The sequence below is a fragment of the Streptomyces sp. WI03-4A genome (assembly GCF_033792105.1).
Classification (GTDB): Bacteria; Actinomycetota; Actinomycetes; order Streptomycetales; family Streptomycetaceae; genus Streptomyces; species Streptomyces collinus_A.
Map to the genome: position 1 here is coordinate 1 of NZ_JARAUO010000015.1, position 57,049 is coordinate 57,049.

Sequence of the window (57,049 nt, forward strand, 5' to 3'; positions counted from 1 at the left end):
CGGCGACCCGCCGGCGCCCGCCCCGCCGGCGCCGCCGCCGGAGATCGGCGCGGCCCGGCCCCCCGGCCGGCTCGTGCGCCACCGGGGGCACCGGTACGGGCTCGGGCCCGGGCCCGTCCATGGGCATCCGGACCGGCGGCAGCTCGCGGGTCTCGTCGTAGGCGTTCTGCCAGCCATGGGCGGTGGCCGGGTCGGCGTACTCGTCGTACGACGGGGCCGGCGCGTTCCGCGGGTGGTACACGTTCGGCACGACCCCCGGCTCGCCACCCGCTCCGTGTGCTCCGGACGCCCCCGCCCCTTGGTCGCGTTCGGTGGACATGGGCGGGAATTGTAGAGACGCGAGGGACTCCTGTGACAGCTACCGGCGATAACGGTGCAAAACTCGCTGTCTCACGTGGCGGATAACACGACCCATGAGGCGTTACCGGGCCGTAAGCTCACGGTCATGCAGGTGATCCAGTCGACGAAGCTCGCCAACGTCTGTTACGAGATCCGGGGTCCGGTCCTCGAGGAGGCGATGCGGCTGGAGGCGGCCGGTCACCGCATCCTGAAGCTGAACACCGGCAACCCCGCCGCCTTCGGCTTCGAGTGCCCGCCGGAGATCCTGGAGGACATCCTCCGCAACGTCTCCACGGCGCACGGCTACGGCGACGCCAAGGGCCTGCTGGCCGCCCGCCGCGCGGTCGTCATGCACAACCAGACCCTCGGCATCGAGACGGACGTCGAGCACGTCTTCATCGGCAACGGCGTCTCCGAGCTGATCGTGATGGCCATGCAGGGCCTGCTGGACGACGGCGACGAGGTGCTCGTACCGGCTCCGGACTACCCGCTGTGGACCGCCGCCGTCTCCCTCTCCGGGGGCACCGCCGTCCACTACCGCTGCGACGAGCAGTCCGACTGGATGCCCGACCTCGCCGACGTGGAACGCAAGGTCACCGACCGCACCAAGGCGATCGTGATCATCAACCCGAACAACCCCACGGGCGCGGTCTACGACGAGGCGGTGCTCAAGGGCCTGACCGACATCGCCCGCCGCCACAACCTGCTGGTCTGCTCCGACGAGATCTACGACAAGATCCTCTACGACGACGCCACGCACACCCCGACCGCCAAGATCGCCCCCGACCTGCTGACCCTCACCTTCAACGGCATGTCCAAGGCCTACCGGGTGGCCGGCTACCGCGTGGGCTGGATGTCGATCTCCGGCCCGCGCGCGCACGCCGACTCCTACATCGAGGGCCTGACGATCCTGGCGAACATGCGCCTGTGCGCCAACATGCCGGGCCAGCACGGCGTGGTCGCCGCGCTCAGCGGCCGCCAGACGATCGACGACCTGGTGCTGCCGGGCGGCCGGCTGCGGGAGCAGCGGGACGTCGCCTACGAGCTGCTCACCCAGATCCCGGGCGTCAGCTGCGTACGCCCCAAGGGCGCGCTGTACCTGTTCCCGCGCCTCGACCCCAAGGTCTTCAAGATCAGGGACGACCGGCAGATGGTCCTGGACCTGCTGCGCCAGGAGAAGATCATGGTCGTGCAGGGCACCGGCTTCAACTGGCCCGAGCCCGACCACTTCCGTGTGGTGACCCTGCCCAACGCGGGCGACCTCCGGGACGCGGTCGGCCGGATCGCGAACTTTCTGGACGGCTACGGCCAGCCGTAGCGCACCGGGGCCGCCGGACCGCGTTCCGTGACACGACTCAACTTTAGACGAATTCCAAGCTAGGATGGTTTCCTGCAGCGCACAGGAGGCCGTCCCATGTACGAACCGATCCGCCCCAAGTCGGTCCACAGCACGCCGGCCGGCCCGCCGTCCGACTTCCCGCACCGCTCGCGCGAGGAGGAGCTGGACATCCAGCTCGCCGGGCACCTCGGCGCGCTGCTCGCCGTCACCGACGACCTGCGCGCCCTGACCCCGTCCGCCGACCTGGACACCGCCGCCGAGCGGCTCGCCCACGAGGTCTGCCGACTGCGGGGCGGGCGGGCGCCCTTGCGCGCCGCGCCGGGCGCGTCCGGCGATCCCGCCGGCCTCCACCGGCGCGCGCACGCCCTGGCCGGCCGCGCGCTGGTGGTGGCGGCCTCCCGGGCCGACACCGCGGCGGCGATCCTCGCGGCCGAGCGGATGGACGCGCACACGGCCGCGCTGATGGGCCCGAAGGAGCTGAGCACGGCCCGCTGACCCGCCCGGGTCCCCCTGAACGGCCCCGGTCCGCGCGCACCCGCAGCGACGCGCGGACCGGGCGCCACACACCACGTGGACACGTCGAAGGCCCCGCACACCGTTGTGCGGGGCCTTCGGGGTGTCACCACGGCCGGCCGTGACGATCGCTGGTCAGGGCATCCCAACCGGCCGTGGAGTCCGTGCGGCGGGATCAGCCCAGGCGCTGCACCAGCGCGCGGTACTGGTCCCACAGCTCCTTCGGGGTGTGGTCACCGAAGGTGTTGAGGTGCTCGGGGACCAGGGCGGCCTCCTCACGCCAGACCTCCTTGTCGACCGTGAGCAGGAAGTCCAGGTCGGACGCGGACAGTTCGAGACCGTCGGTGTCCAGGGCCTCCTTGGTCGGCAGCACGCCGATGGGGGTCTCGACGCCCTCGGCCTTGCCGTCGAGGCGCTCCACGATCCACTTCAGGACGCGGCTGTTCTCGCCGAAGCCCGGCCAGACGAACTTGCCCTCGTCGTTCTTGCGGAACCAGTTGACGTAGTAGATCCTCGGCAGCTTGGACTGGTCCTTGTCCTTGGCCACGTCGACCCAGTGGGCCATGTAGTCGCCCATGTTGTAGCCGCAGAAGGGCAGCATCGCGAACGGGTCGCGGCGCAGCTCGCCGACCTTGCCCTCGGCGGCGGCGGTCTTCTCGGAGGCCACGTTGGCGCCGAGGAAGACGCCGTGGTTCCAGTCGAAGGACTCGGTCACCAGCGGCACGGCGCTGGCGCGGCGGCCGCCGAAGAGGATCGCCGAGATCGGCACGCCCTTGGGGTCCTCCCACTCGGGCGCGATGATCGGGCACTGCGAGGCGGGCGTGGTGAAGCGGGCGTTGGGGTGCGCGGCGGGCTCGGCGGACTCCGGGGTCCAGTCGCGGCCCTTCCAGTCCGTCAGGTGGGCCGGGGTCTCCTCCGTCATGCCCTCCCACCACACGTCGCCGTCGTCGGTGAGGGCGACGTTGGTGAAGACGGAGTTGCCCCACAGGGTCTTCATCGCGTTGGCGTTGGTGTGCTCACCGGTGCCGGGCGCGACGCCGAAGAAGCCGGCCTCGGGGTTGATCGCGTACAGGCGACCGTCCTCACCGAACCGCATCCAGGCGATGTCGTCGCCGATGGTCTCCACGGTCCAGCCCGAGATCGTGGGCTCCAGCATGGCGAGGTTGGTCTTGCCGCAGGCGCTCGGGAAGGCCGCGGCGACGTACTTGGACTCACCGTGCGGCGGGGTGAGCTTGAGGATGAGCATGTGCTCGGCGAGCCAGCCCTCGTCGCGCGCCATCACGGAGGCGATGCGCAGGGCGTAGCACTTCTTGCCGAGCAGGGCGTTGCCGCCGTAGCCGGAGCCGAAGGACCAGATCTCGCGGTCCTCGGGGAAGTGCGAGATGTACTTGGTGGAGTTGCACGGCCACGGGACGTCCTGCTCGCCCTGCTCCAGCGGGGCGCCGAGGGTGTGCACGGCCTTGACGAAGAAGCCCTCGTCGCCCAGCTCGTCCAGCACGGCCTGGCCCATGCGCGTCATCGTGCGCATGGAGACGGCGACATAGGCGGAGTCGGTGATCTCCACGCCGATCGCGGACAGCGGGGAGCCGAGCGGGCCCATGCAGAAGGGCACGACGTACATCGTGCGGCCCCGCATCGAGCCGCGGAACAGGCCCTTGTCACCGGCGAAGATCTCCCGCATCTCGGCGGGGGCCTTCCAGTGGTTGGTCGGGCCGGCGTCCGCCTCCTTCTCGGAGCAGATGAAGGTCCGGTCCTCGACGCGGGCGACGTCGGTCGGGTCGGAGGCGGCGTAGTAGGAGTGCGGGCGCTTGATCGGGTCCAGCTTCTTGAAGGTCCCCTTGGCCACGAGCTCTTCGCACAGTCGCTCGTACTCGGCCTCGGATCCGTCACACCAGACCACGCTGTCCGGCTGGGTCAGTTCGGCGATCTCGTTGACCCACGAGATCAGTTCCTGGTGCTGGGTGGGGATGCCGGTGGGAGCCGCGATGTCGCGCGCCACGATTGCTCCTAAAAGAGGGATTTTTTTGTCTTGTCGCCCCGTGGGGGCCGCGACCCGGATGCTTCAGGGTGTTGACCTTGGGCGCTCATCCGGTGCCGACCGCACTCATTTGATCATCCGATTCTAGTGCCCATATGTCCAGAGGGCATCACAGGTGAGCGACGTGACGAATCCCACGGTTTCCGTGATTCTTTGCGTATGCGTGGAGTTCAGCAGAAGGACTTTTTGCGTCACGGCCGCTCACCAGTGCGCGCTCGCGCGCGACTTACGGGTGCGTAGGTACCATGCCCCCATGACTGCGTCCGCATCCGACGCGCCCAGGGACACGCCGGCCGACGGCCGCGGTCCCGTCGCGCTCTCCCTGCCGCACCCGGTGAAGCCCAGGCTCCGCGGTTGGCTGCACCTCGGCATGTTCCCGGCCGTGCTCATCGCGGGGCTGGTGCTCACCGCCCTCGCCGACTCCCCCCGCGGCCGTGTCGCCTGCGGCATCTACGTCCTCACGGCGTGCCTGCTGTTCGGCGTCAGCGCGCTGTACCACCGGGGCGACTGGAGCCCGCGGATGGACGGGGTGCTGCGCCGCCTCGACCACGCCAACATCTTCCTGATCATCGCGGGCACCTACACCCCGCTGACGATGCTGCTGCTGCCGAGCGCCAAGGGGCAGTGGCTGCTGTGGGGCATCTGGGCCGCGGCCGCGGCGGGCATCGTCTTCCGCGTGTTCTGGGTCGGCGCCCCGCGCTGGCTCTACACCCCCTGCTACCTCGCGATGGGCTGGGCGGCCGTCTTCTTCCTGCCCGACTTCCTGCGCGCCGGCGGCATCGCCGTCCTGGTGCTGGTGATCGTCGGCGGACTGCTCTACAGCGCCGGGGGCGTCGTCTACGGCATCAAGCGCCCGAACCCCTCACCGCGCTGGTTCGGCTTCCACGAAGTCTTCCACTCCCTCACGCTCGCCGCGTTCATCGTCCACTACGTCGGCATCTCACTGGTGGCCTACCAGCACGCGTAAGCGCTCACCCCCTCCCCTTCCGGCCCTCGGCCACGGCTCCCCGCCGTGGCCGTTTTTCGTGCGCCCGCGGGCACTACCTATTGACAGTAACTCGATTTTGACAGTTACTTTCATTTCATGGTTGCTGTCACAGGAACGGACGGGACGCGGCGCGATCCCCGCCGCTGGTGGGCCCTCGGGGCCCTGGTCGCGAGCATGCTCGTGCTCGGCTTCGACATGACGATCCTCAACGTGGCCCTGCCCACCATGGCGGAACAGCTCGGTGCCACGACGGGTCAGCAGCAGTGGATGGCGGACGCCTACGTTGTCGTCTTCGCCGCGCTGATGCTCCCGGCGGGCCTGCTCGGAGACCGGTTCGGGCGCCGCCGCATGCTGATCACCGGGCTCGGGACCTTCCTGGCCGGTTCGCTGGTGGGCGCCCTCACCGGGGACGTGAACACCCTGATCGCGGCCCGCGCGGTGATGGGCGTCGGCGCCGCGCTGATCACCCCGCTGGCGATGTCTGTGCTGCCGTCGCTGTTCACGCCCGAGGAGCAGGGCAAGGCCATCGGGCTCGTCTCCACCGGCTCGGCGCTCGGCCTGCCGCTGGGCCCGATCATCGGCGGCTGGCTGCTGGACCACTTCTGGTGGGGCTCGGTCTTCCTGATCAACGTCCCGATGGTCGCGATCGGCATCACCGCCTGCCTCTTCCTGCTCCCCGAGACCCGCGACCCCGCCTCCCCGGAGGTCGACACTCTCTCCACGGCCTGCACCGCCGGCGGGCTCGGCGCCCTCGTCTACGCCATCATCGAGGCCCCCGACCGCGGCTGGACCGACCCCTTGGTCCTCGCCGCGTTCGCCACCGCCGCGCTCCTGATCACCGGACTCGTGCTGCGCTCACGCCGCGTCCGGCGGCCCATGCTGGACATGACCCTGCTGGCCCACCGGCCGTTCGTGCTCAACACCGTCGCCGCGACCCTGGTGATGTTCGTACTGTCCGGCCTGATGTTCGTGCTGCCCCCCTACCTCCAGGCGGTCCTCGGCAACGACACCCTCGGCACCGGCGTGCGGCTGCTGCCGATGGTCCTCGGCCTGTCCGTCGCGGCGAAACTCACCCCCGTCGCCACCACACGCTTCGGCGCCCGCGCCACCGTCACCGCCGGCCTGGTCGTCCTGGCCTTCGCCGCCCTGCTCGGCAGCCGCACCACCGTGCACTCCGGGTACGGCTTCACCGCGCTGTGGCTCACCGTGGCCGGCCTGGGCTTCGGCTGCGCCCTCGTACCAGCCATGACGTGCGCCCTCGCCACCCTCCCCCGGGACCGGGCCGGCAGCGGCTCCGGCCTGCTCATGACCCTGCGGCAGGTGGGGTCCGCGATCGGCATCGCCCTGCTCGGCAGCCTCCTCGCCGGTGTCTTCCGCGGCCGTCTCGACCTGACCGGCCTGACCGGGGCGGCCGCCGACGCCGCCGGGGACTCGGTCGTCGCCGCGCACCTGATCGCCCGACGGACCGGCTCGGCCCACCTGGCCGCCTCCGCGGACGGCGCGTACGTGCACGGCATGACCGTGGTCCTGCTGGTCTGCGGGGCCGCCGCCCTCGTCTCGGCGCTGCCGGCCGCGGCGTTCCTGCCGGGCACGCCCGCCACCGCGCGGAACGAGCCGCGGGACGACCCGGAGATGGCCACCGCCGCGGCGGATGCCGGACAATGACCGCATGACGGCCGCACGTTCCCCCCTCGCCTCCGCCGACCGACCGCAGCCGGGGCTGCGCGAACGCAAGAAGATCAAGACCCGCGAGGCGATCCGCACCGCCACTTACGCGCTGGTCAGGGAACAGGGCTACGACGCCACGACGATCGACCAGATCGCCGAGCGCGCCGAGGTGTCGCCGTCGACCGTCTTCCGGTACTTCCCCACCAAGGAGGACATCGTCCTCACGGACGAGTTCGACCCGGTCATCCTGGAGGAGATCAGGCAGCGGCCCGCCGAGGAGCCCTGGCCGGACACCATCCGGTACGTCATGCGCCGGGCCGTCCGGCTCGGCGCCTCCGAGGACCAGGAGGTCTCCCGGCTGCGCGCCCACCTCACGGTCCAGGTCCCCGCGGTGCGCTCCCGGATGATGGAGAGCATGTCCGCCACCGGTCGCATGCTCTGCGCGGCCATCGCCGAGCGCACCGGCCGCGACCCGGACGGCCTGGAGGTCCGGGTCTACGCCATGTCGCTGATCGGCGGCCTGATGGAGACGTCCATGTACTGGGCGGAGAACGGCTACCGGGACGACCTGACGGCGCTGATCGACCGCACCCTCGACGTCCTGGAGCACGGCCTGCCCAACCGGAAACCCTGAGGCCCCACGCCCGCCCCGCGTGCGATCCTGACACCGTGAACGGACCCGAGATCCACGTCGAAGTCGCCCCCGAGCTGCACCTGTTCGTGCCGGCCGCCCGGCGGGCCGGCGCCACACCGCTCGGCACCGACGGCGTCTCGACGCTCGGGCACGTCATCGAGTCCCTGGGCGTGCCGCTCACCGAGGTCGGCACCCTGGTCGTCGACGGCCGGGAGGTGCCCGTCTCGCACGTCCCCAAGGCCGGCGAGACGGTCGAGGTGCGCCCGGTGGGCCGCCCCCAGCCGGTCCCCGGCGCCCCGCTCCGCTTCCTTCTCGACGTCCACCTCGGCACGCTCGCCCGCCGGCTGCGCCTGCTCGGCGTGGACGCCGCGTACGAGTCGACCGACATCGGCGACCCGGCCCTGGCCGCCCGCTCCGCGGCGGAGCGGCGGGTCCTGCTCAGCCGCGACCGGGGGCTGCTGCGCCGCCGCGAGCTGTGGGCCGGTGCGTACGTGTACAGCACCCGCCCCGAGGACCAACTGCGCGACGTCCTCGACCGCTTCGCGCCCGAGCTGCGCCCCTGGACCCGCTGCACCGCCTGCAACGGCCTGCTGCGGCAGGCCACCAAGGAGGAGGTGGCCGCACAGCTCAAGGGCGGCACCCGGCGGTCGTACGACGTGTTCGCCCAGTGTGCCGACTGCGGCCGCGCCTACTGGAAGGGCGCGCACCACGACCAGCTCGAAGCCGTCGTGGAGCGCGCCCTCGCGGAGTTCAGCGGGCGTGACTAGCCCTTGCGCACGTCCGCCTTTCCACAGGCCACACCGTCCCGGTCGCCGTCGAGGCCGAGCGGGTCGTCACCGCCGTTGACCTTCAGCCGGCCGTAGTGGTTCCGCGCCAGCCAGGCGCAGCGGGCCGCGGCCGTCTTCTTCACCTGGCGCGGGAAGGCCGTCGGCACGCACACGTTGATGGTGCCGTAGTGCCGGTCGCAGCCGGAGATGGTCGGGCTGACCGGCTGCGACGTCCGCTTCTTGCCGGGCCCGGAGACCTTCCCGGACAGGGAGTCGGCGAAGGAGTGGACGTGCGGCGCGGCCGCCTTGGCGTTCAGCGCCGCCGGCCCCGTCAGGTGCACCCACTTGGCCACCGACGGCACCCCGTTGGCGTCCACCGCGAACAGCATGTACCAGCCGGGAGGCGCCAGGTTGGGGTTGTTCGTCACGTTCAGGTCGACGTTGTTGCCGCTCACCGACAGCGGCAGGTCGACGAAGCGCTGGTTGGGGTCGGAGGAGTGGGTGACCGCGGCCGGGCGGATCAGCTCGGCCTTGGCGATCGGCCGGTCGACGGTGATCCGCTGGGTGTCGCCGTACTTCCACTCCTGGTTGATCACCGAGGTGATCGCGGGCCGGGTGCCCTTGTACAGGTAGGGCGGGGTGTAGATCGACACGTTGTGGTTCCAGGTGCCGTTGCCCGGGTTGTCGCCGGTGGCCATCACCCGGCCGTCGGGCAGCAGGAACGCCGAGGAGTGGTAACCGCGCGACTCGGGATCGGCGGCCACCGGGTCGAAGGTGTTGCCGCCCGGATCGTAGATCGAGGACTCGTACACCGGGTTGGCGCGGTTGTGCAGCGCGCCGCCGGTCTCCAGCACCTTGCCGTCGGGCAGCAGCACCGCGGAGACGTACATCTTGCCCTGGGCGCCGGTCTCGGCGATCTTGCCGTTGCCGAGGTCCACCTTGCCCTGCGGGATCTGCGGCCCGGCGATGTACGACGGGTTCGCCTGCTTGAGGTCGATCACGTCGGTCAGACGGTTGGCGTCCGGGTTGGAGTCGATGTTGCCGCCGCCGATGGTGAGGACCTTCTGGTCCTGCGCCGGGGGCAGCAGCACGCTCGCCGACTGGTCGCGCTGGTCCTTGTTCTGCAGCCCCGGGACCTGCGTGACGGTGTTGGCGCCGTAGTCGTAGATCGCCGAACCGGTGCCCGGGATGTTGTTGCCGAAGACGTGGCTGCCCGTGTAGAAGAGGCGGCCGTCCTGCATCAGGACCATCGCCGGGTACAGCCCCCAGTACGACCAGGTCTGGTTGACCTTCCACAGCGGCTGCCACTGCTTGTCCTTGTCGGACCACAGCTCGGCCGTCACCGAACCGGTGGAGTCCTCGCGCAGCCCGCCGAAGGAGATGACGTCACCGTTGCCCAGCTCGGTGGCCGACGGGTACCAGTGCCCGTCGTTCAGGTCGTTCGTCTTGCTGTAGGTCTCCGTCTTCGGGTCGAAGATGTACGAGTCCTTGAAGCCCTCGTAGCCGTGGCCGCCCGCCACCGGATAGGCCTTGTTGCCGCTCATGACGAGGACCCGCCCGTCCTGGAGCTGCACGTGCCCGGCGCAGAACATGTCCTTCGGCGTCGGGATGACCTTGTACGTGCCCTTCGCCGGGTCGTACACCGCGGAGGTGAACGTCCCCGCGTTGAAGTTCTCCTCGCTGTTGCCGGAACCGGCGATCAGCAGCACCTTGCCGTTGTTGAGGACGACGGAGTGCATGGAGCGCACCGGGTTCTGCGTCGGCAGCACCGACCAGCGCCCGTCCGCGCACTGGGTGCTCGTGCCGGTGCACGAGGCGGGCGGCACCACGTCCGGCACCTGGTCCATCGTGTAGTCGTCGGTGGTCGCCGAACCGGTGCCGTAGACGGAGACGCCCCAGGTGATCCGGTCCGTGCCGGCCGGCACCTCGGGCGTGCGCACGGTGGCCTTCGTCCAGGCCGACGCCATGTCCAGCGTCTTGAGGTCGGTCCAGTACTGCCAGCCGGCCGTCGCGTCGTGCCGGAAGACGGTGATGTTGGCGTCCGGAGTGGTCGACTTGTACCAGAGCCCGAGGTCGTACTGCTTGCCGACGCTGACCGCAGGCGCGCACGCGGCGGACTCGGTGATCAGCGCCTTGCGGTCGCCCTCGGTGCGCCGGGTCAGCGTCACCTTCATCGCCTTGGCGCCGGAGTGCGCGTCGGCGACGGTCTGGAAGCTGAAGTCGTTGTCACCCCACCCCGACTTCTCCCAGCAGTACGGCATGTCGTCCGTACCGGCGGTCTCGAAGCCGGGATTCTGCACGAGGTTGGCGGCAACGGCGTGCTCCGGCGAGCTCAGAAGCAGACCCGCGGTCAGGGCACCCACCCCGACCAGCGCGGTCCGTCTGCGGCGTATGTTCACACGGCTCTCCTAGCGGTCGTACGAGCCCCGCGGCGGCGGCGCGGGAGGTACACCAGCGCTTCGGTCCCCACGAAGCGCAGGACGAACGTCAGCACCAGCGCGAGCGCGGTGGCGGGGAGCGCGCCCATATGGAACCGGTCCACCAGCAGCGCGATCAAGGGGATGCGCAGCACCAGATCGGCGTTGGCGAGCAGCCCGAACCGGCCCAGCCGGTCCCACCAGCGGCGGTGCGCCCGCCGGTCGCGGAACAGCAGTTGCTCGATGAGCAGGAAGTTCCAGGCCACACCGAACTGGTTGGCGACGATCTCGGCGGGCACGTAGTGCAGACCGAGGACGGTCAGCGCCCACAGGCCGACGAGGTTCGGCACGAACCCGCTCGCGCCGATCAGCCCGAAGCCGACCATGCGCGCCAGCGGCGAGGCGGTGCGCAGCCCCGCCAGGTGGTGCAGGAAGCGCAGGCCCTCCCGCGCGGTCGACTTCGACTCCCCCGCGAACCGGTCCTGGAAGACGAACGGCACCTCGGCGACCTGCCGGGGCCGGCTGCGCACGGCCAGCTCCAGCAGGATCTTGTAGCCGAGCGGCTTGAGCACGTCCGCGGTCACGGCGCTGCGCCGGATGGCGAAGAAGCCGCTCATGGGGTCGCTGATGCCGTGCAGCCGGCGCGGGAACAGGGCCTTGGTCAGCCAGGTCGCGCCGCGTGAGACGGCCACCCGGTAGCTGCCGGCGAGACCGGCCCGGCTGCCGCCCTTGATGTACCGGGAGGCGACGACGAGACCGGCGTTCGCCCGCTCGCCGGTGGCCACCAGCTCGGGCACCAGGGACGGCGGGTGCTGGCAGTCGCCGTCCATCACCACGATCCACTCCGAGGTCGCCGCCCGCAGCCCCTCGACCACCGCCCCGCCGAGCCCGCCGACCGGTTCCTCCCGGTGCAGCACGGACACCGGGAACGGGCAGTCCTGCGCGGCCCGCCGGATCACCTCGGGGGTGTCGTCGGTGGAGTCGTCGACGAAGACGACCTCGCAGGGCAGCCGCGCGGGCACCGACTCGGTGATCTGCCGCAGCAACTGCCCGATGTTCGCGGACTCGTTGAACGTCGGGACGACGATCGTGACGGCGCCGGGCTCGGCGACCTCGGCGGCGTCCAGGCCGGGGGCCGGGACGGTGTACTCGTGGCCGCTCATCGCGCGCCTCCCGCGGCTGCCGTCCGGACCTGCCGGATCTCGATACGGTCCGCTCCGGTGCCGAAGACGGCGACCGGTTCGGAGTGCCGGATGGCCGCCTTGACGTTGGGCAGGTCCCGGGCGTCGCGGCGGACGGTGGGCGAGGCGACGACGTAGTCGACGTCCCGCCAGCCGTGCGGCATGGTCTTGGTGACGGCCGGGTCGAGGTCGGCCTTGTAGAACCAGATGGCGCCGAGCCCGGGCCGGTACCCGGCGTGCACCAGGTCCAGCCAGAGGGCGTCGTCGACGAGGACCCGGGTGTGTGCCGGGTCCTCGACCCGGGTGCCGAGCCAGGCGGACGCCTGCCGGTAGGGCCGGTTGGCGTCGGCGGTCAGGGCCGTGCGGTCGCCGTCGTACCAGTGCGGCACGACGTAGGCGCCCGCCACCAGGGCCAGGGCGGCCGCCAGCGCGTACCGGAAGCCGGTGACGTAGCGCTTCTCGCCCGCGGCCCGCCGGCGGCGCAGCACCGCGTGCGCGACCGAGGCGGTGCCGCCGGCCAGCACCAGGGCCAGGAACGGCAGGGCGCCGATGACGTACATGGCGGGCAGGTAGCCGTTCGGACGCAGGGCCACCGCGGCGAGGATCGCCACCGTCAGCGCCGGCCCGGCCAGGGCGCGCGCGGTGACCGACCAGCGCCAGGTGACGATCAGCAGCAGGGCACCGGCCAGTCCGCCCAGCGGCAGCACCCGGTCGTAGTAGAGCCAGGAGTGCAGCACCCCGTGCGAACCGGAGGAGGTGTCCAGGATGAAGCCCGAACCGGGCCGGGACATCTGGTACTTGATGCCGTCCCACAGCGACACGTGCCCGGCGCCCGGCAGCAGTTCGCCCTTCAGCAGGGCGAACAGCGGGTACGAGAAGCCGATCAGGACGCACGCGGTGACCGCGCCGGTGAGGGCGAACTTCCGGGTGTCGCGATGGCTGTGCCGCCACATCGTGACGAACAGCGCGGGCAGGACGACGAGCATCGTCTCCTTGGTGAGCACGCCCGCGGCGGCGGCGAGACCCGCGCCGAAGTGGTGCCACAGGTGCCGGCTGGGCGAGGCCGCCAGGCAGAACGCCAGCAGCAGCCACATCACCGCGATGTTGTCGAGGAAGATCTCCCGCTGGAGGACCACCGCCAGCGGGGACAGCCCGAACAGGACCATGCCGAGCCCGGCCGCCCAGCGGGGCAGCGAGAGCCGGCGCCCCAGCACGTACAACAGCACCGCGCTGACGCCGCTGACCACGAGCATGACGGCCCGCATGCTGCCCACGTTCATCGAACCGGGGCTCACCGCCGACGGGATCCAGCTCAGCAGGGCGATCTGCACCCAGCCCAGCGGGGGATGGTCGTACCAGTAGGTGTAGTGGGCCAGGCCCTTGCCCTGCTGGACGGCCCAGGCCTGGGCCAGGTAGGTGCCCTCGTCGTCGCTGAGGGTCGGGTAGTCGGCGATGTTCCAGCCCTGCACCACCAGGATCGCCACGAGCAGCAGACCGCACAGCAGGAGGTCGGAACGGGAGGAGCGGAGCCGCTCCGGCGGGCGCGGCAGGCCGCCCGGACGGCCCGCGGGCGCGGCCGTGCGCTGCGCGGGGACCTTCGCAGCGGTCACCGCGGGAAGGGTGGAGGTCACGCGGGAACGTCCTCTCGGATCGGTTCGGCCGCGGCGAGGTGCGCGCCGACGTGCGTGGTCAGCTCCCAGTCGTTGCGGCCGCGCTGCTCGCGCCAGACGGCGCGGATCGCGGCTCCGGCCAGGAGGACCTGGTAGAACGGGCCGCCGACGATGAGCTTGACGTAGTGGACGAAGCGAACCCTGAGCCCGTACTGCCGGCCGAAGTCGTGCAGCCCGACCACCTCGAAGACGAAGGTGACGGCGGCCGTCACCAGCGGCAGGAAGGTCAGGAAGGCGATCCCGACGGGCACGTCGAGGAAGAGCGCGACGGCCGCGTTCAGCGGGATGATCACGCCGGAGAACGCCTGCAGGAAGGGCGTCATCAGCGTGTACCGGGCGAGCAGCCGCTGCCCGAAGCCCGGCAGCTGCTTCCAGTCCTTCTTCCGGTACACCTGCAAAAAGCCCTGGTTCCAGCGGGTGCGCTGCTTCAGCAGCGACATCAGCGAGCCCGGGGTCTCCTCACGGGTGACCATGTCCGAGTCGTAGGCGACGACGACCTTCTTGCCGACGCTGGACAGGCGCACGCCCAGGTCGCAGTCCTCGGCCAGGCAGTCGGGGTCCCAGCCGTCCGCTTCCCTGAGGACGTCCGTGCGGACGAAGACGGTGTTCCCGCCGAGCGGGATGAATCCCTTCTGCGCGTGCAGGTGCAGCCGCGAGCGGAACCAGAAGAAGTACTCCAGGCAGTTGCGCAGGCTGTACCAGCTCGAATGGAAGTTGATGAGCTGGACCCCGCCCTGGACCACGTCGGCGCCGGTGGTCCGGAACGCGTGGTCGACGTGGGCCAGCAGCTCCGGATGGACCTGGTCCTCCGCGTCGAAGACCCCGACGACGTCGCCGCGGCAGTGCGGCAGCGCCGTGTTCATGGCCTTCGGCTTGTTCTTCTTCTCGTGGGTGTCGACGACGACACGGACGCGCGGGTCGCGTTCGGCGGCCAGTTCGGCCACCGCCGTGGTCTCGGGATCGTCGTGTCCGACGATCACGATGATCTCGAAGTCGGTGTGTGTGGACTCCAGCAGGCGCTGGATGGTGTGGTCCAGTACGGCTTGCTCGTGCCGCGCGGGCAGGAGCAGCGAGAACGACCGGTGCTCGCCCCCGTCCGGAGCGCTGAACCGGGTGGAGGCCAGCACCTCGGGCGTACGCCACGCGTGCATCTGCCACCACAGGGTGAAGGCGGCCATCCAGAACAGGGCAAGCGAAACAGCAGCGATGAAGACAGACGTCAGCAAGATCCCCCCAGATCTTTGATACCCCCAGCGACGCGACGGTGCGTCACACTCGTGACGTCGCTGTGCAGAGACTAAGGGGGGAATGTGAAACAGGACAGCCGTTCCGATAAATAGTGTGTTTCGGAACCGTGGTCGAGTAGCGGGATCTATCCGAACACCTGCTCACATTCGGACAGTTCGCCTTCCTGTCCCCACGCGTCTTCGCCGGTCAGGACCGGCTGAGCGCCCTGCCCAGCCGCTCCGCGTCCGTCGTAGGAGCGTCACAGGTGAAGTTACGGCAGACGTACGCCGTCGGTTCACCGCCCACCAGCGGACGGCCGACGAGCAGCGGGAACTCGTCACTCTCCGCAGTCCCTACGGCCACCACCGCACCCGGAGCGGTGCCCAGGAGCGCCGTGCGGTGCAGGGCGGCCGTCCGCTCGTCGGCGACGGACGGCCCGACGACCGCGACCTCCTTCGGCCCGTCCAGCAGCGCCTCCGCGACGGCCAGCCCCCACCCGATGAACCGCGGCACGCGGGGCCCGAGCGCCTTGACGACGCCCAGCGCCCGCTCGGCGGCGGTCCGGTGGGCCTCGGAGCCGGTGTGGGCCGCGTAGCCCAGCAGCGCGCCGGCCGCCGCGGTCCAGCCCGACGGGGTGGCGTTGTCGGTGGGGTCCTGGGGCCGGCGGATGAGCCGCTCGGCGTCGGCGGCCGTGTCGTACAGGGCGCCGCTCTCCGGATCGGCGAACCGGGTCGTCACCTGGTCCAGGAGCAGCCCCGCGAAGTCCAGCCAGACACCCTCGCCGGTCACGGACGCGAGCGCGAGGAAGCCCTCGGCGACGTCGGCGTAGTCCTCCAGCACACCGGCGTTGGGCCCCACCCGGCCGTCCCGGCTGGTCCGCGCGAGCCGCGCGTGGTCGTCGAGGTGCACCCGTACGAGGAGGTCGGCGGCGGCCACCGCGGCGTCGACGAGGTCGGGCCGGCCGAAGTACGCGCCGGTCTCGGCGAGCGCGGCTACCGCAAGCCCGTTCCAGGCGGCGACGACCTTGTCGTCCCGGCCCGGCGCGGGCCGCTCCGCCCGCGCCGCCAGCAGCCGCTCCTTGACCGACTCGATCCGGCCGCCGTCGAACACGCCCTCCGTCTGCGGGAGCTGGAGAACCGACTGCCCGTGCTCGAAGGTGCCCTCCTCGGTCACCCCGAAGTACCGCACGGCGAGTTCGGCGTCCTCCTCGCCGAGGACCCGGCGCAGCTCCTCGGGGGTCCACACGTAGTACGCGCCCTCGACGTGCCGCCCCTCGCCGTCGTCGCTGTCGGCGTCGAGCGCCGAGGCGAACCCGCCCTCACCGGTGCGCAGTTCGCGCACCAGGAAGTCGGCGGTCTCCAGCGCGACCCGGCGGGCCAGGTCGGACCCGGTGGCCCGCCACAGATGCGCGTACACCCGGCACAGCAGGGCGTTGTCGTACAGCATCTTCTCGAAGTGCGGCACGATCCAGTCGCGGTCGACGGAGTACCGGGCGAACCCGCCGCCGAGCTGGTCGTAGATGCCGCCCCGGGCCATCCGCTCACAGGTGTCCGCGGCCATCTGCAGCGCACCCTCGGCGCCGGTCCGCGCGTGGTGGCGCAGCAGGAACTCGAGCACCATGGACGGCGGGAACTTCGGCGCGCCGCCGAATCCGCCGCGCTGCTGGTCGTACTCGCGGGTGAGCCCGAGGAGCGCCTGCGCGGTCTCCTGCTCGCCCGGCACCTGGGCGGTCTGGAAGGCGATCTCCCGCTGGGCGAGGTCGCGCACGATCTTCCCGGCCACCTCGCCGACCTCGTCCCGCCGCTCGTCCCACGCGTGCCGGACCCCTTCGAGCACCTGCCGGAACGAGGGCATGCCGTGCCGGGGCTCGGGCGGGAAGTACGTACCGAAGTAGAACGGCTCGGCGTCCGGCGTGAGGAACACGGTCATCGGCCAGCCGCCCTGCCCGGTGGCCGCCTGCACGGCCTCCATGTAGACGGCGTCGACGTCGGGCCGCTCCTCGCGGTCCACCTTGACGCTGACGAAGTGCTCGTTCATGGAGGCGGCGGTGGCTTCGTCCTCGAAGGATTCGTGAGCCATGACATGACACCAGTGGCAACTCGAATAGCCGACGCTCAGCAGGACCGGCTTGTTCGCCTTGCGGGCCTCGTCGAACGCGGCGGCCGACCATGGCCACCAGTCGACGGGGTTGTCGGCGTGCTGGAGCAGATACGGGGACGTCTCATGGGCCAGTCGGTTCACCGTTCCACTCTCCCACGCGCTCCGGCACCGCGTAGAAACGCATCGACACCGGGCGCGCCCCGTCGGGCGCCTCCTTGCGGGTGTGGCCGTGGCGCTCGATCAGCGCGTGGTAGTCGCGCATGAAGGCGAGCAGTTCCTCCCTGGTCATCCAGGTGCCGTTGCGCTGGACCTGGGCCCAGCCGTCGGGGCCGCGGTACTCCTGGTGGGCGCGGCGGAAGAGGGCGGTGTCGACCTCGATCTTGAGGTGGGCCAGCTGTTCGGCGGCGGCGTACTCCTCGGGGGTCATCGCCGCCGGGTCCGGGGTGGTGTGGCGGAAGGGGAGGGCGCGCCACCAGCGTTCGCGGCCTCCGGACTTCTCCGGGATCTCCTCGATGAGCCGCTGCTCGGCGAGTTTGCGCAGGTGGTAGCTGGTGGTGCCGGAGCTCTCGCCGAGTTCGCGGGCGAGCACGGTGGAGTTCGCCTCGCCGTGCCGGCCGAGGTAGTCGAGGATCCGGCGGCGCAGGGGGTTGCCGAGGGACTTGTACAGCGCGGTGCGCTCAAGGCTGGTCATCTCGGGCATGCCGTCGGTCATGTGGGTCACCGTAACCCTGGGGACCCCTGAGTCGTCCCCGATGTCTGCCGAATTTTCTTTGCAGAATTTTCTCTGCGGTCTAGTCTGGGGCACACGGGATGAGAAGGCGAGCGAAGGGGGCTGTGATGAAGGCGGAGTTGAGGTGGGCGTTGCTCCTGCTCGGGACGGGGGCCGTCCTGCTCGTGCCGTGGATGGTGGTGCTCGCCGTGACACTGCCGGGCAGCACCCAGGTGCGGCACTGGTCGCTGGCCTGGATCGGCCTCGACGTGCTGCTGGCGACGGGGTGCGCCGCGACCGCGTCGCTCGGGCTGCGTGGGGACCCCCGGGCCCGTCTCACGGCCTCCGCGACGGCGGCGGTGGCGGTGCTCGACGCGTGGTTCGACATAACGACGGCGTCGGCCGGCGCCCAGCTCGCCGAGGCGGCGGCGTGCGCGGTGGCGGAGGGGGCGCTGGCGGCGGTGTGCGCGTTCCTCGCGCTGTCCGAGGGTCGCACCCGCCGGGGCACGCGGACGGCGGCCGCGCGCGAGGAGGTCACCACCACATCCTCACCCGCCCCTTGATCCTCGCCCTCTCGCGCTCCCGCCGCCCCCGAAGGACACTCGGGGGAAAGGGAGTTGCGGCCGGAGGGGGACGGGACATGCGGGACGGCCATCGGGCGGAGGCCGAGCGGTTGCTGGTGCGGGCCGTGGAGGAGGAGGTGCGCCGCTCCGGCGGGCGCACCGACGGGCAGGCGCTGCTGACGCGGGCGCGCGGCGCGCTGGACTCGATGGCGCGGACGGCCGCCGAGGAGTACGAGGCGTACACGGCCGCACTCGACGCGTCCGAGGCCGGCCGCCTCACCTTCGGCCAGCGGTACGCGCGCGCGGGCGCCGGCACCGCGTCGCTGGTGGCCGCCGTCGCGGCGGTGGCCGCCGCCGTGGCCGACCTGTCCCTCGGCACCGGTGCGGGCACGGCGGTCGGAGCGGGCGTCGCCGCGGGGGTGGCTGGAGCCGCCGCCACCGTGCTGAAGGTGGCCGGCTCCCATCTGCCCGCCGCCCATCACCGGGCGGGTGAGGCCGGACAGCCCGGCGGTGCCGAGCAGTTGAGGCTCCAGTGGCTGACGGCGCTGGAGGTGCGCGGCATCCGCCCCTTCCTGGACCAGCAGCGGGTGCTGACCGCCTCCACCGGTCCGAAGAAGAAGACGAGCGGCCCGGCGCTGCGCGGGGCGGACAAGAGCGCGGCGGCCCGCCGGCGCACGGTGCTGGAGCAGTCGTTCGGCCAGCTTCCCGAGCCCGACGGCCCGTTCGCGGGCCGCCGCCCGGAGCTGGCGCGGATCAGGCAGTGGGCGCAGTCGGCCCGGGCGGCCACCGAGACCCGGCCCACGCTGGTGGTGCTGCACGGCGAGCCCGGCTCCGGCCGCACGACGCTCGCGGTCCGCGCGGCGCACGACCTGAAGGACCACTTCCGCGGCGCGGTGGTGGTGGACCTGCGCGGCGACAGCCGCGAGGAGCCGCCGCTGCCCACCCGGGACGCCCTGCTGCACCTGCTCAACCGGCTCGGCGCGCCCCGGGAGCAGTTGCTGTTCCGTGAGCGGTCCTCCCCCGACCAGCAGGTCAAGCGGCTCGGCGAGCTGTACCACCGGCATCTGACCGGCCTGCCGGTGACGATCGTGCTGGACGACGCCCTGGACGCGGAGCAGGTGCGGGCCCTGGTGCCCGAGCGCTCCGACAGCCTGGTCCTGGTCACCGCCCGGACCGCGCTCGACCTGCCCGCCGACCTCCCGGCGTGGGTGCACCACCTGCCGGTCGAGGCGCTGGACGCGGCGGGCGCCGAGGAACTGCTGGGCGCCGCCGCGCAGGACGCGTCGGGCCCGTACGACGCGGAGTCCACCGACCTGATCCACCGGCTGTGCGGTGGGCTGCCGCTGGCGCTGCGGGTCGCGGGCTCGTCGCTGGGTCCGCGCTCGCCCCGGCAGCTGGCCTCCGATCTCGGCGCCTACGGCCCGGTGGAGCCGGTGGAGCGGGTGCTGTGGCTGCGCTACACCGACCAGCGGGACAGCGCCCGCCGGCTGCTGCGGAGGCTGGCGCTGGCCGGCCGGGCCTCGCTCGGCGCGGCGGCGGCCGCGGCGCTGCTGGGCACGGACGAGCCGGAAGCCGCGCGCCGGCTGGAGGAGCTGGCCCGGGCCGGCCTGATCGACCATGTGCGCGGCAGCCGCTACCGGCTGCACGACCTGGTGCGCGCCTTCGCCCATGCCCGGCTGCTGGACGAGGAGGAACCGGCCGAGCGCACGGCGGCGCAGGAACGGCTGATCGTGAACTACGCGGAGCTGGCGGACTCGGTGCTGCGGCTGGTCGACGGCAACATGTCGACGCGTTCGGACCGGTTCGGCTCGCACGGCTTCACCTCGCTGGACGAGGCGCTGCGCTGGCTGGACGACGAGTCCAGCTTCATCACGGCGGCGCTGCGGCACGCGGAGGGTGTAGACCAGGCGGCCGTGCTGAACCTGCTGGGCGCGCTGTGCGACTACTGCCTGCTGCGCGGCGACCTCTACCGGCTCGGCGAGATCAGCGAGCTGGCGCAGGCGGTGGACGAGGGCCTGCTGATGCGCTCGGTGCAGTGGCGCACCGGCATCGCGGCCCGGCAGCTCGGCGAGCTGGACAAGGCGCGCGCCACCCTCGCCTCCGTGGTCGACCTCTACCGGGAGACCCACCACGACGCGGGCGCCGCCCGCGCCCTGACGTCCCTCGGTATCACCCTGCACCACCAGGGCCGGCTCACGGAGGCCGCCGAGCGGCTCCAGGAGTCACTGGATCTCCAGGCCGCCCCGGAGCTGGCGACCGACCGCGCCTGGACGATGCACGCGCTGGCCGCGGTGCAGCGCGACCGGGGCCGGCTCGCGGAGGCCCTGGACCTGCTGACCCGCTCGCTGGTGCTGCACCGCGAGGGCGGCTCGGTGCACGGGGAGGCGTGGGCGCACTTCCAGCTCGGGCAGGTGGCCCTGCGCATGGGCGACGTCCCGCGCGCTGAGACGGAGCTGCGGGCGGCCCTGGAGCGCTACGGCCGTACGCACGACGCCCGGGGCGAGGCGTGGGCGCTGACCCAGCTGGCCCGGGCACGGCTGGTCGGCGGCGACGCCTCCGCGGCGGTGGAGGAGCTGCGCCGGGCGGCGGCCCGGCACCGGGAGAACGAGGACGCGCGCGGCGAGGCGTGGTCGCTGTACTACCTCGGTCAGGCGCTGGAGGAGACGGGAGAGCTGGACCGGTCGGTGCGCGACCTGGAGCGCTCGCGGCAGATGTTCTCGCGGATGCGTGACGTCTACGGCCTGGCCTGCGCCCGGCACCATTCGGCGCGGGTCACGCGGGACCAGCGGGCGGCGCAGACCGGCTCGCTGCGCAACTCGGGCTTCGCCCGCCAGCTGCTGGTGGACGCGCGCGCCGACTTCCAGCGCATCGGGGTGGCGCACGGGGAGGCGTGGACCTGTCTGGAGCTGGCGGTGGTGGACGCGGGCAACGCCCGGATCCAGCAGGCGCTGGGCCTGTGCGACGAGGCGCTGACCCTGTTCACGTCCTACGGCGACCGGCGGGGCGAGGACTGGGCCCGCTTCCTGCGCTGCACCCTGCTGCCGTACGCGGCTCCGGGCGGCGTCGAGGTGGGCACGGCGGTGGCCCAGGAGGAGCTGGCCCAGCTCGGCCGGTCCGCCCATCCGCTGCGGGACGAGAAGCTGGACGAGTGGGTGACGGCCTACGCCCTGCTGCTGGAGCGGGGAGTGAGTCTGGAGGCGGGGTGGCAGGCGTGGCGTCTGCGCATGACGCCGGACCGCCACGCCCGTGAGGTGATGGGGGTGGCGGTTCCGGCGGGTCGCTGACGCCGGGGTCAGCCCCGTCCGGCCGTGGCGTCGGTGCCGGCCCGGTCCTCGCGGTCCGGGGCCTCCTTGAAGTCGACCTTCTGCATGTGCTTGTTCATCGACTTCATCAGGCCCCACACGGCCAGGGCCAGCACCGCGAACACGATGAAGCCGAGGACGCCGGGGGTGACCTTGTTCTCGTCGACCTCCTTGGCGAGGGGGACGAGGTGCGTCACTGCCAGGCTCACGCTTGCGCTCATGTCATGCATTGTCGCGGATGCCCGCGAAGAGGTCGTCCTCGGGGAGGGAGGTATCGACGAGGGACTTCGCCAGCTCGTACTCCTCCGTCGGCCAGACCTCCTTCTGGAGCTCCATGGGCACCCGGAACCAGCCGCCGTCGGGATCGATCTGGGTGGCGTGCGCGATCAGCGCCTTGTCACGGATCTCGAAGAAGTCCGCGCACGGCACGTGCGTGGTCAGCGTCCGCTCCTTGCGCTCGAACTCCTTCCAGCGCTTGAGCCACTCCCCGTAGGGGGACTCCAGACCGCGGTCGAGCATGGCCTGGTGCAGGGCCTCGGTGCGGGGGCGGTTGAAGCCCTGGTTGTAGTAGAGCTTCACCGGCTGGTGGGCGGGGCCGTACTCGCTCTCGGGGTACTTCTCGGTGTCCGCCGCGCCCTCGAACGCCACCATCGTGATCTTGTGGGTCATGATGTGGTCGGGGTGGGGGTAGCCGCCGTTCTCGTCGTAGGTGGTGATCACCTGCGGGCGGAAGGAGCGGATCTGCCTGACCAGCTCACCGGCCGCCTTGTCGACGTCCTCCAGGGCGAAGCAGCCCTCGGGCAGCGGGGGCAGCGGGTCGCCCTCGGGCAGGCCGGAATCGACGAAGCCGAGCCACTCCTGCCGGACGCCGAGGATCTCGCGGGCCTCGTCCATCTCCTTCTTGCGCACCTCGTGGATGTGCTCCTCGATGTACGTGTCGCCCTGGAGCTTCGGATTGAGGATGGACCCGCGCTCTCCGCCGGTGCACGTCACCACCAGCACGTCCACCCCCTCGGACACGTACTTCGCCATGGTGGCCGCGCCCTTGCTCGACTCGTCGTCGGGGTGCGCGTGAACGGCCATCAGTCGCAGCTGGTCAGTCAAGACTCAATCCTCGTAAGTCGGCGCCCCCGCGTCTTGGGGTGCGATCGCGGCTTCTATAGTGACCGAATCGGGGGGCGAATAATTCCGCGGAGAGGACGATCATGAGCACGGCGCACGCGCGGCTGCCCGAGGGCCGCTACGGCCGCTCCTCGGACGAGCGCGCCGACCGCAGGCTCAAGGTCGCCGGCACGGTGCTGGGCGCGCTCCTGCTGGCGCTGGTCGGTTACTTCGCCTACCACTACATCGTGCAGAACGAGATCAGCGCCCAGGTGATCACCTTCGACGCCTCGCAGGACGCGGTCAAGGTGCATCTGGAGGTCCACAAGGACGCCGGTGCGAACGGCTACTGCACCCTGCGCTCCCAGTCGGCCGACGGGGCCGAGGTGGGCCGGGCGGACTTCCGGTTCTGGGGAGCGGCGACCCGGATCGACAAGGTCGTCACGCTGCGTACGACGGCCAAGGGCACGACGGCCGAGCTGCTGGGCTGCCACACGGGCTGATGCGGCCGGTCCGGCCACCGCGTCACCCTGAATACGTAGGCGATGACCTGCGTTGATGTGATTCTGGTGGCTTATGTCCTCCCCCTTTCGCCATTGAATTGTTAGGCTCGTGGTTTCGCCCATCCATGAGGGAACATTCTTCTGGGTAGGGCGATGCTTTGTATTCCCAGTACCGACGAGGAGCACCCTGTGACCCAGACCAGCGAGAACGTCACCTGGCTGACCCAGGAGGCGTACAACAAGCTCAAGGACGAGCTTGCGTACCTTACTGGTCCTGCGCGCACGGAGATCGCCGCCAAGATCGCGGCCGCGCGCGAGGAGGGCGACCTGCGCGAGAACGGCGGGTACCACGCTGCCAAGGAGGAGCAGGGCAAGCAGGAGCTGCGTGTGCGCCAGCTGACCCAGCTTCTGGAGAACGCCCAGGTGGGCGAGGCTCCGGTCTCCGCGGACGGCACCGTCGCGCCCGGCATGGTCGTCACGATCGCCTTCGACGGTGACGAGGACGACACGCTGACGTTCCTGCTCGCGTCCCGCGAGTACGCGAGCTCCGACATCGAGACGTACTCGCCGCAGTCCCCGCTCGGCTCCGGTGTCACCGGCCACAAGGTCGGCGAGGACGCGGAGTACGAGCTCCCGAACGGAAAGAAGGCCTCGGTGCGCATCCTGAAGGCCGAGCCGTACTCGGGCTGACCCGGCACGACCCGGCCCCCGGGCCGGCACCACGCCCCCGGCGTCCCTGTGACGCCGGGGGCGTCGCCGTTCGGTCAGGCGGTGGCCGAGCGGTACTTGCGGACCGCCAGGGTGCGGAACAGGACGATGATCAGCACCGAGTAGATCAGCGAGGCCAGGACCGAGTGCTGCATGGGCCAGGCGGCCGAGGTCGACTGGCCGGGGTTGCCGAACAGCACACGGGTCGCCTGCACGGTGGCGCTGAACGGGTTCCACTCGGCGATGTGCCGCAGCCAGGGGGTCATGTTGCTGGTGTCGACGAACGCGTTGGACAGGAACGTCACCGGGAACAGCCAGATCAGCCCGCCCGAGGTCGCCGCCTCCGGGGTCCGCACGGTCAGGCCGATCAGGGCGCCGATCCAGGTGAACGCGTATCCGAGCAGCAGGAGCAGGCCGAAGCCGGCGGCGACTCTGAGGGCGTTGGTGTCGTGGAAGGTGCCGGCCCGCCAGCCGACCAGCAGCGCGACGACGGCGAGGACCAGCAGGGTGAGCGCCGTCTGGACCAGGTCGGCCAGGGTCCGGCCGGTCAGCACCGCGCCGCGCGCCATGGGCAGGGAGCGGAAGCGGTCGATGAGCCCCTTGTGCATGTCGTCGGCGATGCCGGCGCCCGAGCTGGCGGTGGCGAAGGTGACGGTCTGCGCGAAGATGCCGGCCATCAGGAAGTTCTTGTAGTCGGTCGCGCTGGTGCTGCCGTCGATCTTCATGGAGCCGCCGAACACGTAGGTGAACAGCACCACGAACATGATGGGCTGGATGAGCCCGAAGATCACCATCTCGGGGATCCTGGACATCCGGATCAGATTGCGCTTGGCGACGATCAGTGAGTCTCGGACGGACCGGCCGATCGGGTTGCCCGGGGCCGCGAGGGGCGCGGCTTCGCTGGCGGCACTCATTTGACGGTCTCCTTGCCGTTGCTCTCGTCGCTCGCGGCGGTCTCGGCCACGTGGCCCGTCAGGGACAGGAAGACGTCGTCGAGCGTGGGGCGGCGCAGTCCGATGTCGTCTATCTCGATGCCCCGGGTGTCCAGCTCGCGGATCACCTCGGCGAGCAGCTTGGCGCCGCCGGTGACGGGGACGGTGAGCTTGCGGGTGTGCTCCTCGACCGTGGTGTCCCCCTTGCCGAAGCCGCGCAGCACCTCGGCGGCGGTGGCGATGTGCTCGCGCTCGTGCACCACGACCTCGACGCGCTCGCCGCCGGTGCGGGCCTTGAGCTGGTCGGAGGTGCCCTGGGCGATGACCCGGCCCTGGTCGACGACCGCGATGTCGTGCGCGAGGTGGTCGGCTTCTTCCAGGTACTGGGTGGTGAGCAGCAAGGTCGTGCCGCCGGAGACGAGCTGCTTGATGACCTCCCAGAGCTGCTGGCGGTTGCGGGGGTCGAGCCCGGTGGTGGGTTCGTCCATGAACATCACGGGCGGTGAGACCACGAGCGCGGCGGCGAGGTCGAGCCGGCGGCGCATGCCTCCGGAGTAGGTCTTGGCGGGACGGTCGGCGGCGTCCGCGAGGTGGAACTGCTCCAGCAGTTCGGCCGCCCGCTGCTTGGCCGCCTTGGCCCGCATCTGGTAGAGCTGCCCGACCATCTGGAGGTTCTCCCGGCCGGTCAGGTATTCGTCGACCGCCGCGAACTGGCCGGACAGGCCGATGGAGCGGCGCACCGCGTCGGGGTTCTTGAGCACGTCCACGCCGGCGACGACGGCCCGGCCGCTGTCGGGGCGGAGCAGGGTGGTCAGGCAGCGGACCGTCGTCGTCTTGCCGGCGCCGTTGGGGCCGAGCAGGCCGAGGACGGTGCCCTCGGGGACATCGAGGTCGACGCCGTCCAGTGCTCTCACGTCGCCGAAGGTCTTCACCAGACCTTCGGCATAGATGGCGCCTGGCATGTGGTCTCCACGTCGTCGGGGGATTCTTCGGAGAAGGCTAGGTTTCGCGCGTCCGGCGTCGCCTGTGGTTTTCCACCTGCGGTTTCTCCCGGACGGCGCGGAGGAACCGGTGACGGCGACCGGCGGCGACGCCTCACACACTAACGCGATGTATCGCGTCTCTCAATGGATTTACCCGAACGAGGGACACCGCCGTCTCGCGCCCGGCCCGGCCTCAGCCGATGACCGTGTAGCCCGCCTCGCGCAGGGCGTGGCCGACCTCGGCGCAGTGCGCCGGTCCCTTCGTCTCGAGGTGCAGCTCCACCTCCGCCTCCGTGAGCCCGAGCCGGGGGTCGGTCCGTACGTGGCTCACGTCGAGGACGTTAGCGTCGACCACTGACAACACCCCGAGGAGCGTGGCGAGGGCGCCCGGCCGGTCCGTCAGGCGCAGCCGTACGGCCAGGTAGCGGCCCTGAGCGGCCATGCCGTGCCGCAGCACCCGCTGCATCAGCACCGGATCCACGTTGCCGCCGGACAGCACCGCGACGACCGGGCCGGGGAACACGCCGGGCCCGCCGAGCAGCGCCGCGACCGGGCTCGCCCCGGCCGGTTCCACGACCAGCTTGGCCCGCTCCAGGCACAGCAGCAGCGCGGCCGACAACTGGTCCTCGCTGACCGTGCGCACCTCGTCCACCAGCTCGTCGACGATGCCGAACGGCACCGCACCGGGCCGCCCCACCTTGATGCCGTCGGCCATCGTGGCCGGGTGCTCCACCGACACCGGGCGGCCGGCGGCGAGCGAGGGCGGGTAGCAGGCGGCGCCCTCCGCCTGGACCCCGATGATCCGCACGTCGGGGCGGAGCGCTTTCACGGCGACGGCGATGCCCGCCGCGAGGCCGCCGCCGCCCATCCCGACGACGATCGTGCCCACCTCGGGGCACTGCTCCAGGATCTCCAGACCCACCGTGCCCTGTCCGGCGATGACGTCGGGGTGGTCGAAGGGGTGGATGAAGACCGCGCCGGTCTCGGCGGCGTACTCCTCGGCCGCGGCCAGCGTCTCGTCGACCACCTGGCCGTGCAGGCGCACCTCGGCGCCGTACTCCCGGGTCGCGCTGATCTTCGGCAGCGGGGCGCCCCGGGGCATGAACACGGTGGCGTGGACGCCCAGCAGCGAGGAGGCGAGCGCCACGCCCTGCGCGTGGTTGCCCGCGCTGGCGGCCACGACGCCGGCGGCCCGCTCCTCCGGCAGCAGCCCGGCGATCCGGACGTAGGCGCCGCGCAGCTTGAAGGATCCGGTCCGCTGCAGGTTCTCGCACTTGAGGTGGACCGGCGTGCCGACCAGCTGGGACAGGTGCCGGCTGCCTTCCATCGCGGTCGCGCGGGCCACGCCCGAGAGCATCTTCTGGGCTCCGCGCACGTCGTCGAGGGTGACGGAGCGCAAGGAGCCGGCCATGCCGTAGCTCATGACTCGAGTCTCGCAGTTCACGGTCGGGCACGACGGGTGTGACCAACCTCCGAGACCGGATTGCGCAGCGCCGGTACGGTCCGCGCCCGGGCCGCGTACCCTGTCCCCCAACCCAGCAGCCCTCCATGAAGCGAGCCTCCGGCCATGCCCACAACACCTGAAATGTCGATGGACATGACGACCGTCGGTGACCCCGGTCTTCTCGACACCCTCCAGCACGAGGTGGCGGTGTTCGCCCGCCGTGCCGAACAGACCCGGCTCGGTGGCGTCGGGCAGGTGCGCAACACCATGGACCGAGCCGCGTACCTGCTGCTCAACCGCCTCGACAAGGAGGGCCCCATGGGCGTCAAGGCGCTCGCCGCGAGCATGGGGATCGACTCCTCCACGGTCACCCGGCAGGTCGCTCCGCTGGTCGACACCGGACTCGTCAAGCGCACCTCGCACCCCGAGGACGGGCGTGCGGTGGTGCTCCAGCTGTCCCCGCGCGGGGTCGCCCGGCTGGACGAAGTGCGCCTTTCCCGGCGTCAGTTGATGGCCGAGCTGACACACGACTGGGCGCCGGAGGAGCGCGAGCAGTTCTGCACGCTCCTCACGCGCTTCAACACCGCGCTCTCCGCGCGGACGACGGTCCAGGGCGTGCCGGCCGCGGAGCAGCCGCCCGCCTCCTGAGCGGCACAGGCACCGGTACGGTCCGGAGTATTGACCCCGGGGCGGCGGCTGGCCTCATATGAGACCGGGTCCTGCGGCGTACGGGGTGCGACCGTCCCGTACCGGACAGGGCCCCCTCAGGGGGGAGGCGCGGTGCGTGATCGGCAGGTCTCCCGCGATGCCCGCCGGGCCCGGGAGTTCGAGGCGTTCGTCGCGGGTGCGGCAGGGCGGCTGCAGCACACCGCCACGCTGTTCACGGCGGAGGCGCCGGGTGCCAACCCGCGCGCGCGGCGCCTGCTGACCCTGGCGCTCGCCCACACCTACGCCTGCTGGGACCGGCTGCGCGGCGACGACCCCTACGAGTGCGCACGCCAGTACCTCGCCACGCGCTTCGCGCACGGCACCTGGCACGAGCGGGTCCTGCTCGGCCGCGCCCGCCCGCATCCGGGCAGCCCGCTCGCCGTCCTGACGGCGCAGGAGCGGCTGATCCTGGTACTGCGGATGTACGAGGGGGTCGCCGAGGAGCAGACGGCGGCCCTGCTGGGGCTGCCCGTCGAGCGCGTCCACGCGATCTGCGACCGGGCGACGGCCACCGTGCTGCATCCACCGCGCACGACGGCCCCGCGCGCGGTGGGCGCCGAGGTGGCACCGTCGTGAGGCGGCGGTCGCGAGGGAGGGCGCGGTGAACCGTCCCCAGAGAGAGGCCGCCGTGCGGCGGATCCTGGAGCACACCCCGGCGCCGGTGCCCCCGGACCTGCACGGCGACGCCGTCCGCCGGGGCGAGCGCCTGCTGCGGCGGCGCCGGCTCGTCCACCGGGTGCTGTGGCTGCTGCTGTGCACGGCCGCGGTGGCGTTCGGAGTGTGGGCGGCCGGGGCCCACCCCTGGGTGGAGCCGCCGTCGCAGACGACTCCACCGGTCACCGGATGGTGACGGGGCGGTCAGCCCAGGGCCTGCTGCAGGTCCTCCAGCAGGTCGTCGACGTTCTCGATGCCCACGGACAGGCGCACCAGGTCGCCGGGGACCTCCAGGGCGGAGCCGGCCGCGGACGCGTGCGTCATCCGGCCGGGGTGCTCGATGAGCGACTCGACACCGCCGAGGGACTCGCCGAGCGTGAACACCTTGGCGCGGTTGCACACCTCGACGGCGGCCTCCTCGCCGCCCTCGACGCGGAAGGACACCATGCCGCCGAACGCCCTCATCTGCTTGGCGGCCACCTCGTGCCCGGGGTGCTCGGGCAGGCCCGGGTAGAGCACGCTGGTCACGCGCGCGTGGCGGGTCAGCATGTCGGCGATCCTGGTGGCGTTCTCGCTGTGCCGGTCCATGCGGACCGCGAGCGTCTTGGTGCCGCGCAGCACCAGCCAGGAGTCGAAGGGGCCGGCGACGGCGCCCATCGCGTTCTGGTGGTAGGCCAGCTCCTCGCCGAGGGTCTGGTCGGAGACGATCAGCGCACCGCCGACGACGTCCGAGTGCCCGCCCATGTACTTGGTGAGGGAGTGCACGACGACGTCGGCGCCGAGCGACAGCGGCTGCTGGAGGTAGGGCGTGGCGAAGGTGTTGTCGACGACGAGCCGCGCGCCCGCGTCGTGGGCGACCTGGGCGACGGCGGCGATGTCGGTGATGCCGAGCAGCGGGTTGGAGGGGGTCTCCACCCAGACGGCCTTGGTGTTCGGGGTGATCGCCGCGCGGACGGCGGCCGGGTCGCTGGTGTCGGCGACGGACCACTCCACGCCCCACCGGGTGGCGACCTTGGCGAAGAGACGGAACGTGCCGCCGTAGGCGTCGTTCGGGATCACCACGTGGTCGCCGGGGGTGAGCAGCGTACGCAGCAGGGTGTCCTCGGCCGCGAGGCCGGACGCGAACGCGAGACCGCGGCGGCCGCCCTCCAGCGCCGCGAGGTTCTCCTCGAGGGCGGTCCTGGTCGGGTTGGCGCTACGGCTGTACTCGTAGCCGCCGCGCAGGCCGCCGACGCCGTCCTGCTTGTAGGTCGAGACCTGGTAGATCGGCGGGACGACCGCGCCGGTGAGGGGATCCGCGGTGTTGCCCGCGTGGATCGCGAGGGTCTCGAAGTGCTGACTGATGTGCCTGTCGCTCATGTGCACCGAGCGTAGTGCGCCCGGCGCGATGGTGGCGTCCCACCGGGGTCCGGCACGGGTCCGGGACGCGTCGGGCTCGTCACGGGCAGGGGTCCGGCGGAGTTTTCCACAGGCCGGCCGGCGGGGTTCGCCATTTGTCGGCGGTGTCTGGTTCGCTTGACGCATGGCGATTCTCTGGCTGCTCGCGGCGCTGCTGCTGATGAGCTTCGTGCTTCTTCCGTACCTGCGGCGCAAGCGCGGGGCGGTCGGGCTGGTTCCCGCGGGCCACCCCGACGGCGCCGACCCGGCGGCCTACGGCTTCGTGCGCCAGGAGGAACTGGACGTGCGGATGCCCGGCCCGGACGAGGATCTGCTGAACGTCCTGGACCTGGTGGAGCGCACCGGGGACCACCGTGCCGCGCAGCAGCTCCTGGCGGGCACGGAGACCGAGGGCGAGGTGCGCTGGCAGCGGGTGCAGGCGTTCGCCGGTGCGGCGTCGCTGGAGCTGCAGCAACGGCCGGGAGGGGTGCACGAGACGCCGGGCGGTCAGTGGCTGCGGGTGTGGCGGGCCGAGCAGCCCAAGGACGCGGGCGGCGCGGCGGTGCACGCCGAGTTCCTGGTGCAGCAGGCGTGGCGGACGTCGACGCCGGGCACGGACGAGTTCCGGATCATCATGGAGGAGGCCAGGAAGGCCTGCGGCCAGGCGGCCCTGCTGGCCCCCGGGGACCCGGTGCCGTACATCACCGAGCTGTCGATCGCCCGCGGGCTCGCCTATCCGCAGCCGGAGTACGAGAAGCTCTGGCTGAACATCCTGGACCGCGCGCCCCACCACATGGGCGCTCACCTGGCCGCGCTGCACTACTGGTGCGAGAAGTGGCACGGTTCGCGCGAGCAGGCGTACGCCTTCGCCGAGGCCGCGGCGGCCCGCGCCCCCGAGGGCTCGCTGCTCGCCGCGCTGCCGCTGTTCGCCGTCTTCGAGCACCTCCCGGAGGTGAACCTGGTGGCGAGCTTCTACCAGAGCGAGGTCGTCACCAAGGCGATGCACGGAGCGCTGCACGCGGTGCACGCGGCCGACCCCGACGACCCGGTGCTCGCGCACGTCCGCCATCTGCTGGTGTTCTTCCTGGTGCGGGCCGAGCGCTGGGCCGAGGCGCTCGACCAGCTGCTGCACGTCGACGGCCACGTGGGCGCGCTGCCCTGGACCCTCTCCGCCGATCCCGCGGCCGACTTCGCCGTCTACCGCGCGCTGGCGGTGGCCGGGTACGAGGCGAACGGGGGGAGCCCGGCGAACCTGCCCGGGTGACATGGTCCGGGACCAGGGGCCGGGGCCGCGGGTCACGCGCCGTCCCGGGTCCGCGGTTCGCCGCCAGGTCGCGGGTGGCCGCCAGGAGGGGCAGCGGGTTGGCAACGGCGTTCAGTGGTGCGACCGGCGGACGCGGTGGTGAGTGCCAGGAACCTGGTACGGAATCAAGGCATGATAATCCCCCTGAAAAATGCGTGCGTGAGTCAAGGGTGTTATTAGGGGGAGCAAAGAAGCGGAATAGAACACTCTTCAATCTTCGACCGCCGACGGTCCACGGACGGCCACAGGCCGAGCTGTACAGGCAGGTTGACGATCGAATCCGCCGGGAAAGGTTGCCTCTACAAGGCAAATAAAACGTAAAGACAGGTGGTTAGACTTTCGCGCTGCAGCCGCCTATTCTCAACCCAGTGAAAAGCCATATAGAGAGACGCAGATCACAAAGGCATCGCGCACGCGGTGCCTTTCTCATGGCCGCAGGAATCGTGGCCGGCCTGCTGACGGCATCGGGCGGGGCCGGAACGGCGGCTGCCGCCGACGCATCCCACCAGGCCGGGCCGCGCTGGACCGCGGCGGCCGCGCACCGCTTCTGGACCGACCGGCGCATGGCCGCGGCGAAGCCGCTGCCCGAGGACCGGCCCTCCGCCCGGACCGGCACCCGTGCCCCGGTCACGAACCCGGCCGGGTCCCTTGCCCGGCGGGCCGGGACCGGCCCCGGCAGCTCGCACTTCGGCGGACTGCCGATGATCGGGCGGATGTACGTGCAGCGGGGCAGCGGCTCCTACTTCTGCACCGCGAGCGTGATCAACAGCCGGCACCACGACGTCGTGCTGACCGCGGGCCACTGCCTGGACTCCCGGGCCGGTTCCGGGTCGCTGGCGTTCGTGCCGCAGTGGACCGCGGCAACGCCGCGACCGCACGGCATCTTCCCGGTCGCCACCGACCCCCGGGGACGCAGCCAGGTCTGGATCGACCAGCGCTACTACGACCGCGGGCACACCAAGGGCGCGCCGTGGGACGTGGCGTTCGCCCGGCTCGGGGCGCGCTCCGACGGCAGGCAGGCGCAGGACGTCGTGGGCGGCAACACCCTTGTCACCGGCCGCGGTTACGCGTTCCCCCGGATCCGGCTGGTCGGCTACCCGAACACCGACCGGCAGCCGCTGACCTGCACCAACTCCACGACCCGGTTCACGCCGACCGACGGCGCACCCGGCTCCTACCTCAAGATCGCGTGCAACGACTACCGGTCGGGCACCAGTGGCAGCCCCTTCCTGGCGAACTTCGACGCGCGCACCGGCAGGGGCGACGTGGTCGGCAGCATCGGCGGCTGGAAGACCGGCGGGCCCACCGCCGACGTCTCCTACAGCCCGAACTTCGGCTCCGACATCCGGCGGCTGTACGACGCGGCCGTGGCCGGCGCCCCGCCCGCCCGGCCCGGCACGCCGACGCGGTGACGGGACGACGGTGACGCGCCCCCTCGGGTGAGGTGGGCGCGGTGCGGCGGACCGGACGGGTGTCCGGCCCGCCGCCGTGCCCCGATGCCGCCCGCGCACCGGAAGCGCAGGACCGCGTCAGCCGATGACGATGACCACGACCCCGTTGCCGAAGCGGTGGTCGAACCGGCCGTCGAAGCGGTGGTCGAAGCGGTGGTCGAACCGGCCGTCGAAGCCGTGCCCGAAGCGGTGGTCGAACCGGCTGTGGAAGCCGTTGCCGAAGCCGTTGTCGAACCGGTCGCCGAAACGGTCGCCGAATCCGTTGCCGAAGCAGGACCCGCGCCCGTCGAAGCAGGACCCGCCACGGGCGAGGCAGCGCCAGTCACCGCTGTTGGAGCAGCTGTCCGTGACCGTGTGGGTGTGCACGGCGGGGGCAGCCGCCGTGGCCGTGCCCGCCGCGCCGATCGCGGCTCCGCCGGCCATCAGGATGCTCGCCGCCGACGCCGCGGCGAGACGCCCCGCGCGATGTGCTCGCATGGTGGATGCACCTCTCCTTCCGTCGTCTCGCGCGTGTCTTGAGGGCTCGCGCCCTAGTCTGAGTACGTCGGCGGGACCGATCGGGATTGGTACCGCGACGGCTGCCGGCCCGGGCGCCGGCCACCGCCGCGCCGGCCCGCGCGTCCGCCGAGCACCCCCGTGGGGCTCCGGAGCAGAATGGGACTCCCGGTCCAGGTGAGGTGGTGGCGATGCCCCCCTGGCATCTGCGCGACTATCACGACGACGATCTCGACCAGGCCATCCAGATCTGGGACCAGAGCCGCCAGGCCGAGGCGGAGTCGGTGTTCCCGGTCTCGGAGGTGATGGCCGCGGCCAAGGCCGGTCAGCCGGCGGTGGTCGCCCTGGTCGGCGACGAGCTGGTGGGCATGGCCGTGGCCCAGGCGGACGGCAGACGGGCGTGGGTCGTCCTGGTGGCGCTGGCCTCCCGGTGGCGGGAGCGCGGGATCGGCAGCGCGCTCCTGGCCGAGCTGGAGCGCCGGCTGCGCGCCCTGGGGGTGCGGCACGTCAGTGCGCTGCTGCCCGCGGGCGCCGCCGGCACCAAGGCCCTGGAGAACTCCGGCTACCGGCTCCGCGAGGGCCTGACCTACTACGAGAAGCTCGAACCGCCCGGCGCCGACAACGCCGACGTGCTCGCGGCGCTCGGCGGGCGCATGCTGCCCGGCGGACTCTGGGACGCCATGGCCGGCATGGAGCGGGAGAAGCAGGTCGTCGAGCGCCGTGTCGTGCTGCCGCTGACCGAGCCGGCGCTGGCCGACCGCTACGGGGTGGCCCCGCCCAAGGCGGTCATCCTCTTCGGCCCGCCCGGCACCGGGAAGACCAGCTTCGCCAAGGCGGTGGCCTCCCGGCTCGGCTGGCCGTTCGTGGAGCTGTTCCCGTCCCGGCTCGCCGCCGACACCAGCGAGGGCCTGGCGGCGGCGCTGCGGGAGGCGTTCACGGAGCTGGCCGAGCTGGACTCGGTGCTGCTGTTCATCGACGAGGTCGAGGAGATCGCCGGGGCGCGGTCCGGCAAGGCGGTCGATCCCGGGCACGGGGTGACCAACGAGCTGCTCAAGATCATCCCCGGGTTCCGTGAGCACGACGCCCGGATGCTGGTGTGCGCCACGAACTCGGTGCGCTCCCTCGACGCGGCGTTCCTGCGGCCCGGCCGGTTCGACTACGTCATCCCCATCGGGCCGCCGGACCCGACGGCCCGCGCGGCGATCTGGGCCCGCTACCTCCGGGCGGCCGGCGACGCGGTGGACATCGGGCGCCTGGTCGGGGCGAGCGAGCTGTTCACTCCGGCCGACATCGAGTTCGCCGCGCGCAAGGGGGCGCAGGCGGCGTTCGAACGCGAGATCACCGAGCGCGGCGGCAGGCCGCCCGGCACCGAGGACTTCATGACGGCCATCGCCGACACCCGGCCGACGCTCACCGCCCGCGCGCTGGAGGAGTTCACCGAGGACATCGGGACGTACAGCCGCCTGTGAGCCGTCCCGGCGCGAGGCCGCCAGGCGGTAGGCCGTCGGCGCCAGGCGGTCGAGGTCGACGCTCGGCGGACGGCGGACGGCGCGAGACGGACGGCGCGAGGCGGACGGCGGACGGCGCTAGGCGGACGGCGGACGGCGCGAGGCGGACCGCACCAGGCGGACCGCGGACGACGCGAGGCGGACCGCACCAGGCGGACCGCGGACGACGCGAGGCGGACCGCACCAGGCGGACCGCGGACGGCGCGAGGCGGACCGCACCAGGCGGACCGCGGACGACGCCCGGCATCCGGCGCTCGGCACCAGGCGGACGGCGGACGGCGCTAGGCGGACCGCACCAGGCGGACCGCGGACGACGCCCGGCATCCGGCGCTCGGCACCAGGCGGACGGCGCACGGCCCTCGGCGGACGGCGCCCGGGACGGCGGACGGCGCCAGGCCGACGGCGCCAGGCCGACGGCGCCAGGCGCCAGGCACCCGGCACCCGGCACCCGGCACCCGGCGGCGACCCTAATTCGGGAGACGGATCGGCCCCCGCCCCGTACTCTCGCGCCTCGCGACAGTCGCACAAGGGGAGGGGGCCGGATGGGCGGTCGGACGTTTCTGATCGGCGGCGGATGGGATGCCGCGCAGGTGTACGAGCCGTTCCTGCGGGAGGCGGCGGCGCGTGACGCGGGTGTACCGCGGATCGGGTGCGTGATCGTCGACGAGGGGGACGGCGAGCAGCAGTTCGAGCGGTACGCGCAGGCGCTGGGCCAGGCCGGCGCCGCCTGTGTGCCCGTGCCGCTGCTCGTGCCGCTGAGCGGGCGCTTCGAGCCGGAGGGCGCGCTGGACGGGCTCGACGGGCTGCTGGTGTGCGGTGGGCTGACGCCCGCCTACCAGGAGGCCTTCGCCGGCTGCCTGGAGCGGCTGCCCGGGCTGCTCGCGGAGCGCGGGATGCCGTACGCCGGTTTCTCCGCGGGCGCGGCCCTCGCCGCGCGGCGGGCGGTGGTCGGCGGATGGCTGCTGGACGGGGTCCCGGTGTGCCACGAGGACACCGCTGAGGACCTCGAGGAGGTGGCGGTGCGGGACGGTCTGGGACTGGTGCCGTGCGCGGTGGACGTGCACGCGGCCCAGTGGGGGACGCTGTCCCGGCTGGTCGCCGCGGTGAGCCGGGGGGCGGTGCCGTACGGCGTCGCCGTGGACGAGAACACCGTGGTGGAGGTGGCCGACGGCACCGCCCGGGTGGCGGGCCTCGGCCGCGCCCACGTCGTACGCCCCGCGGCCGACGGCGGCACACTGGTCCGCTCGTACCGCACCGGCCAGGTCTTCGGGCTGTCCTAGGGCCTCCCGCACCGTCCCGCCCGGCCCCCCGAGGGGTGCCGGGCGGCGGGCCGCGTCAGATGGTGGCCGTGTCGATCACGAAGCGGTAGCGGACGTCGCTCGCCTGGACCCGTTCGTACGCCTCGTTGATCTCGGCGGCGCTGATCAGCTCGATCTCGGCGCCGAGACCGTGCTGCGCGCAGAAGTCCAGCATCTCCTGGGTCTCGGCGATGCCGCCGATGCCGGAGCTGCTGATGCTGCGGCGGTTGCCGAACAACGACTGCAGGACGATCTGCACCGGCTCCTCGGGGAGGCCGACGTTCACCATCGTGCCGTCCGTGCGCAGCAGGGACAGGTAGGCGGCGAAGTCGAGCGGGGCCGAGACGGTGTTCAGGATGATGTCGAAGGTGCCCGCGAGCTCCTCGAAGGTGTCCGGGTCGCCGGTGGCGTAGTAGTGGTCGGCACCGAGCCGGAGGCCGTCGTCCTTCTTGCGCAGGGACTGCGACAGCACGGTGACCTCGGCGCCCATCGCGTGCGCGATCTTGACGCCCATGTGGCCGAGGCCGCCGAGGCCGACCACCGCGACCTTCTTGCCGGGGCCGGCGTTCCAGTGCCGCAGCGGGGAGTACGTGGTGATGCCCGCGCACAGCAGCGGCGCGGCCACGTCCAGCGACAGGCCCTCGGGGATGCGGACGACGTAGTTCTCGTCGACGACGATCTTCTGCGCATAGCCGCCGTAGGTGGGCTCACCGTCCTTGCCGGTGTCGTTGTAGGTCCAGGTGGGGCCGCCCTTGGTGCAGTACTGCTCCAGGCCGGCCCGGCAGTTGTCGCACTCACGGCAGGAGTCGACCATGCAGCCGACGCCGACCCGGTCGCCGACGGCGAACCTGGTGACGCCGGAGCCGACCTCGGAGACGACGCCGGCTATCTCGTGGCCGGGAACCATCGGGAAGATGCCGGGACGCCAGCCGTCCTGGGCCTGGTGGATGTCCGAGTGGCAGATACCGGCGAACTCGATGTCGATCAGGACGTCGAACTCACCGACCGCGCGCCGCTCGATGGTGGTCCGCTCCAGCGGGGCCTTCGGGGCGGGCGCGGCGTAAGCAGCAACAGTGGTCATGCCGGGGTTCTCCTAGCAGTGGTCCGTGCCCGGCCGCTCTCCGGCCGGATACGTCTTCCAGCGTGCCCCAGGTCCGGCCGGCCACCCAGTCCACGCCTCTTCGTACGACCGCTGTGCCTACCACTGGCGGGATCAGGCTCGTGTGCGTACGACCGTGAATACTGGGCGCATGGACGAACAGCCGGAAGCCGCCGCCGGCCGGCCCCTGGACCGGCGGGCCGAGCTGAGCGAGTTCCTGCGCAGCCGGCGGGCCCGGCTGAAGCCGGAGGACGTGGGGCTGCCGGACTTCGGCCGGCACCGCCGGGTGCCGGGACTGCGCCGGGAGGAGCTGGCCCAGCTGGCCGGGGTCTCGGTGGCCTACTACACGCGCCTGGAACAGGGCAACGGACGGAACGTCTCGGCCGAGGTGCTGGACTCGATCGCCCGGGCCCTGCGCCTGTCCGACGCCGAGCACGCGCACCTCACCCACCTGGCCAAGCCGAAGGCGCACAAGAAGCGGCCCGTGGCGCGCCAGCAGCAGGTCCGGGCCGCGCTGTGCCAGCTGCTGGACACCATGGACGGCGTGCCCGCGTACGTCGCCGGGCGGCGCGCGGAGATCCTGGCCTGGAACCGGATGGCGGCCGCGCTGTTCGGCGACTGGGGGCGGCTGCCGGCCGGCGACCGCAACTGGGCCCGGCTGGTGTTCCTGCGGCCCGAGTACCGGGAGCTGTTCGTCGACTGGGAGCAGAAGGCGATCGACATCGTCTGCGCGCTGCGCATGGACGCGGGCTGCTACCCCGACGATCCCCGGCTGTCCGCGCTGGTCGGTGAGCTGTCGGTGAAGAGCGAGGAGTTCCGGCGGCTGTGGGCGACGCACGACGTCAAGGAGAAGAGCCACGGGGTGAAGCGGCTGCACCACCCGCTGGTCGGTGACCTCTCGCTGCACTTCGAGACGTTCCGGGTGGCGGGCGACACCGATCAGGCGCTGATCACCTACCACGCAGAGCCGCAGTCGGCGTCGGCGGAGTCCCTGCGCCTGCTGGCCAGCTGGGGCACGGACGCGACCCGGGCGGTGCCCACGGTCTGAGCGCGCCCGGCCGGCGCGCGTATGGCGGGTGTCCGGGGCGGCGCACGCGAACGGCCCGCGGGAAGCGGTGCTTCCCGCGGGCCGTCCGTCATCGGCCTACCGGCGTGTCACTTGCCGAGGTAGGCGTCGTAGATGGTGATCGTCGACGTGTTGCCCTTCTTGTCGGTGATCTTGGCGCGGAACGAGACGCCCTTGTTCTTCGCCGGGTTCTTCACGGTGATCTTGCCGCCGCGGACGGTGACCTTCTTGAAGGTCTTGCCGTCGTAGGAGACGTACACCGACAGGGACTTCAGGTTGCCGCCCGCGGCCGCGCCCTCGACGGTCACCGGGAAGGTGACCTTCTTGCCGGCGTCGACCCGGCTGTCCAGGCCGGTCGTGGCGCCGAAGTGCAGGGCGGAGACGGGGAGCTTGGCGGAGCCGCCCGACGGCTTCTTGGAGCGGAACGTCCACGTGGCGTCGATCCGCGTGGAGACCGCGGCGACCTTCGCCGAGCGCTTGACCGAGGTGGTCAGCTTGTACGCGGCGTCGGCGGACGGGACCTTGAAGGGCTCGCCGAACAGCGGGTCGTGGTTGGAGCCGACCTTGCTGCCGTCGCGGTACAGGGTGGTGTTCACCGAGGTGAAGAGCGAGGAGCCGGCGTGCTTGGCCCCGTCGGCGAACAGCGGCAGCATGCCGTAGATCTGGTTGCCGTCGCGGTAGACACCGAAGTCGGCGTTCAGGTGCGGGCCGAAGACCGCGGTGTTGAAGGTCTTCGTGTACGACTTGCCGGCCGTGTAGGACTGGGCGCCCAGGCCGTAGCCGGCCTCGCCGATCGGGAAGCCGTCCTGGTCGAGGCCGCCGTCCTGCTCGAACTCCAGCCCCCACTTCACGCCGCCCTTGGCGGACAGGTGCAGGGTGCGGGTGCCGGGCAGCTTCTGCGGGATGGAGACGGAGGAGGCGCCGGAGCTGCCGGGCAGCCAGCCGACGGCGGCGACGGAGCCCTTCTTGCCGCTCACGGAGGCACCGAGCCGGGCCTTCACCGTGGCCAGTTCACTCGCCTTGTAGTGCTTGGTGTAGCCGGTGGCGAGCTGCCTGACCGGGCCGCCGGAGGTGACGTCGTACTGCTCGGTGGCACCCTTGGTCCAGTGGCCGTCCCACTGCTGGGTCAGCGTGCCGGCCGGCAGCTGCGGGCCCAGGTGGGCGGTGTGGAAGTTCTTGTACGTGTCGAGGAACCAGCCGAAGCCGTACTGGCCGTCGCCGACCGTGACGTCCCACTCGGGCGAGGCGAACACGGACTTGGCACCCGAGGCCGGGACGGTGATGTCCACCGGCTTGGCCTTGCGCGCGTCGATCGTGATCGTCTGCTTCTTGGCGACCGTCAGCTTCGGCTGGGCGATCGAGTCGATGCCCTTGCTTGCGTCCTGCGGGTCCCGGAAGACGGCGGTGTTGAGGATGTACGTGCCCTTGGGCGCGCGCACCTTCACCGTGCCCGACTTGTCGTACGGGCTCAGCCACTGGCCGTCGGCCAGACCGGCCACACCGGCCAGGTCGGCGCTGTAGTACGGCGCCGGCTTGCCGTCACGGCCGATGAACTTCAGCGTGACGTCGTAGGACTCCACCTCGCGCTGCACCGCGGCGGCCGTGCGGACGGTCTGCCCGTCGCCGGTCGCGGTCACGTACGACGAGTAGGCGCCGTCGACCGTGCCGCCCAGCTTGGTGTCGACCGTGAAGCCGACCGCGGCCTTGCCGTGCGCCGGGACGGTCACCGACGTCGCGGCCAGCTTGAAGAAGCCGGCCGGGGCCGCGTGGCCCTTGGGGTCGGTGGCGGTGCTGGTCAGCTTGAGCGTGACGTCCTTGTCCCCGAGGTTGCGGTACGTCAGCTTCTTGGTGACCGGCTTGTCGTCGGTGTGCGGCCACTGCTGCGCACCGAAGCTGACCGAGACCGGGTCGGCGATCACGGACTGCTTGATGGCCTTGTCGACCGCGATCCGGCCCGAGCCCTGCTGGAACGGCGTGTAGTTGCCGCCCTTGGCCGAGCCGGTGAGCGCGCCCTTCAGCTCGGCGTAGCCCCAGTCGGGGTGCTCCTGCTTCAGGATGGCTGCGGCGCCCGCGACATGCGGGGTGGCCATCGACGTGCCGGAGATGGTCAGGTAGCCCTCGGGCTTCTCGCCGACCTCCTTGTCGATGACGCTGCCCTTGGCCGCGGCGGCGGTGATGTCCACGCCGGGCGCGGTGACGTCCGGCTTGATGGCGCCGTCGCCGACCCGCGGGCCGGTGGAGGAGAAGTCCGCCAGCTTGTCCTTCTTGTCGACGGCGCCGACGGTGAGCGCGGCGTCCGCGCTGCCCGGCGAACCGATCGACTGGGGGCCCTCGTTGCCCGCGGCGATCGCGAACAGGACGCCCTTCTCGGCGGAGAGCTTGTTGACCTCGGCCTCGAGCGGGTCGATCTCGGGTGTGTCGTAGCCGCCGAGGCTGAGGTTGATGACGGAGGCGCCCTGCGCGGCCGCCCACTCCATGCCGGCGAGGATGCCGGAGTCGTCGCCGGAGCCGCTGTCGTCCAGGACCTTGCCGTTGAGGATCTGGGCGTCGGGCGCGACGCCCTTGTACTTGCCGCCCGACTTGGCGCCGGTGCCCGCCACGATGGAGGCCACGTGCGTGCCGTGCCCGAAGTGGTCGGTGGCGTCGGCGGCCGCCGTGAAGTTCTTGGACCCGACCACCTGGGTCTTGAGGTCCGGGTGGGTGGTGTCCACACCGGTGTCCAGGACCGCGACCTTGACGCCCTTGCCGGTGTAGCCGGCGGCCCACGCGACGGGGGCGCCGATCTGCGGCACGGACGTGTCGAGGGCGGCCTTGCGGACGCCGTCGAGCCAGACGTGGGCGATGCCGGAGGCGGCCCTGTCACCGTTGGTGACAGCGTTCCACAGCTCGGCGGTGTCCTTGACCGGGGTCTGCACGGCGTCCGCGTTCAGCGCCTTGAGGCTGCGGCGCAGGGTGCCGGCGTCCCGGACGTCGGTCCTGGTGGCCGCGGCGGCGCCGCTGTAGCCGACGATGACCTTCAGGCCGTTCTTCTGGGCCTTGCGGGTGGCGGCCTTGTTCAGCTCGGTGATGTCGAACAGGCGCTGGTCCAGTTTGCCGGAGGCGACCAGGCGGGCCGCGTCCGCCGGGACGACCAGCGTGTGGCCGTGGGCCTTGCGGACCTGGACGGGTATGTTCTCCCGGCCCTTGGCCCGCCGCAGGCCGACGACGCGGCCCTTGGCGTCGAGGTCGACCCGGTCCCCGGTGATCAGGGTGACGTGGTGCTTGGCGGTCAGTGAGGCGCCGGCGGCCTGGACGTGCTGCGCGGGCTTCGCCGACGCCGGGCTGGTCATACCCGCTGCGAGGGCGACGGCTGCGGCGGTGGCCACCGTGGCCGCGGCTGCTCTTTTCACTTGTCTGCGCAAGATCTCCCCCTGGAGATGAGGTATCGGGCGAATTCCCCGTTCACCCGACCGAGGGAGAGCTCGTACACCTGTACGCCAACCCCCCGGACGACGAAGTATGCCGGGGGGTGATCAGACGGCTCAAGAGTTGAGAGGAGGGTGTGAAAGCGCTGCCCACAACTGTTACGCGGCGGGGCAGACACCGTTACAGAATCGGGAAGTCCCGCCCGTCCGAACGGTGTTATGCGGCGTCAGGTGCCCGCGTTCTCGCGCACGGTGATCTTCCCCTTGCGGATGGTGGCCACGCGCGGGGCCTTCTTCGCGATCGCCGAGTCGTGGGTGACCATGAGGAACGTCAGCCCGTGCTCCTTCCAGAGGCGTTCGAGGACGTCCATGATCTCGTCGCGCATGCCCTCGTCGAGGTTGCCGGTCGGCTCGTCCGCGAGCAGCACCTTCGGCTGCTTGACGAGCGCGCGGGCGATGGCGACGCGCTGCTGCTGCCCACCGGACATCTCGGAGGGCAGATGGGCCAGGCGCTCGCCGAGCCCCACCGACCGCAGCGCCTCCGCGGCCCGTTCGCGCCGCTCGCGCACCTTCACGCCGAGCGGTACGAGCGCGGTCTCGACGTTCTCCTGCGCGGTGAGGGTGGGGATGAGGTTGAAGGACTGGAAGACGAAGCCGATGCTCTCGCTGCGGACCCGGGTCAGCCGGGCCTCGGACAGCTTGGCCAGGTCCGTGCCGTCCAGCACGACCTCGCCCGAGGTGGGGCGGTCGAGGCCGCCGAGCATCTGCAGCAGCGTGGACTTGCCGCCTCCGGTGGGGCCCTGGATGACCAGGCGGTCGCCGTCGCCGATGGTGAGGTCGACGCCGTCGAGGGCGTGGACGGTGTCCTTGCCTCGGGTGTAGTGCTTGGTGACGTTCTTCAGTTCGTACATGGTGGCTCCTGGAGGGGGTTCGGGTCGGGTCGGCACGCGCGCGCTACTCGACACGGCGCAGGGCGTCCGCCGGACGCAGCCGGGACGCGCGCCAGCCGCCGAACGCGCCCGCGATCAGGCCGCCGGCCACCGCGAGGCCCACCGCCAGGACGATCGTCGTGACGCTGACCGGTGCCGTCAGGGCGACCTCCACGGTCCTCGCCGCCTGCCGGCCGGGGCCGCCGCCGAAGCCGCCGCCCGGACCGCCGCCGAAGCCGCCGCCCCCGGTGCCGCCGCCGAGCTGGGCCTGCAGGCTGGGGCTGACGGCCGTGACGGCGTACGCGCCGGCGAGGCCCAGGGCGATGCCGAGCGCGCCGCCCACCAGGCCGTTGACGACGGCCTCGCCGACCACCTGGCGGGTCACCCGGCCGGACTTCCAGCCCAGCGCCTTCAGCGTGCCGAACTCCCGCACCCGGCGGGACACCGCGGAGGAGGTGAGCAGTCCGGCGACCAGGAACGCGGCCACGAGCACCGCGATGGACAGCCACGTGCCGACCTTGGTCGCGAGGGAGGAGGCGGTGGACAGGGAGCCCGAGACGGTCTTGGCGAGGTCGGACGAGGTGGTGACGGTCGTGCCGGAGACGTTCTTCTGGATCGCGCTCTTGACGGTGTCGATCTGCTGGGAGTCGGCCGCCTTGACGTAGACCGTGGTGACCTTGTTCTTCTGGTCCGCGAGCGTCTGGGCGCGCTTGAGCGGGACGTACAGGTTGGCCGCGGAGTCACCGCTGTCGGCGGTGGCGATCCCGATCACCTTGAACTTGACGCCCTTGACGGTGACGGTGGAGCCCACCTTGTACTTCTTCTGCTCGGCGTAGGCCGAGTCGGCCACGGCCACCGCGGCGTTCGTCTCCGTCGCCCTGAAGGTACGGCCACTGGTGATCCTGGAGGAGGTCAGCGGGCCGAGCGCGGTCCTCGTGACGTCGGTACCGAACACGGTGTACTGGTTGACGTCGAAGTCGGCGCCGCCGCCCCGGACCTCGCCCCGCGGCTGCCCGCCCGAGCCGCCGCCGGCCCGGCCCGGCGCACCACCGCTGCCGCCGTCGCCGTTCTGCTGGAACCGGCCGCGGGTGAACTGGCCGTCGACCTTCAGCACGTTGAGGCTCAGCCCGCCGACGGCGGCGGAGACGCCCTTCTGGTCCGCGACCTTCGTGACGGTCGAGGAGCCCAGGGTGGTGAAGCCCTGCACCATCACCCGGTCGCTGCTCTGCTGGGTGTCGTCGTCGCCGCGCGCGTCGAAGCGGAAGCGCGGGCGCTGCGAGCCGCTCGCGCTCGGCGTGGAGGCCTTGGTGACGGTCATGTCCGTACCCAGTCCGTACAGCGACTGGAGGACCTTGTCCTGTGCCTTCCCCATGCCGTTGGACACGGAGTTGACCACGATGACCAGCGCGATGCCCAGCGCGAGACCGGAGGCGACGACGAGAGCCGCCTTTCTGCGGCGGCGCAGCTCGCGCCTCAGGTAGGTGAAGAACATGCCCGCAAGCTAGGGACGGACCCTGATGACTCGATAAGGCGGGCATAAAAGAACCATGAGAAGGCTGTGACGCACCCCGGAAACACCGGTGCCGCCCCTGGGGGCGGCACCGGAGCGTTCGCGGACGGGCTGTCAGACGGCCGAACCGGCCTTCCACTGCGCCCAGTCCAGGTTCCACCCGTTCAGACCGTTGTCGGGGGCGACGGTCTTGTCGCCGGTGTTCTTGATGACCACCACGTCACCGACCAGGGAGTGGTCGTACATCCACGCGCCGGGCGTGCTCGTGTCCTTCGCGCCCTTGGTGTCGGACAGGCCCACGCAGCCGTGGCTGGTGTTGACGCTGCCGAAGATGGACTTCGCGGCCCAGTAGTTGCCGTGCAGGAAGGTGCCGGAGTTGGTCAGGCGGATGGCGTGCGGCACGTCCTTGATGTCGTACTCGCCCTTGCCGTCGTCGTCGGTGAAGCCCACGGTCGCGCCGTTCATGCGCGTCTCCTTGAACTTCTCGGACATCACCATGACGCCCTGGTACGTCTTGTTCTCCGGCGAGCCCGCGGAGATCGGTATGGTCTTGACGACCTTGCCGTCCTGCGTGACCTTCATCTGCTTGGTCTTGGCGTCGACGTAGGAGACCTGGTTGCGGCCGACGTGGAAGGTGACCGTCTTCTGCTGCACACCGTAGACACCACTGGCGCCCTGCACGCCGTCGAGGTCCAGCTTCAGCGTGACGGTGGAGTTCTCCTTCCAGTACGCCTCCGGACGGAAGTCGATCCGGTTGGCGTTGAACCAGTGGCCGACGACCTCCTGGCCGCTGCTGGAGGTGACCGTGATGCCCTTCTGGACGGCGGCCTTGTTGGTGATCGCCTTGTCGAAGTTGATCGACACGGGCATGCCCACGCCCACGGTGGAACCGTTCTCCGGCGTGAAGTTGCCTATGAAGCTGTTGGCCGGGGAGACGGTCGTGAAGGAGCCGTTCTCGTGGGCGACCCGGCCGGCGGAGTCCTTGGCCTCCGCGGCGACCTTGTAGGTGGTCGAGCGCTCCAGCTGCCCGGTCGGCTTCCAGCTCTTCTTGTCGGCGGACAGCGCCCCCGCGACCGCCTTGCCGTCGGCTGTGGTCATCGTCACACCGGTGAGCGTGCCCTTGGCGACCCTGACGGCGGCCGAGTTGTTGATGGAGGCGTTGTCGGAGCCGTCCTTGGGCGTGATCGTGATCTGGGCCTCGGAGGATTTCTTGGCCGCCGCCTCGTCGGCCTTGGCCTGTGAGGTGTCACCGCTGTCCGTGGCCTTGGCGTCGCCGCCGCCCGAACATCCGGTGAGTGCCAGCACACCACCGAGCAGTGCGGACGCGACCGTCAGGCCCTTGCGCCGCTTACTGTCCGTCATCACACGCTTCTCCATCGTCGCTGAAATCGCGGAAAACCCCGAGTCCCCGTTCAGAACCCCAACGCTACGAGCGCTCCGCCCCTTGCCACATGGCCGGCATGTGTGGGCCGTACCACGTCCGCCGGCGGCGGGTGGTACGGAAGTCGTCCGTGCGTCCCCCTGAGATGACGAAACCCCGGACGGCGGTTGCCGTCCGGGGTCTTGGGTGCCCCGGGACGCTCAGCCGATGCCGTCCTCTTCGTCGTCGTCCTCCCCATCATCCTCGTCCATGTCCCAGTCGGGCGAGTCAGGGTCGTACTCGACCCGCTCGCAGGACCACGAGGCCTGCTGGAGCTCCACTCCGGGCACCTCGCTGACCAGGTCGAACGGGTCCACGAGGTAGGCGAGGGCCTCGGCGGTGTCTTCCGTCACAGCGCTCTCGGCATGCGCCCGCTCCTGCTGGGGCAGTTCCGGGTCGGCGGCCAGCCGGCTCAGCGTGGCCTTGGTCAGCTCGTCCTCGCCCTGCACTTCCAGGACGAGTTCCACGCGAAGCCGTACAAACCGTGATGTCTCTTCCGTGTTCATGACGGGAGCGTACGGCCGAAACCTCCCGTGACTTTCCCGTGACCCGCGACTTTCACTAACATCGCCCCACACGGCCAATTCGCCAGCGTCACAAGGGGATCGATATTCCGTGTCATCCGCTCGCCGCCCGTTGCTGACCGCCACCGCCGCGGGGACCCTGCTGTGCGCCCTGTGGTTCGTCCCGTCCGCCAACGCGTCCCAGGACGACACCGCGAGAGCGACGACGGTCACGAGCACGACGTCGCAGGTCACACAGCAGGCGAAGGCGATATCCGAGGCGGCGTCCATCAGCGGCACGGACAGTGCCGACGGCACGGACACCTCCGGCGGCGGCACCCGGCTCGCGGACACCGGCAGCTTCGACACCACCCCGTACGTCATCGGCGGAAGCGCCTTCCTCGCCGTCGGCGCCGGATTCGTGGTGTATTCGGTGCGGCGGGAACGCCTCGGGTTTTAATCTCGCTTGACGATCTGTTGACAGAGAACGCATAGTCCGCCCATGAAGAGATCATCGGGTGTGCGACTGTGCGCCACCGCTGCTGTGGGAGCGCTGTCGCTCGCCCTCATCACGGGCTGTTCCGGCGAGGGTTCCGGCGACTCCGGGGACGGCACGGGCGGCACGGACGGAAAGCCGGCCGCGAAGGCGCTGAGCGCCGCGGAACTGACGCAGCGGATCATCGCCAAGGGCGAGGTGCCCGGCTTCAAGGTCGGCTCCGTCAAGGGCGGCATCCCCTCCAAGGACAAGGTCAAGGCGGAGGACTCCCGGTGCGAGCCGGTGCTCCGGGCGCTGACCGGCATCGCCCCCGGTGACCCGGCGGCGCACACCAGCCGCATGGCCACGGAGGACAAGAAGGACCCCACCGACGACGCCACCTCCCTGGACGACCTGGCCGACGGCAAGTTCGAGGACGCGCTCGGCAAGTCCATGGACCTGGACGTCACCGTGGTCACCCTGGCCTCGTACGACGGTGACGGCGCCGAGGCGGGCCTGAAGTCGGTCTCCGACGCCGTCAAGGCCTGCGCGGGCGGCTTCTCCGGCGTGCAGGACGGCGAGAAGGGCAAGTTCACCAAGGTGACCGAGGAGAAGTCCTCCGGCACGGGTGAGGAGTCGGTGGCGTTCACAGCGACCAACGACTCGGGCAAGGAAGGCGCCATGCCGCTGCACGCCGAGGTCGTACGCCACGGCAACACCCTCGCCACGTACACCACGGTCAACATCGGCGCGATGATGAGCAAGAAGGCCTACACGGTGTCGGCCCCGGTCATCAAGGCGCAGGCGGCCAAGCTGAAGTGACGCGGCGAAGGGCCCCGCCGTCTGCGGCGGGGCCCTTCGTGTGCGTCGTGCGTCGCGTCCGCCGTCAGCGCAGCGGTCCGGTGACCGCCTCCACGGCGGTGACCACGTGGCCCCCGCGCACGAAGGCGTCGGCGGCGGCCAGGTCGGGCGCCAGGAACCGGTCCGGGCCCGGGCCCTGCACACCCGCGGCGCGCACGGCCTCGATCACGGCCCGCGAGGCGGGCGCCGGGGTCAGGCCCTCGCGCAGCTCGATGCCGCGGGTGGCGGCGTACAGCTCGACGGCGATGATCCGGGTGAGGTTGTCGATCGCGGTGCGCAGCTTGCGCGCGGCCGACCAGCCCATGGACACGTGGTCCTCCTGCATCGCGGAGGACGGGATGGAGTCGGCGGAGGCCGGCACGGCGAGCCGCTTCATCTCGCTGACCAGGGCGGCCTGCGTGTACTGGGCGATCATCAGGCCGGAGTCCACGCCGGCGTCGTCGGCGAGGAACGGCGGCAGGCCGTGGCTGCGGTTCTTGTCCAGCAGCCGGTCGGTGCGGCGCTCGGCGATGGAGCCGAGGTCGGCGGCGGCGATGGCGAGGAAGTCCAGCACGTAGGCCACGGGGGCGCCGTGGAAGTTGCCGTTGGACTCGACCCGGCCGTCGGGCAGCACGACGGGGTTGTCGACCGCGGAGGCCAGCTCGCGCTCGGCGACCAGGCGGGCGTGCGCCATGGTGTCGCGCCCGGCGCCGGCGACCTGCGGGGCGCAGCGCACCGAGTAGGCGTCCTGCACGCGCGGGGCGTCGTCCTGGTGGTGGCCGGTGAGCTGCGAACCCTCCAGCACGGCCAGCATGTTGGCGGCGGAGGCGCCCTGGCCCGGGTGCGGCCGGATGGCGTGCAGCTCGGGCGCGAGCACCTTGTCCGTGCCGAGCAGCGCCTCCAGGCTGAGGGCGGCGGTGACGTCGGCGGACTTGTAGAGGGTGTCGAGGTCGGCGAGGGCCATGACCAGCATGCCGAGCATGCCGTCGGTGCCGTTCAGCAGGGCGAGGCCCTCCTTCTCGCGCAGTTCGACGGGCTGGATGCCGTGTTCGGCGAGCAGGTCGCCGGCGGGCCGCACGACGCCGTCGGGGCCTTCGGCGTCCCCCTCGCCCATGAGCGTGAGGGCGCAGTGGGAGAGCGGGGCCAGGTCGCCGGAGCAGCCGAGGGAGCCGTACTCGTGCACGACCGGGGTGATCCCGGCGTTGAGCACGTCGGCCATGGTCTGCGCGACCTCGGGCCGGACTCCGGTGTGGCCGGAGCAGACGGTCTTCAGGCGCAGGAACATCAGGGCCCGTACGACCTCGCGCTCGACCCGCGGGCCCATGCCGGCGGCGTGCGAGCGGACGATGTTGCGCTGCAGCTGGGCGCGCAGTTCCTGGCTGATGTGCCGGGTCGCCAGGGCGCCGAAGCCGGTGGAGACGCCGTAGACCGGGTCCGGCTTGGCCGCCAGCGCGTCCACGATCTCGCGTGCCGCCGCGAGGGCCGCCACCGCTTCCTGCGAGAGCTCGATGCGGGCACCGCCGCGCGCCACGGCGAGAACGTCGGACGCCGTGACACCGGACGTCCCCACCACCACAGTGTGCATATCCATATTCAGGAGCGTACGCATTGAATGCGTTGATGTCACTAGTGGGGAACCGGAGTGACCCTTACCGATCCCTGTGCTTCACGTCACGGCGGCACCCGGGGCGCGTTCACGGCCGGCGACCGCGGAAGCGCCGCCGCTCGCCCGGACCGGCCCGCTCGGCCGGAGGTTCGTCGGCGAGGCGTACGACGGGGTCGTCCGGCCCCTCCCGGCCGGCCACCACCGGCCGGTCGGCACGCATGGCCTTGGCCCGGTACTGCGCGGCGTCGGCCAGCCGGAAGAGCCTGCGCGCCGAGCGCACGGTCCCGATCGCGTCCTCGGTCGAGGCCAGCCCGCAGGCCACCCCTTCCCCCAGTTCCAGCTCCGCCGCCCGGTGGCACAGCTCGTCGGCCGCCTTGACCACGTCGTCGGCGGGCGGCCCCACGGCCAGCAGGCAGAACTCGTCGCCGCCGAGCCGGGCCGCCAGCGCGCCCGGCACCATCGCCCCGCACAGCGACAGCACGGACCCGAACCGCTCCAGCAGCCGGTCGCCGACGGCGTGCCCGAGGGTGTCGTTGACCCGCTTGAGCCCGTTGAGGTCGCAGACGACGAGACTGACGACCACGCCGTCGGTGCGGTGCCGCTCGACGGCCTCCTCCAGGCGCACGTCCACCGCGCGGCGGTTGGCCAGTCCGGTGAGGGCGTCCGTGAAGGCGAGCCGGTGGGCCTCCTCCAGCCGCTCGGTCTGCGCGAGCCCGGCCGCGACGACGGCGGCCAGGACCGTGGCGAAGTCGGCGTCCGGCCGCCCGAACACCGGCACCGCGACCGCGCGGGCCACGTACAGCTCGCCCCAGGCCCGGCCGTGCAGCACGACCGGCGCGACGACACAGCAGCCGCGGCCCCTGCGGCGCAGCGCGGCGACCCGCTGGTGGAAGTAGCCGGGGGTGCCGGCCGCCGTGCCCTCGGCGGTCTCCACCCACGCGTTCGGGCCGCCGCCGCCCGCCCACCGCTCGTGCAGGAACTCGGTGATCTCCGGGAACTGGTGCACCGGATAGGACTCGGCCTCCGGGAACTCCTCCTCGTCGGGGCGGCGCTCCCCGACGTTCACGAGCACCCGCAGCCGCCCCAGTTCCCGCTCCCACACCGACAGCGCGGCGAAGTTGCCGTCCAGCGCCCGGCACGCGCCGAGGGCGGCGGCCCGCCACGACTCGTGCGGAGTGCGCGCAGCCGCCATCCCCTGAGCCAGCGCCACCACGGCGGCGAGCCGCTTGTCCTCACCCATCACCCCAGGTTAGGAAGAAACAAGGACATTCGGGATGTCAATGGGGCGATCAGGTGGAGCTGCACGGCCGATGTTTCGTCCGCGGTGACCGAGGGTCACTCACCGGGCCACTCGGGCCGGCGCTTCTCGTTGAACGCCGCCACGCCCTCCGCCCGATCCCCGGAGAACGCCACCGAGCGCCACGCCGCGTCCTCGACCTCCAGGCCGGCCCGCAGATCGAGCCCGTGCCCCAGCCGCAGCGCCCGCTTCGCGGCCCGCAGGCCGACCGGCGAGTTCCCGGCGATCCGCGCCGCGAGCGCCAGCGCCTCCTCGCGGTCCTGTCCCACCTCGACGAGCTGGTCCACCAAGCCGAGCTCCGCGGCCTCGGCCGCCTCCAGGCGCCGCGCCGAGAAGATCAGCTCGGCCGCGCGGGCCGCCCCGACCCGCCGCGGCAGCAGCTGGGTGCCGCCGCCGCCGGGGATCACGCCGACGGACACCTCCGGCAGCCCCACCACGGCCGTGCGGTCCGCCACGATCAGGTCGCAGGACAGGGCCAGCTCGAAACCGCCGCCCAGGGCGAAGCCGTGCACGGCCGCGATCGTCGGCATGGGCAGCTCCAGCACCCCGGTGTACGCCCCGCGGGCCACCGGCCGCTGCCGCACCAGGTCCGCGTCGCTGAACGAGTTCCGCTCCTTCAGGTCGGCGCCCACGCAGAACGCCCGCTCGTGGGACGACGTCAGGACGACCACGCGCGCGTCCCGGTCGGCGCCGAGCGCCGTACAGGCGGCGGCGACGGAGCGGGCCATCTCCGTGGAGACGGCGTTCATGGCCTTGGGCCGGTCCAGCACCAGCTCCGCCACGTGCCCGTGCCGCCGCACCAGCACGAACTCCCCGAACCGCTCCTCGCTCATGACACCCTCCGGTTAACGCGGGTTAACTCACTGACGGCCCGATCATCGCAGCCGGACCCCGCCCCGGGAAAGAGCCGGCCCCGCCGGCGGTCCTACACCCGTTCGAGTGACATCCCGGCCGTCTCACCTCACACCGCCCACAGGAGCGCATAGCGTGCGCTCCGCCACGGCGGGGAGGAAACGTCATGAGACCGATACGCGCACACTCGGACCGGCACCAGGGACCGCACGCCGCCGCCCGGGGCCGGCACCGCAAGCCCCACCCGCGCAAGGTGCTGCTCGCCGCCGGCGGCCTGGCGATCGCCGCGGGCGTCCTCAGCCTGGTGCGCGCCGCCCCCGACTCCGGTGTCGGCGCGCCGGGCACCGCGGAGGCGGAGCCCCGCCTCGACCCGACCGCGGCCACGACCGCGGCGGCGACACCGGCCGGCCACCACGCGCGCCCCACGACACCGACCTCGGACACCTCGGTCCTGCGCGCGGGCCCGACACCCTCCGGCGCACTCACCCCCGCGCCCGCCGCGACCCCCACGACCTTGCCCGGCAGCACCGGCGCGCCGGCCCCGGCGCGCACGTTCGCCCCGCGCCCCACGGCCACCGCGGCACCACCGGCCCACACCTCGGCGCCGGCCCACACCCCGGCGCCGCCCGCACCGCTCCCGAGCCCGAGCCCGAGCGCCACGGCGACCGGCCCGTCGGCGCCGGGCGGCGGCGAGGCGTGCCTGCCGGTGATCGGCCTGTGCGTGGACCTGCCTGATCTGCCCGGGCGGTGAGTCAGGGCCGGCTGTCGCGGCGGCTGAGCAGCCAGGGCTCGACGACGCCGAGGCCACGGACCGGCCGCTGCCACATCGGCTGGAGCGCGAAGCGGTACACCGGCGGCTCCTCGCCCTCCTTCTCCGCCGCGGCGGCGGCCTCGGCGGCCTCCGCCTCCGAGGCGGGAGCCTCGCCCGTGCGGATCAGCTCCTCGGCGAAGGCGCTGTCCACCAGCACGGCGTCGCGCGGCGCTATGGAGGTCAGCCGGGAGGCGAGGTTGACCGTGGTGCCGAAGACATCGCCCATCCGGGTGGTCACCGTGCCGAAGGCCATGCCCACGCGCAGCTCCGGCATGGTCTCGTCGTTGGACATCGTCTCGACGAGCCGCAGCGCGATGTCCGCGGCCGTGCCCGCGTCGTCGGCGGCGTACAGCACCTCGTCGCCGAGAGTCTTGATGAGCCGGCCGCCGCGCGCCGCGACCAGGTCGGCGGCGGTGGTCTCGAAGGCCTCGACCAGCTCGCCGAGCTCCTCCTCCTCCATCCGGCGGGTCAGCCGGGTGAACCCCACCAGATCGGCGAAGCCGACCGCGAGCCGCCGGTCGACCATCTCCTCGTCGTCGGCCGTCTGCACCACCCGGCCCGCCGAGGCGGCGAGCTGCCGGCGCCAGACGTAGACCAGGAACTCCTCCAGCTCGGGCAGCAGCAGCTCGACGATCGGATAGGTCACCTCGGTGCGGGTCATGCCCGGCTCCGGCGGCTCGGTCAGCCCCTCGAGGAAGGAATCGATCTGCCACTCGGCCAACCGGGCGGTGGTCTGCCCGGTGGACCGGGCCACCTGCACCGCCATGGCCTCGCTCAGCAGCCCCGCCTCGACCAGACCGGCCAGCCGCCGCAGCGCCAGCACGTCGGCCTCGGTGAGTGCCCTGGCCTGCCCGATGTCGGCGAAGCCCATGGCCCGCCAGAACCGTGACGCCAGCTCCATGGAGACACCCGCGCTACGGGCCGCCTGAAAAGGCGTGTAGCGCCGCTCGGCGCCCAGGATGAGCTGCTCGAGACGCAGGGCAAGCGGATCCTCGCCGGAGTCGGCGGCGTAGGGGTCCTCCCGGCCGTCCGCGTCCGCGCCGGAGCCCGTGTCGTCGACGGTCACGCGTGCTGCCCTTCCGATCTGTCACGGTCAGGTATCGACCGGCCTCAACTCTACGGCAGGTGTGCGCCAGCTCACTCCGTGGGTTTACCCGTCCCACTTCCCACAGCCCCACCTTGCCCCACCGATCCCACACCCGCCGCCCGTGCCACCGTCGTGGCCGGTCGCGCAGTTCCCCGCGCCCCTGGGCGGACTGCTCGTACCCGTCGGATCGAAGCCGGGCCATGACCATGGGTGCTCGCGCCCCTGGGTGGGCTGCCGTGCCGGTGGGTCGAAGGTGGCCGGAGCGGTGCCGCGGGCGCGTACGGCGGGCAGGGGGTGTGGCGGGGGGTGTCCGCCCGCAGCGGTTGGCGCGTCAACTCGGGTGCCGTCACAGCCGGCCGATTCCGCGCCGTTCCGAGGACGGACACCCCCCGCCGCGCCCCCGACCCCAGAACCACACTGGGCGCTACGGCCACCCCCACAAAGCCGCAGCGGCGCCGCAGGCACCCCGCCACCCACCCGCACAGGCACCACAGCCACCCCGCCACCCACCCGCACAGGCACCACAGCCACCCCGCCACCCACCCGCACAGGCACCACAGCGCCCCAGCCCCGAGCGCGCCGCAGGCCGGCTCAAGCAGGCCGCAGATGCACGATGTCCCCCGCCCCCACAGGCTCCTGCACCCCCTCCCCCGTCGCGATGACCAACCGCCCGTCCCCGTCCACCGCCACCGCCTCGCCGACGATCGACCGCTCCCCCGGCAGCTCCGCCCGCACAGCCCGCCCCAGCGTCGCGCACCCCGCCGCGTACGTCTCCTGCAGCCCGCTGCGCGCAGGATCACCCCCCGCGTCCCGCCACCGCCCGTACCACTCCTCCAGCGACCGCAGCACGGCCCGCAGCAGCGGATCCCGGTCCGTGGTCACCGCCCCGGCCAGCACCAGCGACCCCGCCGTCGGTACCGGCAGCTCTGACGCCCGCAACGTCACGTTGAGCCCCACCCCGACGACCACCCCGCCGTCCCCGGCCCGCTCCGCGAGGATCCCCCCGGCCTTGCGCTCCTCACCCCCGACCTTCACCAGCAGGTCGTTGGGCCATTTGAGGGCCGTGTCCACGCCCGCGGCCCGGGACAGCCCGGTCGCCACCGCCACACCGGTGAGCAGCGGCAGCCACCCCCAGCGGGCCACCGGCACCTCCACGGGCCGCAGCAGCACGGAGAAGAACAGACCGGAGCGCGCCGGCGCGGTCCACTGCCGGTCCAGCCGCCCCCGCCCGGCCGTCTGCTCCTCGGCGACCAGCACCGCCCCCTCGCCCACCGTGCCGGCCACGGCCTTGGCGACCAGATCGGAATTGGTGGACCCGGTGCGCTGGACCAGCTCGACCCCGGACCACAGTCCGCCCTCCCGGACCAGCCCGCGCCGCAGCGCCGAGGCGTTCAGGGGCGGACGGTCGAGGTCGGACCAGCGGCTGTCGTCTGATGCATTGTGCGGCGTCATGCAAGTCACCCTAGGTGTGGGAAACGCCGCACTGCCGACACGGAGACGCACCACTACGCTACGGATGAGTAACCGTCCCCCCTTTTGAGCAGGCAGGGAGCCGCGATCCCGATGTCCGAGCCGGAAGAGCGCCAAGAGATCGACATTCACACGACCGCGGGCAAACTCGCGGATCTGCAGCGCCGCATCCACGAGGCGACGCATGCCGGCTCGGAGCGCGCCGTCGAGAAGCAGCACGCCAAGGGCAAACTGACGGCCCGTGAGCGGATCGAGCTCCTCCTCGACGAGGACTCCTTCGTCGAGCTGGACGAGTTCGCCCAGCACCGCTCCACCAACTTCGGCCTGGAGAAGAACCGCCCGTACGGCGACGGCGTGGTGACCGGCTACGGCACGGTCGACGGCCGCCCGGTCGCGGTGTTCTCGCAGGACTTCACCGTCTTCGGCGGTGCCCTCGGCGAGGTCTACGGCCAGAAGATCGTCAAGGTCATGGACTTCGCGCTGAAGACCGGCTGCCCGGTCATCGGCATCAACGACTCCGGCGGCGCCCGCATCCAGGAAGGCGTGGCCTCCCTGGGCGCCTACGGCGAGATCTTCCGCCGCAACACGCACGCTTCGGGCGTCATCCCGCAGATCAGCCTGGTCGTCGGCCCCTGCGCGGGCGGCGCGGTCTACTCGCCGGCCATCACCGACTTCACGGTGATGGTCGACCAGACCTCGCACATGTTCATCACCGGCCCGGACGTCATCAAGACCGTCACCGGCGAGGACGTCGGCTTCGAGGAGCTGGGCGGCGCCCGCACGCACAACGCGACCTCCGGCGTGGCCCACCACATGGCGGGCGACGAGAAGGACGCCATCGAGTACGTCAAGCAGCTGCTGTCGTACCTGCCGTCGAACAACCTCTCCGAGGCCCCGGTCTTCGCGGAGGAGGCGGACCTCGCCCTCACCGACGAGGACCGCGAGCTGGACACGCTCGTGCCGGACAGCGCGAACCAGCCGTACGACATCCGCACGGTGGTCGAACACGTCCTGGACGACGCCGAGTTCTTCGAGACGCAGGCTCTTTTCGCGCCGAACATCGTGACCGGTTTCGGCCGGGTCGAGGGCCACCCGGTGGGCATTGTCGCCAACCAGCCGATGCAGTTCGCCGGCTGCCTCGACATCGACGCGTCGGAGAAGGCCGCCCGCTTCGTGCGCACCTGCGACGCCTTCAACGTCCCGGTGCTCACCTTCGTGGACGTGCCGGGCTTCCTGCCGGGCGTCGACCAGGAGCACACCGGCATCATCCGCCGCGGCGCCAAGCTGATCTTCGCGTACGCGGAGGCCACGGTCCCGCTGATCACGGTGATCACCCGCAAGGCCTTCGGCGGTGCCTACGACGTCATGGGCTCCAAGCACCTGGGCGCCGACCTGAACCTGGCGTGGCCGACCGCCCAGATCGCCGTGATGGGCGCCCAGGGCGCGGTCAACATCCTGCACCGCCGCACCCTCGCGGAGGCCGGGGCGAACGGCGAGGACCTGGAGGCCGTCCGCGCCCGGCTGATCCAGGAGTACGAGGACGCCCTGCTCAACCCCTACGTGGCGGCCGAGCGCGGGTACATCGACGCGGTGATCATGCCGTCCGACACCCGGGCCCACATCGTCCGCGGCCTGCGTCAGCTGCGCACCAAGCGGGAATCCCTGCCTCCGAAGAAGCACGGCAACATCCCCCTGTAGGCCCGCGGACCCTGGAGCGCTCATGAACATCAAGGTCGTACGTGGCAACCCGACCCCGGAGGAGCTGGCCGCCGCCCTGGCGGTGGTCCGCGCCCGCGCCGCGGCGGCGGCCATGACGCCGCCCGGCGCGCCCGGCCCCCGGGACTCCTGGTCGGACCCGTCCCGGATCGCGGGGCACCGTGTCCCGCGCCCCGGCCCGGCGTCCTGGACCCGCACCTACTGGCCGAGCTGAGGCACGGCGGCGCGCCGCGCGGGGCGCGGATTTTTGAGTACCGGTACTCAGGCGCCCCGCCCGGCCGAGGCCGCACGCTGGTGACATGCTGTGGTCAGACCCCGAGAACGAGCCGCCCGACGAACTGCGCGACATGCAGGAGATGCTGCGGCGGCTCGGTCTCGTCCTGGCCCTCGCGATGGTGCTGGGGATGATCGTGATCGGTCTGAGGTGAGTCCGGCGACGCCGCGTGACTAACCTGGCCGTATGACTGCCAAGCCCCGCAGGCGACTCGTGCTCGCCTCCCAGTCCCCCGCCCGTCTCGGCCTGCTCCGTCAGGCGGGCCTCGCCCCCGAGGTGATCGTCAGCGGGGTCGACGAGGACGCCGTCAGCGCGCCCACCCCGGCCGAACTGGCGCTCGCCCTCGCCGAGGCCAAGGCCTCCGTGGTGGCGGCGAAGCCGGAGGTGCGGGGCGCCCTGGTGATCGGCTGCGACTCGGTGCTGGAGCTGGACGGGCGGGCGCTCGGCAAGCCCGCCGACGCCGAGGAGGCCACCGCCCGCTGGAAGGCGATGCGCGGGCGCGCCGGAGTGCTCCAGACGGGGCACTGCGTCTGGGACACGGTCGCCGAGCGGCACGTCTCCGCGACCGCCTCCACCGTCGTCCGGTTCGGCGACCCCAGCGACGAGGAGGTCGCCGCGTACGTGGCCTCCGGCGAACCCCTCTACGTGGCGGGAGCGTTCACCCTGGACGGCCGCTCGGCGCCGTTCATCGAGGGCATCGACGGCGACCACGGCAACGTGATCGGCATCAGCCTGCCCCTGGTGCGCCGACTGCTGGCCGAACTGGGCGT

At 71.9% G+C, this 57,049-nt stretch carries 50 protein-coding genes and 1 pseudogene (1 of these 51 cut by a window edge); 25 read left to right on the forward strand and 26 right to left on the reverse strand.

Going from position 1 to position 57,049, the window contains the following annotated elements; genetic code table 11:
* Positions 1–319: pseudogene (locus tag PV343_RS17300) on the reverse strand (hypothetical protein); the annotation flags it as partial.
* Between the two features lie 126 nt (positions 320–445).
* Between PV343_RS17300 and PV343_RS17305 the strand changes: the two are divergent.
* Complete coding sequence (locus tag PV343_RS17305) at positions 446–1,657, forward strand: pyridoxal phosphate-dependent aminotransferase (protein ID WP_317445097.1); 1,212 nt, start codon at positions 446–448, stop codon at positions 1,655–1,657.
* A gap of 96 nt (positions 1,658–1,753) precedes the next feature.
* Complete coding sequence (locus tag PV343_RS17310) at positions 1,754–2,173, forward strand: hypothetical protein (protein ID WP_319147820.1); 420 nt, start codon at positions 1,754–1,756, stop codon at positions 2,171–2,173.
* Between the two features lie 193 nt (positions 2,174–2,366).
* On the opposite strand, the gene PV343_RS17315 is transcribed toward PV343_RS17310, so the two are convergent.
* The gene (locus PV343_RS17315; protein WP_319147821.1) at positions 2,367–4,190 is read right to left on the reverse strand and encodes a phosphoenolpyruvate carboxykinase (GTP); all 1,824 of its coding nucleotides are present in this window, start codon (positions 4,188–4,190) and stop codon (positions 2,367–2,369) included.
* A 292-nt stretch (positions 4,191–4,482) separates the two neighbouring features.
* On the opposite strand from PV343_RS17315, the gene trhA reads away from it, so the two are divergent.
* The 4 genes from trhA to PV343_RS17335 all read left to right on the forward strand — a co-directional run bounded on the left by trhA (position 4,483) and on the right by PV343_RS17335 (position 8,286).
* Positions 4,483–5,196: a PAQR family membrane homeostasis protein TrhA gene (gene trhA, locus PV343_RS17320; RefSeq protein ID WP_319147822.1), complete on the forward strand. Its 714-nt coding sequence runs from the start codon at positions 4,483–4,485 to the stop codon at positions 5,194–5,196.
* 117 nt (positions 5,197–5,313) lie between these two features.
* The gene (locus PV343_RS17325) at positions 5,314–6,882 is read left to right on the forward strand and encodes an MFS transporter (protein ID WP_319147823.1); all 1,569 of its coding nucleotides are present in this window, start codon (positions 5,314–5,316) and stop codon (positions 6,880–6,882) included.
* A gap of 4 nt (positions 6,883–6,886) precedes the next feature.
* A complete protein-coding gene (locus PV343_RS17330) occupies positions 6,887–7,519 on the forward strand; it encodes a TetR/AcrR family transcriptional regulator (protein ID WP_319147824.1) in 633 nt (210 codons plus the stop codon).
* 35 nt (positions 7,520–7,554) lie between these two features.
* Positions 7,555–8,286, forward strand: a complete 732-nt coding sequence (locus PV343_RS17335) for a Mut7-C RNAse domain-containing protein (RefSeq protein WP_319147825.1) — start codon at positions 7,555–7,557, stop codon at positions 8,284–8,286.
* Here PV343_RS17335 and PV343_RS17340 read toward each other — a convergent pair.
* The 6 genes from PV343_RS17340 to PV343_RS17365 all read right to left on the reverse strand — a co-directional run bounded on the left by PV343_RS17340 (position 8,283) and on the right by PV343_RS17365 (position 17,593).
* Complete coding sequence (locus tag PV343_RS17340) at positions 8,283–10,685, reverse strand: galactose oxidase-like domain-containing protein (RefSeq protein WP_319147826.1); 2,403 nt, start codon at positions 10,683–10,685, stop codon at positions 8,283–8,285. The two genes, PV343_RS17335 and PV343_RS17340, sit on opposite strands and share 4 nt — an antisense overlap.
* A complete protein-coding gene (locus PV343_RS17345; protein WP_319147828.1) occupies positions 10,682–11,866 on the reverse strand; it encodes a glycosyltransferase family 2 protein in 1,185 nt (394 codons plus the stop codon). The genes PV343_RS17340 and PV343_RS17345 overlap by 4 nt, the downstream gene beginning before the upstream one ends.
* Positions 11,863–13,515: an ArnT family glycosyltransferase gene (locus PV343_RS17350; RefSeq protein WP_319147829.1), complete on the reverse strand. Its 1,653-nt coding sequence runs from the start codon at positions 13,513–13,515 to the stop codon at positions 11,863–11,865. The genes PV343_RS17345 and PV343_RS17350 overlap by 4 nt, the downstream gene beginning before the upstream one ends.
* Positions 13,512–14,780 (reverse strand): glycosyltransferase, encoded by a 1,269-nt coding sequence (locus PV343_RS17355; protein WP_319147830.1) that lies wholly within the window; start codon positions 14,778–14,780, stop codon positions 13,512–13,514. The genes PV343_RS17350 and PV343_RS17355 overlap by 4 nt, the downstream gene beginning before the upstream one ends.
* Before the next feature lie 208 nt (positions 14,781–14,988).
* Positions 14,989–17,022: a thioredoxin domain-containing protein gene (locus tag PV343_RS17360; protein WP_319147831.1), complete on the reverse strand. Its 2,034-nt coding sequence runs from the start codon at positions 17,020–17,022 to the stop codon at positions 14,989–14,991.
* Positions 17,003–17,593 carry an ArsR/SmtB family transcription factor gene (locus PV343_RS17365; RefSeq protein ID WP_319147832.1) on the reverse strand — a complete coding sequence of 197 codons (591 nt, stop codon included), beginning with the start codon at positions 17,591–17,593 and terminating at the stop codon, positions 17,003–17,005. Before PV343_RS17365 ends, PV343_RS17360 begins: the two co-directional genes overlap by 20 nt.
* A gap of 125 nt (positions 17,594–17,718) precedes the next feature.
* Here PV343_RS17365 and PV343_RS17370 point away from each other — a divergent pair, with 125 nt between their 5' ends.
* Entirely contained in the window at positions 17,719–18,153 is a 435-nt protein-coding gene (locus PV343_RS17370) for a hypothetical protein (protein ID WP_319147833.1), read from the forward strand.
* Between the two features lie 77 nt (positions 18,154–18,230).
* Positions 18,231–21,437, forward strand: coding sequence for a tetratricopeptide repeat protein (locus PV343_RS17375; protein ID WP_319147834.1), 3,207 nt, complete (start codon positions 18,231–18,233; stop codon positions 21,435–21,437).
* Between the two features lie 8 nt (positions 21,438–21,445).
* Here PV343_RS17375 and PV343_RS17380 read toward each other — a convergent pair whose 3' ends face one another.
* Both PV343_RS17380 and mca read right to left on the reverse strand, forming a co-directional pair.
* Entirely contained in the window at positions 21,446–21,685 is a 240-nt protein-coding gene (locus PV343_RS17380; RefSeq protein ID WP_319147835.1) for a hypothetical protein, read from the reverse strand.
* On the reverse strand, positions 21,678–22,559 hold the full coding sequence (gene mca / locus PV343_RS17385) for a mycothiol conjugate amidase Mca (RefSeq protein WP_319147836.1): 882 nt from the start codon (positions 22,557–22,559) through the stop codon (positions 21,678–21,680). Before mca ends, PV343_RS17380 begins: the two co-directional genes overlap by 8 nt.
* Before the next feature lie 101 nt (positions 22,560–22,660).
* Between mca and PV343_RS17390 the strand changes: the two genes are divergently transcribed.
* Together PV343_RS17390 and greA are read left to right on the forward strand one after the other, a co-directional pair.
* On the forward strand, positions 22,661–23,059 hold the full coding sequence (locus PV343_RS17390) for a DUF4307 domain-containing protein (protein ID WP_319147837.1): 399 nt from the start codon (positions 22,661–22,663) through the stop codon (positions 23,057–23,059).
* A 189-nt stretch (positions 23,060–23,248) separates the two neighbouring features.
* On the forward strand, positions 23,249–23,749 hold the full coding sequence (greA, locus tag PV343_RS17395; protein WP_020941893.1) for a transcription elongation factor GreA: 501 nt from the start codon (positions 23,249–23,251) through the stop codon (positions 23,747–23,749).
* 74 nt (positions 23,750–23,823) lie between these two features.
* On the opposite strand, the gene PV343_RS17400 is transcribed toward greA, so the two are convergent.
* The 3 genes from PV343_RS17400 to ilvA form a co-directional block, all read right to left on the reverse strand.
* Positions 23,824–24,681 carry an ABC transporter permease gene (locus PV343_RS17400; protein WP_319147838.1) on the reverse strand — a complete coding sequence of 286 codons (858 nt, stop codon included), beginning with the start codon at positions 24,679–24,681 and terminating at the stop codon, positions 23,824–23,826.
* Positions 24,678–25,661 carry an ATP-binding cassette domain-containing protein gene (locus tag PV343_RS17405; RefSeq protein WP_319147839.1) on the reverse strand — a complete coding sequence of 328 codons (984 nt, stop codon included), beginning with the start codon at positions 25,659–25,661 and terminating at the stop codon, positions 24,678–24,680. Before PV343_RS17405 ends, PV343_RS17400 begins: the two co-directional genes overlap by 4 nt.
* Before the next feature lie 214 nt (positions 25,662–25,875).
* Positions 25,876–27,105: a threonine ammonia-lyase gene (ilvA, locus tag PV343_RS17410; protein ID WP_319147840.1), complete on the reverse strand. Its 1,230-nt coding sequence runs from the start codon at positions 27,103–27,105 to the stop codon at positions 25,876–25,878.
* Between the two features lie 162 nt (positions 27,106–27,267).
* Here ilvA and PV343_RS17415 point away from each other — a divergent pair, with 162 nt between their 5' ends.
* The 3 genes from PV343_RS17415 to PV343_RS17425 all read left to right on the forward strand — a co-directional run bounded on the left by PV343_RS17415 (position 27,268) and on the right by PV343_RS17425 (position 28,684).
* On the forward strand, positions 27,268–27,774 hold the full coding sequence (locus PV343_RS17415; protein WP_319147942.1) for a MarR family winged helix-turn-helix transcriptional regulator: 507 nt from the start codon (positions 27,268–27,270) through the stop codon (positions 27,772–27,774).
* 132 nt (positions 27,775–27,906) lie between these two features.
* Positions 27,907–28,410 carry a sigma factor-like helix-turn-helix DNA-binding protein gene (locus PV343_RS17420; protein WP_317445075.1) on the forward strand — a complete coding sequence of 168 codons (504 nt, stop codon included), beginning with the start codon at positions 27,907–27,909 and terminating at the stop codon, positions 28,408–28,410.
* Positions 28,411–28,435: 25 nt separating this feature from the next.
* Positions 28,436–28,684 carry a hypothetical protein gene (locus PV343_RS17425; protein ID WP_317445074.1) on the forward strand — a complete coding sequence of 83 codons (249 nt, stop codon included), beginning with the start codon at positions 28,436–28,438 and terminating at the stop codon, positions 28,682–28,684.
* An 8-nt stretch (positions 28,685–28,692) separates the two neighbouring features.
* Here the strand turns inward: PV343_RS17425 and PV343_RS17430 are convergent, their stop codons facing one another.
* A complete protein-coding gene (locus PV343_RS17430) occupies positions 28,693–29,847 on the reverse strand; it encodes a cystathionine gamma-synthase (RefSeq protein WP_319147841.1) in 1,155 nt (384 codons plus the stop codon).
* Positions 29,848–30,010: 163 nt separating this feature from the next.
* Between PV343_RS17430 and PV343_RS17435 the strand changes: the two genes are divergently transcribed.
* Entirely contained in the window at positions 30,011–31,129 is a 1,119-nt protein-coding gene (locus PV343_RS17435; RefSeq protein WP_319147842.1) for a hypothetical protein, read from the forward strand.
* Positions 31,130–31,596: 467 nt separating this feature from the next.
* A complete protein-coding gene (locus PV343_RS17440; protein ID WP_319147843.1) occupies positions 31,597–32,580 on the forward strand; it encodes a trypsin-like serine peptidase in 984 nt (327 codons plus the stop codon).
* Positions 32,581–32,697: 117 nt separating this feature from the next.
* On the opposite strand, the gene PV343_RS17445 is transcribed toward PV343_RS17440, so the two are convergent.
* Complete coding sequence (locus PV343_RS17445; RefSeq protein ID WP_319147844.1) at positions 32,698–33,096, reverse strand: hypothetical protein; 399 nt, start codon at positions 33,094–33,096, stop codon at positions 32,698–32,700.
* Between the two features lie 209 nt (positions 33,097–33,305).
* Between PV343_RS17445 and PV343_RS17450 the strand changes: the two genes are divergently transcribed.
* A complete protein-coding gene (locus PV343_RS17450; RefSeq protein WP_319147845.1) occupies positions 33,306–34,583 on the forward strand; it encodes an ATP-binding protein in 1,278 nt (425 codons plus the stop codon).
* Between the two features lie 581 nt (positions 34,584–35,164).
* A complete protein-coding gene (locus tag PV343_RS17455) occupies positions 35,165–35,902 on the forward strand; it encodes a hypothetical protein (protein WP_319147846.1) in 738 nt (245 codons plus the stop codon).
* A gap of 55 nt (positions 35,903–35,957) precedes the next feature.
* Here the strand turns inward: PV343_RS17455 and PV343_RS17460 are convergent, their stop codons facing one another.
* On the reverse strand, positions 35,958–37,001 hold the full coding sequence (locus PV343_RS17460) for an NAD(P)-dependent alcohol dehydrogenase (RefSeq protein ID WP_319147847.1): 1,044 nt from the start codon (positions 36,999–37,001) through the stop codon (positions 35,958–35,960).
* 169 nt (positions 37,002–37,170) lie between these two features.
* Between PV343_RS17460 and PV343_RS17465 the strand changes: the two genes are divergently transcribed.
* A complete protein-coding gene (locus PV343_RS17465) occupies positions 37,171–38,067 on the forward strand; it encodes a helix-turn-helix domain-containing protein (RefSeq protein WP_319147848.1) in 897 nt (298 codons plus the stop codon).
* A 107-nt stretch (positions 38,068–38,174) separates the two neighbouring features.
* On the opposite strand, the gene PV343_RS17470 is transcribed toward PV343_RS17465, so the two are convergent.
* From PV343_RS17470 to PV343_RS17490, 5 genes are all read right to left on the reverse strand, one after another.
* The gene (locus PV343_RS17470) at positions 38,175–41,474 is read right to left on the reverse strand and encodes a S8 family peptidase (protein WP_319147849.1); all 3,300 of its coding nucleotides are present in this window, start codon (positions 41,472–41,474) and stop codon (positions 38,175–38,177) included.
* A gap of 242 nt (positions 41,475–41,716) precedes the next feature.
* Positions 41,717–42,400 (reverse strand): ABC transporter ATP-binding protein, encoded by a 684-nt coding sequence (locus PV343_RS17475; protein ID WP_319147850.1) that lies wholly within the window; start codon positions 42,398–42,400, stop codon positions 41,717–41,719.
* Between the two features lie 43 nt (positions 42,401–42,443).
* On the reverse strand, positions 42,444–43,910 hold the full coding sequence (locus PV343_RS17480) for an ABC transporter permease (protein WP_319147851.1): 1,467 nt from the start codon (positions 43,908–43,910) through the stop codon (positions 42,444–42,446).
* 132 nt (positions 43,911–44,042) lie between these two features.
* Positions 44,043–45,305, reverse strand: a complete 1,263-nt coding sequence (locus PV343_RS17485; protein ID WP_319147852.1) for a L,D-transpeptidase — start codon at positions 45,303–45,305, stop codon at positions 44,043–44,045.
* 204 nt (positions 45,306–45,509) lie between these two features.
* Positions 45,510–45,854 carry a hypothetical protein gene (locus tag PV343_RS17490; protein WP_319147853.1) on the reverse strand — a complete coding sequence of 115 codons (345 nt, stop codon included), beginning with the start codon at positions 45,852–45,854 and terminating at the stop codon, positions 45,510–45,512.
* A 109-nt stretch (positions 45,855–45,963) separates the two neighbouring features.
* Here PV343_RS17490 and PV343_RS17495 point away from each other — a divergent pair, with 109 nt between their 5' ends.
* Together PV343_RS17495 and PV343_RS17500 are read left to right on the forward strand one after the other, a co-directional pair.
* Positions 45,964–46,311 carry a hypothetical protein gene (locus tag PV343_RS17495; protein ID WP_319147854.1) on the forward strand — a complete coding sequence of 116 codons (348 nt, stop codon included), beginning with the start codon at positions 45,964–45,966 and terminating at the stop codon, positions 46,309–46,311.
* A 42-nt stretch (positions 46,312–46,353) separates the two neighbouring features.
* Positions 46,354–47,148: a hypothetical protein gene (locus tag PV343_RS17500; protein ID WP_319147855.1), complete on the forward strand. Its 795-nt coding sequence runs from the start codon at positions 46,354–46,356 to the stop codon at positions 47,146–47,148.
* A 64-nt stretch (positions 47,149–47,212) separates the two neighbouring features.
* On the opposite strand, the gene hutH is transcribed toward PV343_RS17500, so the two are convergent.
* The 3 genes from hutH to PV343_RS17515 all read right to left on the reverse strand — a co-directional run bounded on the left by hutH (position 47,213) and on the right by PV343_RS17515 (position 50,902).
* Complete coding sequence (gene hutH / locus PV343_RS17505) at positions 47,213–48,751, reverse strand: histidine ammonia-lyase (protein ID WP_319147943.1); 1,539 nt, start codon at positions 48,749–48,751, stop codon at positions 47,213–47,215.
* A gap of 109 nt (positions 48,752–48,860) precedes the next feature.
* Positions 48,861–50,012, reverse strand: coding sequence for a GGDEF domain-containing protein (locus PV343_RS17510; protein WP_319147856.1), 1,152 nt, complete (start codon positions 50,010–50,012; stop codon positions 48,861–48,863).
* Between the two features lie 95 nt (positions 50,013–50,107).
* The gene (locus PV343_RS17515) at positions 50,108–50,902 is read right to left on the reverse strand and encodes an enoyl-CoA hydratase/isomerase family protein (RefSeq protein WP_319147857.1); all 795 of its coding nucleotides are present in this window, start codon (positions 50,900–50,902) and stop codon (positions 50,108–50,110) included.
* A gap of 185 nt (positions 50,903–51,087) precedes the next feature.
* On the opposite strand from PV343_RS17515, the gene PV343_RS17520 reads away from it, so the two are divergent.
* Positions 51,088–51,672, forward strand: coding sequence for a hypothetical protein (locus tag PV343_RS17520; protein WP_319147858.1), 585 nt, complete (start codon positions 51,088–51,090; stop codon positions 51,670–51,672).
* Position 51,673: 1 nt separating this feature from the next.
* Here PV343_RS17520 and PV343_RS17525 read toward each other — a convergent pair whose 3' ends face one another.
* Both PV343_RS17525 and PV343_RS17530 read right to left on the reverse strand, forming a co-directional pair.
* Positions 51,674–52,798 carry an adenylate/guanylate cyclase domain-containing protein gene (locus tag PV343_RS17525; protein ID WP_020941868.1) on the reverse strand — a complete coding sequence of 375 codons (1,125 nt, stop codon included), beginning with the start codon at positions 52,796–52,798 and terminating at the stop codon, positions 51,674–51,676.
* A 612-nt stretch (positions 52,799–53,410) separates the two neighbouring features.
* Positions 53,411–54,271: a biotin--[acetyl-CoA-carboxylase] ligase gene (locus PV343_RS17530; protein WP_319147859.1), complete on the reverse strand. Its 861-nt coding sequence runs from the start codon at positions 54,269–54,271 to the stop codon at positions 53,411–53,413.
* Between the two features lie 111 nt (positions 54,272–54,382).
* Between PV343_RS17530 and PV343_RS17535 the strand changes: the two genes are divergently transcribed.
* From PV343_RS17535 to PV343_RS17550, 4 genes are all read left to right on the forward strand, one after another.
* Positions 54,383–55,987, forward strand: a complete 1,605-nt coding sequence (locus PV343_RS17535; RefSeq protein ID WP_319147860.1) for an acyl-CoA carboxylase subunit beta — start codon at positions 54,383–54,385, stop codon at positions 55,985–55,987.
* A gap of 22 nt (positions 55,988–56,009) precedes the next feature.
* Positions 56,010–56,219 (forward strand): acyl-CoA carboxylase epsilon subunit, encoded by a 210-nt coding sequence (locus PV343_RS17540; protein WP_020941865.1) that lies wholly within the window; start codon positions 56,010–56,012, stop codon positions 56,217–56,219.
* Between the two features lie 85 nt (positions 56,220–56,304).
* Positions 56,305–56,433, forward strand: coding sequence for a morphogenic membrane protein MmpB (mmpB, locus tag PV343_RS17545; RefSeq protein WP_020941864.1), 129 nt, complete (start codon positions 56,305–56,307; stop codon positions 56,431–56,433).
* Between the two features lie 32 nt (positions 56,434–56,465).
* A protein-coding gene (locus tag PV343_RS17550) for a Maf family protein (RefSeq protein ID WP_319147861.1) crosses the window boundary here: on the forward strand, positions 56,466–57,049 show its 5' portion. 34 nt of this gene lie beyond the right edge of the window; 584 of the gene's 618 nt are visible here — the first part of the coding sequence; its start codon is at positions 56,466–56,468; its stop codon lies beyond the right edge, outside the window.

Coding starts and splice junctions, on each gene's coding strand:
- PV343_RS17305 (WP_317445097.1), top strand. CDS start 446: ATGCAGGTGATCCAGTCGACGAAGCTCGCCAACGTCTGTTACGAGATC.
- PV343_RS17310 (WP_319147820.1), top strand. CDS start 1,754: ATGTACGAACCGATCCGCCCCAAGTCGGTCCACAGCACGCCGGCCGGC.
- trhA (WP_319147822.1), top strand. CDS start 4,483: ATGACTGCGTCCGCATCCGACGCGCCCAGGGACACGCCGGCCGACGGC.
- PV343_RS17325 (WP_319147823.1), top strand. CDS start 5,314: ATGGTTGCTGTCACAGGAACGGACGGGACGCGGCGCGATCCCCGCCGC.
- PV343_RS17330 (WP_319147824.1), top strand. CDS start 6,887: ATGACGGCCGCACGTTCCCCCCTCGCCTCCGCCGACCGACCGCAGCCG.
- PV343_RS17345 (WP_319147828.1), bottom strand. CDS start 11,866: ATGAGCGGCCACGAGTACACCGTCCCGGCCCCCGGCCTGGACGCCGCC.
- PV343_RS17365 (WP_319147832.1), bottom strand. CDS start 17,593: ATGACCGACGGCATGCCCGAGATGACCAGCCTTGAGCGCACCGCGCTG.
- PV343_RS17370 (WP_319147833.1), top strand. CDS start 17,719: ATGAAGGCGGAGTTGAGGTGGGCGTTGCTCCTGCTCGGGACGGGGGCC.
- PV343_RS17375 (WP_319147834.1), top strand. CDS start 18,231: ATGCGGGACGGCCATCGGGCGGAGGCCGAGCGGTTGCTGGTGCGGGCC.
- PV343_RS17380 (WP_319147835.1), bottom strand. CDS start 21,685: ATGCATGACATGAGCGCAAGCGTGAGCCTGGCAGTGACGCACCTCGTC.
- PV343_RS17390 (WP_319147837.1), top strand. CDS start 22,661: ATGAGCACGGCGCACGCGCGGCTGCCCGAGGGCCGCTACGGCCGCTCC.
- PV343_RS17400 (WP_319147838.1), bottom strand. CDS start 24,681: ATGAGTGCCGCCAGCGAAGCCGCGCCCCTCGCGGCCCCGGGCAACCCG.
- PV343_RS17405 (WP_319147839.1), bottom strand. CDS start 25,661: ATGCCAGGCGCCATCTATGCCGAAGGTCTGGTGAAGACCTTCGGCGAC.
- ilvA (WP_319147840.1), bottom strand. CDS start 27,105: ATGAGCTACGGCATGGCCGGCTCCTTGCGCTCCGTCACCCTCGACGAC.
- PV343_RS17415 (WP_319147942.1), top strand. CDS start 27,268: ATGTCGATGGACATGACGACCGTCGGTGACCCCGGTCTTCTCGACACC.
- PV343_RS17430 (WP_319147841.1), bottom strand. CDS start 29,847: ATGAGCGACAGGCACATCAGTCAGCACTTCGAGACCCTCGCGATCCAC.
- PV343_RS17435 (WP_319147842.1), top strand. CDS start 30,011: ATGGCGATTCTCTGGCTGCTCGCGGCGCTGCTGCTGATGAGCTTCGTG.
- PV343_RS17440 (WP_319147843.1), top strand. CDS start 31,597: ATGGCCGCAGGAATCGTGGCCGGCCTGCTGACGGCATCGGGCGGGGCC.
- PV343_RS17445 (WP_319147844.1), bottom strand. CDS start 33,096: ATGCGAGCACATCGCGCGGGGCGTCTCGCCGCGGCGTCGGCGGCGAGC.
- PV343_RS17450 (WP_319147845.1), top strand. CDS start 33,306: ATGCCCCCCTGGCATCTGCGCGACTATCACGACGACGATCTCGACCAG.
- PV343_RS17455 (WP_319147846.1), top strand. CDS start 35,165: ATGGGCGGTCGGACGTTTCTGATCGGCGGCGGATGGGATGCCGCGCAG.
- PV343_RS17460 (WP_319147847.1), bottom strand. CDS start 37,001: ATGACCACTGTTGCTGCTTACGCCGCGCCCGCCCCGAAGGCCCCGCTG.
- PV343_RS17465 (WP_319147848.1), top strand. CDS start 37,171: ATGGACGAACAGCCGGAAGCCGCCGCCGGCCGGCCCCTGGACCGGCGG.
- PV343_RS17475 (WP_319147850.1), bottom strand. CDS start 42,400: ATGTACGAACTGAAGAACGTCACCAAGCACTACACCCGAGGCAAGGAC.
- PV343_RS17480 (WP_319147851.1), bottom strand. CDS start 43,910: ATGTTCTTCACCTACCTGAGGCGCGAGCTGCGCCGCCGCAGAAAGGCG.
- PV343_RS17485 (WP_319147852.1), bottom strand. CDS start 45,305: ATGGAGAAGCGTGTGATGACGGACAGTAAGCGGCGCAAGGGCCTGACG.
- PV343_RS17490 (WP_319147853.1), bottom strand. CDS start 45,854: ATGAACACGGAAGAGACATCACGGTTTGTACGGCTTCGCGTGGAACTC.
- PV343_RS17500 (WP_319147855.1), top strand. CDS start 46,354: ATGAAGAGATCATCGGGTGTGCGACTGTGCGCCACCGCTGCTGTGGGA.
- hutH (WP_319147943.1), bottom strand. CDS start 48,751: ATGCACACTGTGGTGGTGGGGACGTCCGGTGTCACGGCGTCCGACGTT.
- PV343_RS17510 (WP_319147856.1), bottom strand. CDS start 50,012: ATGGGTGAGGACAAGCGGCTCGCCGCCGTGGTGGCGCTGGCTCAGGGG.
- PV343_RS17515 (WP_319147857.1), bottom strand. CDS start 50,902: ATGAGCGAGGAGCGGTTCGGGGAGTTCGTGCTGGTGCGGCGGCACGGG.
- PV343_RS17520 (WP_319147858.1), top strand. CDS start 51,088: ATGAGACCGATACGCGCACACTCGGACCGGCACCAGGGACCGCACGCC.
- PV343_RS17530 (WP_319147859.1), bottom strand. CDS start 54,271: ATGACGCCGCACAATGCATCAGACGACAGCCGCTGGTCCGACCTCGAC.
- PV343_RS17535 (WP_319147860.1), top strand. CDS start 54,383: ATGTCCGAGCCGGAAGAGCGCCAAGAGATCGACATTCACACGACCGCG.
- PV343_RS17540 (WP_020941865.1), top strand. CDS start 56,010: ATGAACATCAAGGTCGTACGTGGCAACCCGACCCCGGAGGAGCTGGCC.
- mmpB (WP_020941864.1), top strand. CDS start 56,305: ATGCTGTGGTCAGACCCCGAGAACGAGCCGCCCGACGAACTGCGCGAC.